The organism is Psittacicella hinzii (assembly GCF_003585885.1).
Classification (GTDB): Bacteria; Pseudomonadota; Gammaproteobacteria; order Enterobacterales; family Psittacicellaceae; genus Psittacicella.
Map to the genome: position 1 here is coordinate 1 of NZ_NRHC01000070.1, position 52,568 is coordinate 52,568.

The window sequence follows — 52,568 nt, forward strand, 5'->3', positions numbered from 1 at the left end:
GAAGCTAAAGGAAGCTAAAGAAAGCTAAAGTTAAGTAGAGTTTTGAAGGCGATCGTACGATAAAGGCGGTTATCAGTATAAGGTTAACGATATAAAAGCAAGGTTACTGATGTTAAAGAAAATGATAGTATAGCTTACAAGTTTATCTTGATCGTAAAAGACAATAAGGAGGTAAATAACCTCCTTATTATTGAACAATTTTGTCTTACAGCTAGTCTGTCTCTATAAAGCTTAATCAGCTTTATCTACCTTGCCTAACAAGCTATTTCTTCTTATCTTCTAAAGCTAGTTCTTCAAAAGACTTAAAGTTTTTCTCAGCATGTTCAGCAACTGCAGCCATTCTTCTAACATAACCCGATTTTTTCTTAGTTAACAATTTTCTTAAACCGCGTGCGCGGTAAATAAATTGATTCAGGAAAATTGGGGATACTCCCCATTTTCGAGCGAATGGACTAACAGACTTTACTACTTGTTCAATGGTTACATTGAACAAGTATTTACTGTAAATACTTGAATCTAGCAGACCAGGTGTGTATCCGTAGTGATCGTAGTAATTTACCATCATGTTCAGATAGTAACTTTCCGGTTTTGCCAAAATCTCGCTAGTGCTTTGCTTAGCGTAGAAGTTGTACATTTCACGGAAATCTTTTTGCGGACTATCCCAAGCTTTTGCTGGAGAAATCGTTAAAAAGTGTAAGATTGATGGGTACATTGGTGGCTCTACTTTACCCTCAGCTAAAGCTTTTGGATAATCTTTCCAGCCAGCAAGATCAACATAAAAGCGAGTTTCACTTAAGAATAAACTAAAAAAGTTGTACTTACTTGACAAAATTGCTTTGTCATTAAAGTGAACTATATTCAAGAAAGTTTGATCAAGTCCTTCAAATTTCCCCTTACTAAAATACTCTGGGAAATGGTATTGCCAAAGATTTTTTTCAGGATCTAGACTCTTTCTTATTTTCTCAACATCAATCAAAATAACCCCAGCGTTAAAGAACGCATTATCTAGAGTTTGACCAAAAGGTAGTTCTCTAATGATGTCAGGAAAATATGGATCATCATATGGGTTCTTACGTTGGAACTTAGCTTGATAATCTTTTAAATCAACGCAAACTCCAATTGACTTACCCTTAAGAATATCTTCTTGAGTAAATAACTCTGCAATTGATCCGGTAAATAAAATATCTACATCAATGTATAAAATTCTTCCAGTGTAAGGAAACTCTGGAATTAGTAAGCGCCACATTACAGGATTGTCTACCAGTTCAGGGTGTGAGCCCCAATCTAGTAAAGTCTGTTTATTGGCACAAATAAAATCGAATTTTAAGCTTGGACAGTTAACAAATTCATCAGCTATTTGTTTTAGGCTAGGATCCTCTGGATCTGCAACATCGTGAACAATAATAAAAGTAGTATGATCACGATTAAATGCGAGATAGGATTTAATTAACGCAATAACATGAGGAAAGTAACCTTTATTAGCTGTCAAAACTATTTGTTTCGTTTGACTCATTGCTATCCTTGTAAAGAGTTTAACCAAACTACAAGCTTAAGTATGCTTAACAAATCTAGAAGTTCTAACTACTTTTCCCGGTTATTTTTTACATTCTCCGTTCCAAGATGTTTAACAACTTTAAGATATTTAACAACTTAAGTATGTAATAAAGTGTATAAGGTAATTGAAATACTAAGATTAGTACAGTACAGAGTCCGATAAGAATATCGTTCTCCTTAGGGTAGAAGTAAAGAGTAGATGTAATTTGTTTTATTTACCAAATAGTCTTCTAATCTTTTCCCTAAACTTGTAACCTCTTTTATTTTGGTTAACTCTTTGGAAAATTCCCTCAAGAGGCCAGCCTGGACGTTTTGGTTTCCCAAGGAAGTGAAGTTTGTGCATTCTTGGATACTTCCAGAAGAGATACATCATAATTCCTTGATCATCGTCAGTAATGCCTTTGGCAAGTAGATATTGCACTGCTTCTTGGAAGTAGTTACAGTACTCAACCATTTTTGCTTGCCCAGAAACAAACGCTGTGCCAATAATGTAGTTATCGTTTTCATACATGAGGCGATGAGTATCTTCTTCAGTTTTTAAACGTGGGAAGTACTTATATTTTCTCACATTGTAAACGTTCACTTTATTTTGTGGGAAGTCATATTTCCACTCGTCTAGATTTTCAAAATAATCATCTTCACGAGCAACACCAAAGTCAACCCAAGCGACAAGTTTGTCTTTAACTAGTCCTTTTTGGATACTATCACGTACTACGTAAGTTTTTACAAGGTTAACTAAAACATACCAACCATTCCAGTATTCTGGATTTTGGTGAAGTTTTACGGGAACCTTACTTTTATATTCAGGGTTATCAAGAATGTTTTGAATTTTCTCATAAACATCTTTTTGGTCTTCCATGAAATCATAGATAACCACTTCTGTTCTACCACCAGGACAAACCTGATTACGAACTTTTAAAACCCTGTCTTTGTTTTCTTGATTCGCGACATACACAATCATATCGTTTTTGAGACGAGCTAATCGAGTAAAGCGTTCATAGTAAACATCGTCACTACGTTCAAAGCCCTGCCAGCCTTCACGACCTAGAGCATAGAAAGCAGTAACAATCGTTATTTTGCTATTATCTGTCATATTCCTAAATTGAACCTAATACATTTAAAAAAATTCAGGCAACAGATTCTACTGTTAAGACTATCGACAGTAAACTGTCGAATAGTTTGCTAAATTATAAGTAAAGTTTGCTAAGATTATATCATATTATGATAATAACCTTTTGTTACTTATCCAAAATCTGGCAAAGCTATAGTCGCGTATTTTAAGAAAGAGCTCCCCTTTTTAAGGGCGCTCTTTCTTAGTTTGAGTTAATCTGTCTTAAAAACTCAAAGGCTTAAATGACCGGCAAAAGCAGGTCATTATAAATTTGCTCAACAATAATCCTCAACAATAATCTAAGAGGAATTGAGAAATTTGTTCTCGTGCTACTTACTGTTCCAAAATTGGCTTAGAATGAGAAGCCAAGATTGAACGAGTAAGAACTACCACTATAATCACGGTTGCTATTGCTTAAGTGAGTATAACGGTAAGAAACACCCACATATGCAGAGCCAAGTACATTTACCCCAACACCAACTTGTGAGTAAACACCATTTAAATAGTTTCTATTGAAGAATTTAGCTCCAGCATAACCAGCACTTACGCGTAACTCTGGAGAAATTAAATCATAGTTTAAACGCAGGTTTGCAAATGCTCCAGCAGATAAATCATAGTAGCTGTCAGAGTTATATGAAGAACGATTTAACGTACCACGTGCATAAGAGAACTCTGGACCAACTGTAAGTGTATTTAATACAGTAAAACCATAGCCAAGAGTAAATCTTGCACCTGTAGCTTTTAAGCCATCACCATAACTTTGACTAAAGTAAGATACACTTCCTGAAAGTGAAGCATTAGCAGCGCCTAAACTTGCTGCCGTTAAAATAGTTGTCGCTAATAATTTTACCGAAAGTTTCATAGCTCTTTCCTTAAAATAATACCCCTTATAAGGAACTTATAAGGGGCTTAGGTTATTAGAATTTCCAACCAAATTGTGCACCAACAACTTTATTAGATGCTTTTGTTTCTACAACTTCGTCAGATTTCATGTTTGGTGCGTATGATACATAAACACCTGCTGTGAAACCGTTAGACCAAGAAACACCACCACCTAATTTCACGTACACACCTTTGTACTTGAATGATCTGTCAGCTGAGCTTCTTGTGTTACGTAAATCAGCTACTTGGTAACCTACGCTGAATTGAGCGTAAGGAACAAAACCGCTGTTTTCGATTCTGAATTGAGTTAATAAACTTAAACCAGCGTTGTAATCTGTGAATCTACGAGAACCAGTTCTTTCATCTGTAGACTCGTAAGTAGAAGAGTAGTAGTGGTTGTTAGTAGAACCAACTGTGTAAGTACCTACTGAACCACCTACTTCAAGACCACCACCTACTGCTACTTTATCATTGTTGAAGAAGAAGTAGTGACCAGATAAGTTTAATTGGAATGAACCTGGGTTGTAGTTAGTTGAGCTATCTTTTACGCTAAAGTGAGAAACTTTGAAGCCTAAGTTAGCATCAAAACGGAATTTTTCATCTGCAAAAGTTGTAGCATTTGCTGTTTGAGCAAATACACCTGCAACTAAAGTTAAAGCTGCTAATGATTTTACTAATTTCATATCAAACCTTTCTTGACAACTGTTGTTATAGTCCACTTAAATCCATTATAACAAGTTTTTAAGTGCGGACTAAACTTTTTCAAAGAATACTTAACTTAGACAAGTATATCTAAAAAAACTCTTAAATTTTTGTTAATTCTTAAAATAAGCTTGAGACTTACTTGCAAAAACTGAAACATCTCCATAGTAAGGAGCTACTGCTTTTTGCCAAATATCTTGATAAGCCGGAATAATTTGCGTATTAGCAGCGGTTTCACTAAAGAGTTCTTTTACAGTCTTTTCCCCATTAGCAATGAGGTTTTGACGAACTTCTTTTTGCTTTTTATCAGTAGAGTAGTAAAGATCTACTGCCATTTTTAACAAGAGAACATTTTTATTTAATTGCCCTTCTTGTTCAAACCACCAGCCATTATTGCTATTAAAGTAGTCTACTGGTGTACTTAAGCCAGTATAACCTACCACATGGCAACCACAAGCCATAGCTTCAACTGCAGGCAAGTTATGCGAATCCATATAACCGCTACTAATAAAGATATCGCTCGAACGCATAATCTCTAAAGTCTCACGGTGAGTTTTCTTATCAATTTTCACAAACTCAACTTTATCCGCATAATCTGGATATAAGCTGGTAAACATAAATTTTAACGTATTAATTTCATCGGCACGTTTACGTGGGTTTTGAATAAAACTAATACGGCATTTAGGTTTTTTCTTTTTCTCAGCACGTGAAGTTGAGCTTGGTAAAGCTAGAACTTCTGCTGGAATGCTAGTTGCAGGACAAACTACATGCACAGCCTTAAAGACTTTATTAATCTCTAAACCAAGATTTTCCTGCATATAGTTTTTCACGAAGTTGCTTGCGCAAATTAACCCAGCAAAATGCAAACTATTAAAGTACTGACGATTTTTAAAAGCGTAAGCTGTCCAGTGGACTGCTTGGTTGAACATAATAAACTTAGGTAAGTTAGGATTATTAGTTTCAAACCAATGATTCATATCACGGTACACTGGAGCTTGAGATTCTCCTACCACCACAAAATCAGTTGGGGTAAGAATTAACTCACTGCTTAGTAAGTTAATTGGAATATCTGCTGGGAAATCTGAATGCAGGTTACCAAATTTTTTATTTGGTAAGAAGAGAATACGTGCATCTACGCCAGCTTGTCTTAACTTACGCGCATGATCAACAGTAACTAAATCTCCACCAGTTACCGGAGGACTTGCCATAAAGAAGAAAAAACGAGATTTTACTCTTTCTGTGCCATCTTCAAGCTGAATTACTTCAGAACTGTTAGTGTAGTAATTATACATATCTCCTCTTAACTCGCATTTATATGTAAAGCTCTTAGTAAAGCTAAGTAACTATCAGCTAGTTTATCTACACTAAAGGTTTCCTCAGCAAACATTTTTGCTCTAAAAGCTTGTGGGTGTAGATAGTTAGGATTACCAGCAAGAGCTTCTTTATACTGCAGTAGATATTTTACGAGTTTTTGCGCAACATCACGATAGTCACCCTCTGGTGAAAAATCAGCAAATTGATCTACCATTGCTTGGCTGTCATATGCTCCGCTAAAACCGAGCACTAGGTTACCGGTTAACATAGCTTCAGGCACTAGGTTAGCATACTCAACTCCCATATCTAGCGCTAAAAATACCGCAGAATCAGCGAGATGATTTCTTGCTTCATTTAAACGCGCTTCAGATAGGTTTACAAACTCAACTTGTTCAGCTAATTCTGGTACAATTGAGCTAAAGAAGAAACGAATGTTATGACTCGACATAAAACGGAAAATTGTCTCGGTATAACAAACTTTTAATTTCTTATTAACACAAGCTAAATCAGTAGCTACCGTTGGGTAAGCTTGTACGCGCCCTTTATTTAAAATTAACGGGAAGTTACGCGCGCAGTTATTAAATAACTGCAAGCTTGCCGAACCACGAATAAAATAGCCGTCAAAGTTAAAAGCAGCAACATCTGCCATGCTTTGCCAATTACGGTGGAAACGTGTCATGTAGTCAACACATAGAACAAAGTATACTTTTGCTCCTGTACCAAAAGCACGCTGTCCTACTTGCTCACGATAAAGGTAAGCAGGGTTCACCCCTGTTTTTATTGTAAGCTCTTCAAGTTCTGCAGGGCTGTATTTCCCTTGTAAACCCAGACTTTCTTTTAAGGCAATGATATTGGCTTCTTTGTGGTCTTGGATAATAAAGACATAATAACGATTCGGGTTATGTATATCTAACTTTTGTAATTCTTCTAGCGTGATTGAACGTCTTGGACTAATTAATTCCCTTGAACTTCCTTCAACATCAAGTAAGAAAACTGGCCAATTACGATTCCCTAAATGCAAGGTATTGTAAATGGTGCCCACGTTTTCATAAGTATGTTCGCTATTATCAGGCACAATAAAAACTGTTATTTGCTGATTAGCTTCATCTATTTGTTTAATAATATCCATAGCTGTTAGTGGTATTTAGCAAAGAAATTTGCATGCTTAGCATACACTTTTTGCGCATAAGCCAAGCGCTTTTTCTTACTCGCAAAAATACGAGTTAAAAAGGAGGAAAGAGTTTTACTTTTGATTAAATAAGGATTTAACACTGCTGGACTAGCATTGTAAGGCTTGCCTCTTTGCAGTTTGCCAATCATTGCTGGGGTAACTTTTCCAAAGGCATCAATTGCTTCCAGATCAAAGTCATAGCAAGCAGCTAGGTAACCAAAAGTTGTAAAGAAATCTAGCGCCATGCCTTGATAAAAATCTACCGGACGTTGAACAATTTGTTCAACCGTTTGTTCGGCAAAGTAAGCATAGATATCTTTAAATTCTTGATGACTGTGTAGATGTATTTTTTCTCTACCAATAAAATGCACCAGTACCGGTAACTCGGTTTGCGCAAAGAACTTTTGTTTTTCACTTGGAGCTGAGATCTTAGTAAAGTCCCACTCTTTGTACATAAGGAAATGTCTTTGTGGTATTAGACAAAAAGTTAAGTAGTTATACTTTACTGGTAGTTTTACACGATCTTCTAAATGAATTTCATTAAGAAAATCTTGGTCATGTAAAAATACACCTTTACTAAAGATTTCATTTAGACGTGTTACCCAAGGGTTGCCTCTAGCTTCTAAAGCATCAAGATCAATAAGTAAAACCCCAGAGTTAAAGTAATCTTTACTTTCCCCAAAGCCAGCTTGTTGCAGTGCTAGAGAAAAACGTTCATCAAAGAAAGTTTTACTATTAAATCTTTGTAGGTGATTATTGATATCGGTTACTGCACCTAGTGACTTACCTTGTAAGTCATAGTTATACAGCGCCTCTAGATCTCCTAAACAAAGTAAATCTAGATCTAGATATAAAACGCGTCCATGGTAACCTAAACGAGGTAAGTAAAGACGTAAGTAAATGCCATGATTAGTATATTTAGCAGGCATTCCCCACTCTTGTTGTAAACTTGCAGGGAGGTAATGAAACTTAAATTCCACCTGATGATAAGAGGCGAACTCTTGCTCTAGCTGACTAAAAAGGGCAGCATTAGCTTCAGGCTCGATGTTGTGCACAACTATAATCGTCAGCTTCTGACGATTAAAGGCAATAATATTCTTTAATTGAGGAGAAATTAAATGAAAGGTATTTTTGTCAGCAGTAAAAGCTAACTGCATACTATGCTCCATAGAGTAAAACCTTTTACAAAACTTTTTAAACTCTATTATAACATTTTACGGTCTAACTCTATTGAAACTTCGTTACTTTAGGAAATACTTTAAGTATAGACAAATACATAATTTTAGATAGTAATAAACAAAAGAAAGAGCAATCATTTGTCTACTTATCCTGCCATCGTATTAACCTAACTATCACATTCCAATTAGAATTTAATCTAGCATGTGATTCAAATTTAAATCTCACAAACCTGCTAAACACATACTAACTAGATATAACCTCTCGCTTTCGAACTAGCTAACTCCAACATATTTACCTGTGATCTCTCAAATTAAAATAGACTATTTCTTATTGCTTAAGCCAGTGGCAAATACAGACATTTGCCTCTTAACTAAGCTTTTTTGTTCTGCGCTTAAGGTTACAATCTGCTATAATATCCCTACGAATTACAATCCAGATTTTTAAATAAAGAAGATTATGAGTAAAGCTCTTTTAGGCATTGCTAAAAATGCCGCATTTGCAGGTGCAGAAATTTTACGTGATGGTTTCTACAACCGTAATAACATTCGTGTAGAAACAAAAGGAATTAACGATTACGTAAGCAATATCGACAAAGCTTCAGAAGAAGCAATTATTGCTGTAATCAAAAGAGCATATCCTGAAGATTTTATCGTTGCAGAAGAAACTGCTGCAAAATACACTCCAAAACAATACAAAGTTGCAGGTAAACGTACTTGGATTATTGATCCATTAGACGGTACTCGTAACTTTATTATGGGTAACCCACATTTTGCAGTATCGATTGCGGTGCAAGAAAATGGTGAAACTGTAGCAGCAGTAGTATTCAACCCTATTACAGACGAACTTTATACAGCATCAAAAGGTAACGGTGCATTCTTAAACGACCGTCGTTTACGTTTAGAACCACATGCCAAAGGTTCAGGTTTAACAGGTAAAATTATTACTACAGGTTACGCTTTTAAAGAGCCACAACGTTTACAACGTCAGTTAGAAGTTTTACCTTTACTATTTAACCAAGGTATGGCTGACGTACGTCGTTTAGGTGCTGCAGCTTTAGATCTTTGCTATGTAGCAGCTGGTCGTTTTGACGGTTTCTTTGAAGAAGGCATTAAACCTTGGGATATTGCTGCCGGTGATCTAATTGCACGTGAAGCTAATGCAATTGTAACTGACTTCCAAGGCGGAAATCGTTATTTAGAAAATGACGAAGTTATCGCTGGTAACATTGAAGTAGTTAAAGCTATTGCTAAAATTATCCACGGCGTAACCCGTCTACACAATTTAGCAAATGCTGGCTAAGCAAACAATTACCACTTAAAAAATTATTTCGACTTAGCAAACAAACAATTACAAAAAAAGGAACGAAGCTCTCGTTCCTTTTTTCTAATTAAAAAACAAGTAAAAAATAGTTTTTTACGCTATAATATTGCCCGATCAAATAGAAGCTATTTATTTCCTATCTAAGGATCAATATTCAATTTTTTAACTATCAATGAATAAAGTAAATCTTTTAAATTTTGATGCCCAAGAGCTCAAAAATTACTTACAAGAACAAGGGCATAAACCATTTCGTGCACAACAGCTAATGAAATGGATTTACCACCATGGGGTGGATAATTTTGAACAAATGACTAATATCTCTAAAGATATGCGTCAGTTCTTACAAGAGCAATGCGAAATCAAAGCTCCAGAAATTGCCGTAGAGCAAATCTCTGCCGATGGCACAATTAAATGGGCTATGCAAGTGGGTGAACAACAAATTGAAACTGTGTTTATCCCAGAAACTGATCGTGGAACTCTGTGTGTTTCTTCACAAGTAGGTTGTGCTCTGCAATGTACTTTCTGTTCAACTGCCCAACAAGGTTTTAATAAAAATCTAACAGTTGCAGAAATTATCGGTCAAGTTTGGCGTGCAAATCAACGTATCAAAGAACTTGGTACTTATGGTGAGCGCCCAATTACTAACGTGGTAATGATGGGGATGGGAGAACCTTTACTAAACGTAAATAACGTTTTACCAGCTCTACGTATTATGTTAGATGACCTTGGCTATGGTTTATCTAAACGTCGCGTTACTATTTCAACTTCAGGCGTAGTTCCTGCACTTGATATTATCGCGGGTAAAATCGACTGTGCTCTGGCAATTTCCCTGCACGCACCAAACGATGCTCTGCGTGATGAAATTGTACCGATTAACAAAAAGTACAATATCGCGACTTTCCTAGCGGCTGTCCAACGCTTTATTGCCAAAGCTCCAGCTAACCGTGGTAAAGTAACAGTTGAGTACGTGATGTTAGATCATGTAAATGATTCAATGGATCAAGCACATGAGTTAGCGCAACTACTCAAAGATGTTCCGTGTAAAATTAACTTAATTCCATGGAACCCATTCCCTGGTGCTCCTTACGGACGTTCATCTAATTCGCGTATTGACCGTTTCCAAAAAGTTCTTACTGAACAATACAACATGGTCGTAACTGTACGTAAAACTCGTGGTGACGATATAGATGCAGCTTGCGGGCAATTAGCCGGAGATGTTATCGACCGTACCAAACGAACTTTACAAAAACGCCAATTAGAAGCTGGCTTAAAAGTACGTAACCTTTAAGCAAAAATATCGCTAAACTCTTTTACAAATAACGATATAATAAATTAGTTAATTCTAAACAATTACACTATTTAGGAAGATTCAAAATGTTAGATCCAGTTTTACTACGTACGCAAACTGAAGAGGTTGCTCGTCTTTTAAAAGCAAAACGTAATGTTGATTTAGATGTAGAGTTAATTAAATCTTTAGAAGCACAAAGATCAACTTTACAAACATCGACTGAATCTACGCAAGCAAAACGTAACGAACTAGCTGCGCAAGTTGGTCGTTTACGTGCACAAGGGCAAAATGCAGATGATCTAATTGCCCAAGCAAATGAACTTGCAACTAACTTAGATCAAGACAAAGCTAAATTAGCGCAAGTACAACAACAATTATTTGATATTGCTTCACGTTTACCTAACTTACCTGCAGCTGACGTGCCTGAAGGTAAAGATGAAAACGACAATGTTGAAATTAAACGTTGGGGTACACCTCGTACTTTTGATTTTGAAGTAAAAGATCACGTTGATTTAGGTGAATTAACTTACGGTATTGACTTCAAATCAGCTGCTCGTTTAACTGGTTCTCGCTTTGTAGTATTCAAAAGTGATGTAGCACGTTTACACCGTGCCCTAATTCAGTTCATGCTAGACGAGCACTATGCTGCTGGCTACCAAGAAGTTTACGTTCCTTACATGGTGAACGCTGAAACTTTATTTGGTACAGGTCAATTACCAAAATTTGCTGAAGATCTATTCCAAATTAAACCAATTGACGATCAAGGTGATAAAGTTTACTACTTAATCCCTACAGCAGAAGTACCGGTAACTAACCTAGTAGCTGATTCTATTACTGAAGATAAAGAATTACCATTACGTTATTGTGCACATACACCATGCTTCCGTTCTGAAGCAGGTAGCTATGGTCGTGATACTCGTGGTTGTATCCGTCTACACCAATTTGAAAAAGTAGAATTAGTACACATTACTAAACCAGAAGATTCAATGGAACAGTTAGAAAAACTAACTTTACAAGCAGAATCTATCTTAGAAAAATTAGGTTTAGCATACCGTCGTATCGTTCTATGTACTGGTGACATGGGCTTTAGTTCAACAAAAACTTACGACTTAGAAGTTTGGTTACCAGCACAAAACACTTACCGTGAAATCTCTTCATGTTCAAACATGGGTGACTTCCAAGCTCGTCGTATGAAAGCACGTTTCCGTCGTGAAGGTAGCAAAAAACCTGAACTAGTTCATACTTTAAACGGTTCTGGTTTAGCATTATCACGTACTTTAGTAGCAGTATTAGAAAACTATCAACAAGCTGATGGTTCAATTGTAATTCCTGAAGTATTACGTAAATACATGCACGGTCAAGAAGTGATCAACGTAGTGAAAAAATAATTTTTCCACTAAAAAAGGAGTTCCTTAGGAACTCCTTTTTGCTATCTCTACATTTGTCGTAAGACCAAATTAAATTAAGCAAAGTCAGACAATACAGGTCAGACAATACAGGTCAGACAAGAAAGATCTGAAAATTTCATAACGAGCAATACCTCCAAATGTTAGTTTTTCGTTTTGTCTAGCATTTGGGGCATAGCTCATTCAGACTAAACTAGCGCAATGCAAAAACATGACTTAAGTCACACTTTGCTATAAGCTTTTTGGTTCCCTTTGACTTTCTTGTATAATATACTCAATTAACTAAAATTAAACTCATTTGCATTATGAAAGAAGTTAAAATTCAAGATAAAATTATTGTTGCCAATGACAAATCATTTGTCCTTTTTGGTGGTATTAACGTTCTAGAAGATTTAGATTTTGCCCGTAAAGCGGTAGAAACCTACATGGAAATTACCCAAAAACTAGGGATTCCATATGTATTTAAAGCTTCTTTCGATAAAGCTAACCGTTCTTCAATTCACTCTTACCGTGGTCCAGGTATGGAACAAGGTTTAGAGATCTTCTCTAAATTAAAAGAAGAATTTGATAATGTTGCGATTATCACTGACGTGCATACAGAAGAACAATGTCAACCTGTTGCTGAAGTTGTTGATATCATTCAATTACCAGCATTCTTAGCACGTCAAACTGATCTAGTTGAAGCTATGGCAAAAACTGGCGCAGTTATCAATATTAAAAAACCACAATTTATCTCTCCAGCGCAAATGAAGAACATTGTTGAAAAATTCAGAGAATGCGGCAATGATCAATTAATTCTTTGTGAGCGTGGTAGCTGCTTTGGTTATGACAACCTAGTAGTAGATATGCTTGGTTTTACGACTATGAAAGAAGTATCAAACAACGCTCCGGTAATCTTTGACGTAACACACAGCTTACAATGTCGTGATCCTATGGGCGCTGCTTCAGGTGGTCGTGGTAAACAAGCACTTGAACTTGCACGTGCAGGTATGGCTACTGGTTTAGCTGGTCTATTTATGGAAGCCCACCCTAATCCTGCACAAGCTAAATGTGATGGTCCTTCAGCTACCCCATTTGCTGAGTTACCAGAATTCTTAAAACAAATTAAACAACTTGATGATCTAGTTAAGTCGTTTAACAACTAATTAACGAGGTTTTCCCATGTTAAATGTAGTTTTTTTAGATGCTCTACACTACCCAAATAATTACCAATTGAAAAAACTAGACTTTGAACACAATTGGATTAGCTATCCTTACACTCTTCCAGAGCAAACTTTTGAGCGTAGTAAAGAAGCGGATATTATTATCTCTTCAAAAGTAGTTTTAGATCGCCCTACGTTAGAACGTTTAGCAGAGATTGGTCGTTTAAAATTAATTCAAATCCCAGCAACGGGAACTAACAACGTTGATTTAGAAGCTGCTAAAGAGCTAGGCATTGCTGTACAAAACGTTGAAGGCTACTCATCTAACTCTGTAGCTGAGCACGTAATTGGTTTTATTTTTAACTTATCACGTAGCTACCACGGTTGGTCACGTGATCAATTACAAGCTCGTTGGTCAGAGCAAAAATGCTTTACTTACTATGATTACCCAATTTTTGATATTGCTGGTAAAACATTAACTATTGTTGGTAGAGGTAATATCGGTAATCTAGTAGCAGAAAAAGCTAAAGCGCTAGGTATGAAAGTTATCTTTGCTGAACGCCACAATGCTGAAGAAGTTCGTCCTGGCTATGTTGAATTCAAAACTGCTATTGCTCAAGCTGACTACATTACCTTACACTGTCCACTAACTCCTTCAACAGTTGAATTAGTTAACCAAGACTTTATCAACCTAATGAAGAAAACAGCATTCTTAATTAACACCGGTCGTGGTGGTTTAATTAACGAAGCAGTATTAGCACAAGCTTTAAAAGAGCGTCGTATTGCAGGTGCAGCTTTAGATGTTCTAAGCACAGAACCACCAGCAAAAGACAATCCATTAGTACTTGCAGGCTTAGATGAGTACAACTTATTTATCACTCCACACAATGCCTTTGCAAGTGAACAATCTTTACGTAAATTAGCTGATTTAATGGTTGATCACATCAATACTTTTGTGAAAAACAACTACTAATTTGCTAATTCAAGCTTTGAGCTCTAAGCTCTAAGCTCTAAGCTCTAAGCTCTAAGCTCTAAGCATAAAATCATCTTAAACAAAGTAAAAAAAACAGATAGAGGTAAAGGGAAGTTATCCAACTCCCCTTTACCTCTATTTTTGTTTGGCTAGAATTCTTTAAAGCTAAACAACCAGTTTGAAGCTTTAAGACGATGACCAAAGTAACTTTTTACTAAACGATTAGTAAATTCATTACAACTATTCGTGAGAACATCATAAGTCTTACCCAAATCCTCAATTACCCCACCTTGTAAAATCATTACACGATCAGTCACGTGTTTAATAATTCCTAACTCCGAAGTAATGAGAATTATAGTCTTACCGACTTCTTGTAACTTCAATAAAAGGTTAACTAGTACCCCATTGAACGATAAGTCACAAGTCGCAAAAATATCGTCAACGATAATAATCTCTGGGTCAAGAATCAGCGCATGCGCTAAACAAACCAAAGCTTTTTCTTGGTTATTAAGACGTTTTAATGGCTTATTAATCAAGTCACTTGGTGCCTCAAGAAAATGCAAGGTCTCACTAATCTGTTTAATTAGATCAGTTTGACTTTCTTTTTCTCCATGCACTAGTTTTAAAGGTAAGGCTAAGAATTCAGCGACATTACGCGCCAAGAAAAAACTATCAATCAACTCTATTTTGGCAAGACGAATATGCTCACGACGATATTTACTATCGCCGTGTAAAAGAGGACGATTGGCAAAAATAATTTCCCCATCATCAGGTTCAACTAATCCCACTAGCATGTTGGCAATAGTTGATTTCCCACAAGAGTTATGTCCCGTAATCCCAAATATCTCTCCCTGTTTTACTTTAAAACTTACTTTGTCGACCGCAATAAATTTCTTACGAAAAAACTTCGACTCAGTATAGGATTTAAATAAATGGTTAACTACGAGAATGTCTTTACTAGCTTGCATAAGCTTTCTCTGGTGCTTGAGTATTTTCTACTTGCCCTTTACCTTGCATGCCTTGGTTTGCATTTTCAGTTTGACCTTGAGCTTTGCTGTTTGCGTTTGTTTCCGCTTGAGCTTGCTCTTTATCTTTTGCTTCTAAACGTAATTGCGCATAGAAATCACGTAGTACTTTAAAAGCATGCGCACGACGGAAGTCCATATTTTGGCAATAGCTTAAGAGAAGATCAGTCGAGTTAAATAGTTCACTTTCGGCTAAATCTGGGCACTTGTTTACTAACTCTTGGTAAACTTTTGAAGTTAAGAATTTCTGATACTCTAAACCTACAGGGAGTTCACTACAGTTGCCTGTATGTACGTGTTTTAAGTACTTGAAGTGAATAGCGTTTAACATTCCAGTAAAGTTTGCCGGAATCTCACGCATTGAATGTTGCGCGTATCTTTGCGCACTTGAAGTTGAGCGACTATATGAAGCAATACTTGCTTTAAAGGTATTTTTGGTATCACGTTTAATAAACGGATACTTAATAAAATGCCCAAGAGCTTTTAAAGACTGTTTAAAGCTAACTTTACTGGTCTCTGGTGATTCAAAGAAGTAAACTTCTTTAGCACGATTTTCTTCAATCACCATTCCCACACGCACATATTTCGCTTTTACTAAAAAGTTACTTGATTGTAGTTTACTACGTAGGTAGTAAACTGTGTCACTTTCTGGCGTATAGTGTAAATCCAGTTTAACAAAGTAGTTTACTTTGAAATGATTTGCTGGGTTAGCAATAATTGTTTGTAACTGTTTACTTAATAAAGTTGCGTCGTAAATTTGGTCAGCATCGGCTTTAAACAGCCAAGGATCTAGATCACCATTTTTACGCGCTAAATTCATTAGAGCTTCAAGACCAAAGTTAGTGAAAGCGTCTAAGTAGTTTTCACGATTAACTTTATCTAACTGGCTATAGATTGGGTGATTACCATGGTAAACCGGATAAGGATAGATTACCAGTTCAAAGCCTGGATTTTGCGCCACAAACTCTGCAGCTACTTGCAGCGAGCCATCGTCTTGTAAACCATCAGCAGTTGGATGGGTAATTAACACCCCTTTACTAATACTTGGTAGTAAAGAGTTTAAACTTTGTTTTAAAGTTAAAACTTCGTTATTAAAACGAATTAGAGCATAAACTTCTTGTTCAGCAAAATCTTGGTCGCCAGTTTCTTCTAACCAGTCAACAAGATTACTTAGGCTAGAATCAACTAAAGGAGTATCTTCTTCAGGTTCTAATGCTAATTCTGGTGACGAGAAGTTTGAAACTACTCGGTTCCCACATTGATCAAAATTAAAAAATTGGTAAGCTTGGTCTGCAGCTTCTAAACGATTAGCAAGTTCTTGTTCAAGATCTTGCAGTTCATTTTGGCAATTTGCCGAAATTGGATTGATTTCTTTATCTGACATTGTCTTTTTACCCTTTGTATCTTAGGTTAAAAGTTTCCATTGGAGGTTAATGACTTGGTGAGTAACCTCTTTTTATATAAGTGGAACTGGCAGAATCACTCTGGCAATAAAATATATTTTAGTGTTTATACTATTATATAGTTTGTTTATGTTATTTCTAGAAGTTTTTATAGCTTTTCACCTGATATTTACCGCAATAATTTTTTTCTTAGAAGTTAATTCTCCAGAAAGATGCAAAAAGAGACAGATGCAAAAATACACAGATGCAAAAAGCCTCCAACCAACCTAAGTAGCACAAGTGCAACTTAAGCTAGTTTGGAGGAGAAGTTATAAACTTTTTTCTGCTGCTACTTTGAGCATAATTTCTTTTTTGATTTTAGCACGCGTTTCTTTGATCTTTTCAGAGAACTCTGCATCGACATAATCCAACGGATAATGGCACGCAAACTCATTCGAAACATTCTCACGATCACGCTCTAGTTCCGGCGCCTGCATGCACTTTTTCTGCGCAAACTCACAACGAGGACCAAAACGACAGCCCATAGGAACATTAGTTAGTTCCGGAATTTGTCCTGGAATAGCGTACAACTGCGTTTTATAAATTAGTTGATCACTGGTAAAATCCGGTAAACTTTGCAAAAAGAGCTTAGTATAAGGATGATGAGCATAGCTGATTAGATCTTTATCATAATCATCTAAGTGCATAAACCTTTCTACTATTTGCCCAAAGTAGAGAATATGCGCTGAATGCACTAAACCCTTTACTGTCAAATAGTTGTTACTTAAATACAGAACGGTTTTATTGTAGTTTGCATTCAAACGTTTAAAGAGCGACTGCACCCTTTGTGTAGAAATCGAGTTTAATCCTGTGGTTGGCTCATCAGCAATTAAGAACAAGGGTTCAGTTACCACCGTCATGGCAATTGCCATTAAGTGTTGCTCGGTTTGCGATAAGTCTTGGAAATAGCTATTGAGAATAGGTTCAGGTTCTTTAATCCCCATACGCGTAAAAAGGTCTTCGATCTCTTTGAGTTTCTTTTTGCGCTTATTCCACATAAATCCTTGCCATTTAGGGCTAAGATCCATACGATCAAGTAATTGAGTAAGGATTTTTTGTGAAGGGTCAATAACGTTTGCTGGATCTTGATCTATTACCCCCACTAGCTGCGCTAGTGGTTTAGTATCCAAATTACAAACGTCAGTTAAAAGCTCTTTACCATTAAATCTAAAGCTATCACAAGTTATTTGCCAAGAAGGACGGATATGCCCCCCTAAAATCCTTGCTATCACCGATTTGCCCGAACCCGTCTCCCCTATTAACCCCACAAATTCCCCGTTTTTGATCGTAATCGAGAAATTGTCGATTAAAGGTACAGCTGAACCACTATCAGGATCGTTTATTACTACGGTTAAATTTCTTATTTCGAGTAAAGCCATAGATTTTATCCTGCTTTTAGCTGGATTTAGATTATTGTACTTAAGTGCTGGTTATGAGTAGTATGTTCACTAAGAACGACAATCCTTTCTCTTACCTTAAATTGCTTGCGAGAGCTTTTCTCTTTCGCGCTGCATGCTCTCTTTAACTAACTCTTCGATTAGTTTAAAGATCACAAAGGTCGCATAGAGAACAATACTCACTAGGCAAGTAATTATAAAGAGAGCATAAGGAGTTTGCTCTTGGTATAGCCAAGCTTGATACATCACATTTCCCCAGTAAACTGAAGTTGGAGAAATTCCTTGTTGGAGCACCCCAATTAAAATTAGCTCTGCCACCACCAATAACAACACACGACGAATTTGACGGGAAATCTTGTCAATTAACGTAGGTAAAAGCACTAATCGCAAGATTTGTTTAAAAGTAGCCCCATCTAGCAGTAAATGACGTACCATTGTCGAGTCCATTACCTGCACTACATCTCGGTAAATACTATGAAATGTATAAATAAAGATATACAAGCATACCGATGATGCAGCAATAAACAAGCTTGGACCAAAAAGAGCAATCAGGACAAAGTAGTAAAATAGCGAAACAAAAACCGTTAATGGCGCAGTTAAACTACGAATAATACCCTCTTTACGGAAGTAAAAACCAAATACCAGAGCTAGAGGAATAATGAGAAAGAGATCTAGCAAGACAATAACAATTGCTACTAAGTAATTTTTATGGATCCCTAATAAAAAGACATCCAAAAGATCTCTACCGTAAACATCAGTCCCCAGAATATGTTGGTAAGATTCAAAAGGTGCTACTAACTCATCTTGTGGTACTACTTGATCAGCAGGAAAACTAATTAACCAACTACCAAACAAAGAGTAAAAGATTGCCACAAAAACAATGATCAAGCAGATCATTTCATGAAAGGTAACATTTCTTTGGCTATTACCCAAGAGATGATTAATCGATTTCATAATCTATCTCCTTACGTTGATGTAAATCGTAGATATAACCAAATACTTGGAACATAAATTGCATTAGCACCATTAAACTTCCCATCAGAAAGATAATGAGCCCCAATTCAATTGCATATAACTCACGTTTTTGCATCATTGAGAGAAAAAGACTACCTATACCTCGCCAGTTAAAAATGTATTCTAAACAGCAAACAAAAAAGAAAAAGGTCGCTAAGACAACAGGAAACTCTTTACATAAGGTCGGTACTAAACGATGTAAAACTAACTTGCGCATAATGTACCATGATGACCAATGAGTTTTTACCATTTTTACATAGTTGTAATTAACGATATTGTTGGTTGTTCTTGCTACCATTACATAGGTATAAGGCAAAATATAGTAAGAGGTCGTTAAGGCAATTAAGAAAAAGTTAAACATAAGTGCCAAGCGACTTCCCCCAAATCCCTCTCCCGTAAAAATTAACCACAAGCGTGAACTTGAAAAGTAACCAAAGTTTACATTATCTAACGCTTGTAAGGTATTACTGTTGTTATCGTTAAATGCCTGATTAAACAAGAGAGGTAGGGCAATAAAAGGAATTACACGCACCACGACAAAAAACTGGTAAATGAATTTACCAAGTTTTTCATGTTTAATGGTAAAGGTCACTAACGACAGAGAGATGAGGAGGTTGATAAAAGAGGCTAGGATTACTAACTCTAAGGTTGTGATAAAGAGTTTTATAATCGAAAAAGTATACATTGGGTGGTAATAAAAATAGCTTCCAGTTAAGCTACTCACCAGAAAACGCCACCAGTTTTCTAGATTAAGAGGGATGTAAGGATTTTGCCAAGTAGCAATCACAAATCCCAAAATACTCATAAGGATGAGCCAGACAACTAAAGATAATAATCGCTCAAAAATACGAGTTGCTAATAACATATCTATAAATATTTAATTATTTTCTATATTATACAACGACTAAGTTTTTCCACTAGAAAAAGTCAGATAAGTGCAAGGTTAAGAAAATATCCGGTCAAAGCAAATCTAAAAAGATCCATAACAAAGCAAAGCCTAAGCTCCAAGAGCTTAGGCTTTAAGCGATAGCTGAACGCTTAACTTTATTATTGGTTTGGTTTGAATATATAAGATTATTGATGATAAAACAAGTTAAGCTTCAGCAAGAGTAAAAATCGATTAAGCTTTTACTTTAGCAGCAGCTTTTACAATCGCAGCAAACGCACCAGCTTTTAAGCTTGCGCCACCAACTAATGCACCGTCGATGTCAGCTTGACCGAATAATGCTTCAGCGTTAGCGTCGTTTACAGAACCGCCGTATTGTAAAATTACTTGTTCAGCTACAGCTGCGTCAAATTTAGCTAAGTGCTCACGAATGAATTTGTGAACGTTTTGTGCTTGCTCTGGAGTTGCAGTTTTACCTGTACCGATAGCCCATACTGGTTCGTAGGCAATTACTGCACCTTTGAATGCTTCGATACCGTTGTGGTTAACTACTGCGTCGATTTGACGTGAAACTACATCAAATGTTTGACCATTTGCGTTTTCTTCTTCAGTTTCACCAATACATAATACTGGTACTAAACCTGCGTTTTTAATTACCGCAAATTTCTCAGCGATGTAAGCATCAGTTTCATTGTGGTATTGACGACGCTCTGAGTGACCGATAATAATGTAAGTAGCACCACAATCTTTTAATTGTTCGATTGATAATTCACCAGTGTATGCACCTGAAACGTGAACATCTACGTTTTGCGCACCAGTTTTAATTTGTGAACCTGCTACTAAGTCGGTAGCTTGTGCTAGGTATAAAGCAGGAGTAGCTACAGCTACATCACAAGCTGGATTATCAGCTAATTCTGCTTTTAATGCTGTTAATAGTTCAGTAGTAAATGCTTTTGAACCATTTAATTTCCAGTTACCCATTACAAGAGGACGACGTTTAGTTGCCATTCTTTTTACTCCTAATTTAAAAAACTTTTGCATAATTATATCATCTAAGCCGAGCTTTGTAGCGCTCTTTTTCTATCCCCTTACAAGCTAACATTAAGCTAACTTTGTCATTTGTGAAATGACTTTAACTTTTTGTGAAAAAACTGCTAAACCACAAGAAAATCGCCGAAATCACTCTCACACTTTTTAACAAGTGACAAGTTAACCTGTAAAAATTCAAAGTCAATTTTCTCTTTATTTTGCTATTTTCTGACTAAAACGTACGGTCTTTTTCTCCAGAGTTTTAACTTACTCTTTATCCAATGGTTACCTAAAGCAGAGAATGTAAAAAATAACTGGAAATTTTATTTCAATGTTTAACTTAAATACAGCTTTTAACTTAAATGCTGATATAATACGCTTTTGTTTCTCTTTACTTTAATTTAACTTAAACAGTTGAACCAGTTTAGCCATAGAGGGGTTAACTGTTTAACTATACAAACTAGATGGTTTTGTCTCATTAACTTCATCTTAATCTAAGTAGTTAACTTCATCTTAATCTAAGTAGTTAACTTCATCTTAATCTAAGTAGTTAACTTCAACTTAATCTAAGTCGTTAACTTCAACTTATTCTTTTCAGTCTTCAGTTGTGGAAATATAACAGTAACCTGATAAAGAATTGAGAATTCGAGTCGTTAACAACAACTTAATCAGAGGCGTTAATCTCAACTTAAAGCAAGTGATCAGCAACAACTTTGTATGGGTAGCTTATAAGTAGCTTAATTTGGATTTTCTCAATGAGCAAATCCGGCTTATAGCTTACCAATATCTTACCAAGAGCTTACAAAGGTAAAATACTTTTATTGCTTTACTACTCTCTCATCTAGTTTGTCATAATTTATTTTGTTCTCACATTGTTAATCTACCCTTTATAATTTGCACAACATGCAGGTACAAAAAAATTATATTACTCCTTGGCGTACAGCTAGTTTTATTCTCGGTACGATTTTTGGACTAATGGTTATGGTAATCCCATTTAGTTTACCAGCTGAGAATGGTACAACTATCGACACCATAACCTTTTACTATCTCAAAAAATTTATTGCCATGTTAGGGCTCCCGTTCTTTATGACGCTAATTACCATCGTCTGTACTATTTCAGGGCTTCTAACTCTGGCATACTGTTGCTTTAAACCAAAGTTTCTTGATCAGTACCCAACTATCAAAAACATGTTTGCAGTTGGTTGGCTAGATGTTTTCTTCCGTCTTTCAGGTGCGTTAATTGCAATTCTTGTACTTACCCAAACCGGACCGCACTTTTTAATTCAAGCGGAAACAGGGGGAAGCATGCTAGAGCAAGCAACCCAGTTAGCAATTCTGGTAGCGCCTATTCTCTTTTTCCAAACCTTTATTCTTGAGTTTGGTTTTATGGAGTTTCTTGGAACCTTAATCGGTTTTGCGTTAAAACCGCTATTTAAGATTTCGCCTCTAGCTTCAGTGAGTATGCTTTCAGCTTGGTTAATTCCAGGAAATGCGGCAATTATCTCTAGTAAACAGCTGTATGATCAAGGTTACTTTACCCGTAAAGAAGCGGTAATTATTTCAACTACTTTTGCAACTTCTTCAATTGGTTGGATAGTGGTAGTTTGTACTTACCTTGGTTTTATGGATTACTTCTGGACTTTCTTTGGTACCATTACCGGAGTAGGGATAATTATTGCTTTTATTAGTGTACGTATCTATCCACTTAACCGCTACAAAGATCTGTACGTAAATGGTACTTCACACTCTGAAGTTGCAGATCAGTTTTATGCTGGACAAAGAGCTGGAGTAGCTAGCCGTATCGATCCTAACAAGGTATACCAATCTAACTGGTTAAAAGCGTTAAACCTTGCATGTAAACGTAACAGTCAGTTAACTAAAGATAACTTTATCAACAAGTTCCCAAGTATTTTAGGGTACGTGTTTAACTTAACTCCGGTAATCATTTGTTGGGGTACTACAGCTCTATGCTTAGTTACTTACTTCCCTATAATTTTCTATTACCTTTCATTACCAATTGCTTGGATTTTTGAGCTATTTGGTTTTGGTGCAACTATGGCGCACCAAGTATCTCCGCTAATTCTAGTGAACTTAGCTGACAACTACTTACCAATCGCTCTGTTACCAACTGTTGATAATCCAACTACTGCGTTAAAATTCATTGTTGGAGTAATGAGTATTATTCAGTTAATCTACTTATCTGAAATCGGATTACTTCTACAACAATACAAACTAACACGTAGCTTTAAAGATATTATTGTGATTTTCTTTGTACGTACTTTCTTAGCACTCGTACTAACAATTCCAGTTGCTTTATGGATTTTTCCAAATTAATAGCTAGGAAAATCTAAACGAAGAAAATCAAAGATCTTAAGTCAAAAATACCAAGCACAAATGAGCCACAGGAAAACCTGTGGCTCATTTGTTTACCTCAAAACAACACCAACAAACTAAGAAATGGTCGAGTTTAACACTAACTCATTGTATAATGTTGGTAATGTTTTGTTAAAAAGAACTTTTATATTAACGAACTAGCAAGGATTTACGGATTATGACATTACCTGACTATACTGGTTTAACCCTTAAAGAAAAAGAAGAATTAAGACAACGAACAGTTCTAAGACCACCATTAAGATTCCCAGAATTTACTAAACCTTGGGTTACTGATCGCGTTAAAAATGTTTTTGACAAAATTACCCGTGGCAAAGTGTTATCTGCTAGCCTAGTAAAATCTACTCCAGATGAAGAATATAAATATCCTGTTTATTCTTCTCAAACAAAAAATTACGGAATCCTAGGATGGTATAACCAATACCTCTATGAAGACGTTATAACTTGGACTACAGACGGGGCTTACGCTGGTGAAGTAAAATTTAGAAAAGGAAAATTTTACAATACTAATGTGAGTGGTGTGTTAATGTCTAACTCTGGTCTATGTAATAACTGCATGGCCGAAGCTATAAATAAATTAACTAAGCTATATGTTACTAATGGTGTTTATGAAAAGCTCATGAACAAAAATATGGCTGAGGTTTTATTTACTTACCCTGAAGAATCTGAAGAGCAAAAGAAAATTAGCAGGCTCTTTGCTGAATTAGATAAAGAAATTTACTTTAACGAAGAAGCAACTAGAAATGCCTACAAACTCCGAAAAACTTTAATTCAACAAATGATTAAGGTTCAAGACGGTATGCCATTAATGGGCTTTCCTGAATTCTATGCAGGTGAAGATAAAGAATCGCAGAAATGGCAGGTGAAAAAAGTTAAAGAAGTTGCGGAATTACGTGGAAAATGTAGATCTATCACTGGACCAAATCGTATTCCTGGAAATATCCCATACCATGGAGCAACTAAGGTTATCGATTATATAGATAGATATAACTATGATGGGGAAAATGTTGTTCTTGCTCGTAGCGGGGTAGAAGACTTACTTAATTATCCTGTAAGAGTAACTCAAGGTAAAATATGGGCAAGTATGCACGTTCATGTTTTACGAGCTCATGAAAATATAGATAGCATGTTTTTAGCTACAGCTTTAAGATCGGTGAACTATCATCCTATTTGTGTAGGTGGAACTAGATCCCAATTAAATGATCCTGATCTTAAAAATATTGCGTTACATTTCCCTAGCTATGAAGAACAAGTTAAACTTGGTAAACTCTTTAAAGATGTTCAAGATTTAATTGAAGCGTACGAGAAAAGAGTTGAGTTATTAAAGAGTAGAAAGAAAGTTCTTCTGCGAGAAATGTTCTGCTAAACTTATTCAGAGATTTAGCACTCCCAATCAAAGTTTGCTTAACAACTTCTAAAAAACTTAGATGCAATAATCTCCCCTCAAGGATTTCTTGAGGGGAGATTATTGTTTTGAAGCTTTATTAATCAAAGCTGTGCTTTTCTTATCGTAGCTTCAACTTTCATTATTTAGTAAGGAATAGGGAATACCCCTAATCTGAATTACATTTAGCTAGACAACTACAGACGAGATAATAAAATCTCACGACTTGCATTTAAGTCGATATCTTTATCTTCACCTAGGCTAGTAGCACCAATTTTCTCTAAGTTTTGCACGAGAGCTTTAACATCATCTTTACCAAGATCATAGTCAGCTAAACGAGTACCTACACCTAGTTGTTGGAAGAACTCTTCAGTCTTATTAATTGCAGCTAAAGCTAACTCGCGTTCATCATCACCTTGTAGACCATAAACATTACGAGCCATTTGTGCTAGTTTAGCTTGTTTTGCTTCAAGTTTGTACTGCCATACTCCTGGTAATACTACTGCTAAAGTACGAGCGTGATCTATTTGATATAACGCAGTTAATTGGTGACCAATACCATGAACAGACCAATCACCTACTTCACCTAAACGTAGTAAACCGTTTAGCGCATTAGTTGCTGCCCACATAAAGTCACCACGTGCTTGCACATTCTCTGGTTCTGCAATTAATGTTGGTGCTACGCGAATAATAATGCGAAGTAAACTTTCAGCAAACTCATCAGTAACGGCAGCTCCTGTTTGTTTAGTTGCATATTGTTCAACAATATGTACAAAAGCATCAACAATTCCATTTACCGTTTGTCTTTCCGGTAAAGTTACCGCTTTACTCGGATCAAGGATTGAGAATTTTGGAAAAACTAACGGAGAAGAAAAAGAACGTTTTAACCCACGAGAGCGATATGAAATTACTGAACCTGAATTCATTTCAGAACCAGTTGCCGGTAAAGTTAACACTGTCGCAAAAGGTAAAGCTGCCGTAATTTGACTACCCTCTAAGATTTTCCATTTATCTTCATCAGCAAATTTAGCAGCAGCTGCTAAGAACTTAGCGCCATCAATAACAGAACCACCACCAACTGCAAGAATAAAATTGATCTCGTGCTCTTTAATCTTTTCTAGAGCTCCTAATAAGTGCTCATATTCAGGATTAGCTTGCACACCACCATAAGCTACAGTTACACGCTGACCTAAAGCATTCATTACTTCGTCTAGAGTACCATGCTTAATTGCAGAATTCCCACCATAGAGAATAAGAATACGTGCGTCTTGAGGTACAAGCTCATCTAAACGTTTAACTGTGTCTTCACCAAAGACAATACGAGTTGGATTGTAGTATTCAAAGTTTAACATTTGTCCACCTTAGATATTTAGTTGTTGTCTACTTTAGGTAAAGTATTTATTTGTCTACCTTAGATATTTAAAGAAATTTGATTGAAATAGATTTAAATATTGAGCATAGTTCGACCTGTTCACTATGCCTTGCGTGCTGTTCGTTTCTCAAATGTATTTTAGGGATTCTCAAAATTTTATGAGAGTTACTTATAAGAATTACTTATGGGAATTACTAATTACGTAATTACTGTAGACTGCTTTCTATTATACGCATATAAGCAAAGATCCCAAGAATTTATCTTGGGATCTTTGTTTATATCATTAATAAGTTAAATTTAAATCTGTTTTCTCTAAACGAGAAAGTAAGTTATGAGCTAAATAGCTATTTAGTAGCAAACATTTCAATGTTTAATCTTCTAAAGCTACAGGCTCTTCTAAAGGTTTATTAGTTGTTCTTGCTTCTGCTTCTTTAGCATCTGCACGTGGATCTTTTAAGCGAGAGAAGTAAGAAGCTAACATCGGAGCTGCGATGTTGTGCCATAAAGCACCAACAGCTGATGGGATTGCTGCTAAAGGAGTTAAGTGAGCATTTGCTAGCGCTACCCCTAAAGCTGAAGATTGCATCCCTACCTCGATTGAGATAGCTTTAGAATCATATAGATCTAGTTTTAATAGACGAGCTACTAGGAAACCTAAACCAAAACCTACTGCGTTTTGGATGATCACACAAACAAATACTAAAGCACCTGTTTTACCGATGTTATCAGCATTTACAGCGATGATACCTGCAAGGATACAAACGATACAAGTGAAAGATACTACAGGTAAAGCTTGTACGATGTAGTTAACTTGACGTTTGAAGAATAAACGAACAACAATTCCTAAAGCGATTGGGAATAGGATAACTTGTAATACGCTTGAGAACATGCCCCAAGGATTGATCTCTAACCATTGACTTGCTAGTAAGAAGAAGATAGTTGGAGTTAAAACTGGAGATAGTAATGTACAGATCGAAGTCATAGTAACTGATAGAGCTACGTTACCACGCGCTACATAAGTCATGATGTTCGATACTGTACCACCTGGACATGCACCTAAAAGGATTAAACCTGCAGCTAATTCAGCTGGTAAGTTAAAACCAACCGCTAAAACGTAAGCTGAAAGAGGCATGATCGTAAATTGCGCTAAACAACCGATGATCACCGCTTTAGGTTGCGTTAAAACAAGAGCAAAGTCTTTAAAAGTTAGCGTCATTCCCATCCCGAACATAATTAGTCCAAGACCATATGTTAGATAAGGAAGCGCAAATTGGAAATGCTCTGGCCATATGTAGGCTACTGTCGCAAAAAATACGATCCACAGAGCGTAAGTTTTCGTTAGAAATGCGTTAAATTTCTGAAGAGCTTGCATAAAATAAATTTCCTAAATTTAGTTTATGCAACTTCGATTCTAGAGGAGACAAGACCTAGCTTATTCAATTACCTACTAAAATTCCTAAGTTGCAAAACAAACCAAACAACATCTCTCTTTAATGAGAGTAAAACATAAGTACCAAAAATATATTCAGTAGGTAATTAACCTATACTAGGTTTTTAATCAAACATAAAATAAAGAACACCCTATTAGCTAAACAGCTAATAATTTCTAAAATTATTTTTTTCTTTGGAGGTGTTCTTTTATCTTAAATTAATTTTTTACAAAAATCTAGCCCCAAATTAAAAAAATTTTAATTTTTTTAGTTTGGGGTTTTCTATTGTCTGTAAGTTATTGATTATTGGCGTTTCTTTTTAACAAGAACACTGAGAATATAAAAACAAACTCGATGGTTGTAAAAGCAAACGCGATAGATGCAAAAGCAACAACTAACCTCTCACTATGAGGTTAAAAGCATAAGTAGGTAAGATAAGTATACAAATAAGAGAAATTTCTTAATTTACTAACTTTCTTCAACTTTGTCTTATGATTGCTCTCTATCCTCTGCTATATGATGTCTAGTCTTTGCTTACAGCAATCTGATCTCTGAACTTTGACCTCAAATTTCTAACTTCTTCAACCTATGAACGTTGACCTAAAACTTCTAATTTCCTATCTCTTACAACTGCTATCTGACAACCACTAACTGGAAACTGATATCTGGGAACTAATATCTTACAACGGCTACCTAGTAACCTCACTGGTTACCGTTAGAAACACAAAAATCCTAGGTTAAAAAACCTAGGATTCATGAGCTTGCAATTTGTGCTTACCAAAACTTTATATTAACTACACTGCCTTAGTGCTGATATATCTCTTGTAGATACTCATTTGTCAAAATAAAGTTCTGGATCAAAATTTGTGTTGCCGGTGGAAAACGATTATAGTCAATTTCATCCACATTCAACCAGAATACTTCTTGACCTTCAACCCCATAAGGGTGACCAAAGAAATCTTTAATTAAGTAAAAGTAAATGTGAAAAGGCTCTGAAGAACCATTTACACGTTTGTCATACACTAGTTTAAAGTTCGCTACGGTAATACCTACCTCTTCCTCGAACTCACGCACCAGTGCTTCTTCATGAGTTTCATGATGTTCTACCTTACCACCTGGAAACTCTAACGAATTAGCATAGTCAACACCCGCACGACGACGTGCTACCAGTACTTGACCATATTCATTAAAAATTACGCCGCAAACCACATGTCTTACTTGATCAATTGGTAGAAGATCAAGCTCTTCTTGTGTTAAAAATGGTTGTGCGCCCTCTACTACATTAAATTTTTGCTCTTCAAGAGATATTGCTGATTGTGATAGAGAATTATTTGTAAATATATCCCCTAATTCCTTGGGAAGACCGTCCATGTTAATCCTTATTCCAAATAATACAATAGTTAATTAGTTTCAAGGCTTGTTAGTCTCAAGGCTTGATACTTTGTTTTTAACCTTGAAAGCTTACAAAGCTGAAAGCAAAAAGCAAAAAGCAAAAAGCAAAGAACTTACAAAACCGTAAGCCAAAAGCTAAGAGCCAAAAGCTTACAAAACTCAAAACTGAAAGCCCAAAAGCCCATAAATTAATTAACCACCATCATTACCCTCTACCTCGGCATTACTGACGAATTTACCTACTCAAATTTAAGCTTTCGCTTAATTTTGCGTAGGTTAGCAAAGGGTAATCTTAACTAGCATACCACAAATTTGCTTTACTGACTAAAATTTATCTGCAAAGGCAAAGCATTTTAGTCTCACTTTACATTATTTTGTTCTAAGTAATGGTAAAATAAATAAAAAGTTTTCCAATCCCTCTTTTCTTATGACTTCAAGAGCCGATTACCAAGAATTTATTGCAAACTTAATAAAAAAACGTTTGCATAACCCCGAACAAAACGCTAGTGTGCAATTACAACTAATTGCTCAACTAGCTCAAGATCTTGCAAAGCAACAGCAAATTTTTACTCAATTTGCCCAAGCTAATTTTGCAGACTACAATAACTTTCTTAACCAACAAAAAATCTCTTTACCGCAATTAAGTAATATCCAAGAGCGTATTGCAGAATTAGCTCCCCAACTGGACAAGAACTTAAGTTCTGCTAGCGATACTGAAATACTAGCAAACTATCCGTTAATTAGCGCTTTTTTGCAAAAGAGTATTCACACTAACAACCACTGGCACTTTAATAAAGAGTTATTTCTTGATAGTGTAGCAGCTAGCTACCCACAACAAGAACTTCGCTTTATTGCCGGTTTTAGTCAGTTATTTGCTAATCTGCAAAAGTATGCTCCTGACTTTGCAACTTTTGTCGAAGAAAATCCGCATTGCACTGTACATGATTACCTCATGTACAGCTTGGAAATGTTTGATCAAGTTGCGCTCGCAAGTAAAGACTTTGATTTTGCCACCTTTGCTGAGTTTATTAACCAAGCAAACCAAAGCTTAGAAAACACTCCCTACGAACTTAACTACCAAGCACTTGAAGCTTTCTTGCTCAACACTTGGTTTAGTGTCGAAGAGTTAAAAATACGTTTCTATGTCAAAGAACTTGAGTTACTCCTCAAAGGTGAAGGACAAGCTTATCAACAAGTTGCACACAAACGCCAGGAGGCAAGTAATACCTCTGACGAGCAAGATCTAGATAACCTAGATCCTGCATCTGCAGATACCCAACAAGGACAAGCTTTCCTTAAAAACCTTTCCTTTAACGCAAATGAGATCTTAAAGGAAATCCCTGAAGCTCAAGACAAACTCTTGATTTTTCAAAACAATCAAGAGCTCGTTGATCTGTGTCAAAAACTAGAAAAGAAACCGGTAAGTGACTTCTATCGTCAAAGAGTACAAGAACAAATCCAACAAGAGCAACTTGAACTCCTTGAACAGTATCATTTAGCCTTTGCGCATGAAGATCCTGAACTCGAAGCTAAAATCGCAGAGCTCACCGGAGAACCTGCTCCTGACTTTACTTTAGATTTCCCTAAACCAGAGTCACAAATCAAAATTCTGGATAACTACTTAAGCAATGAAGAACTTGATGAGCTTGGAGTGCTTCCTCTAGACACTGACTACATCAAGAGCAAACCACTGCTACGCAGTATGTTTGCTTTCTTTGGCTATGATCTCGATGATCCTAACTTTAACGCTCGTGATGCTATCTTTAATGCCAAAGAATACGTAGAAAATGGTTTTGACTATGTTCCTAACCCTAAAGTTCGTGCAAACTTTTTAGAAAAGGTTGCCGATGCCTCGGACTACCATGCGTTAAAGGTTGTTAAAGAACTAGCCAAAGTAGCTATTCTCAACAATATGTACCAAGCTGTTCTTTATGAAAAGTACCATGCGTTAGAGAACAACATCACCTCTCCTTTTACTTATATTAGTGATGAAGATATAACTAATATCTTCTCGCAAACTTTAGCAGACGCGGTAGAAGAAATCCCAGATTTAGTACCAACTGCAAGCACAAGCAAAGGAAAACTAGATAATCCTACGCTAGCTGACTTCTTCCCTGAAGAATTTTTGCAGTCTCATTTTGCCCAGTCTGCAAGCAGTAGTGAAGAAGACACAGGCATGTCTATTGACAGCCAAGAAAGCAAAGAAGAAGTTGATAAAAGTAAATCAAGCTCACTCTTTAGAAGTAAAAGTGAACAAGCTACGCTTAATCAGCTTGAAGAAGCTGATCAAGCTTTACTCGATGCAACTCAAGAGTACACTTTGGTTTATGATGATCTTGATGAAGATGAGGATCAGTACGAATACGACTACGAGGTTGAAGACGAAGAAGAGTACGACTACGAAGATCAGGAAGCGTACGAGTACGACTATGATGAAGACGAGTACGAGGAAGAAGACGAAGACGAGATTGGTGATGACTATGAAATAGAAATCCCTGAGGATTATAAAAATAAAGTTTCACCAAGAACCTATAATGCGTCTGAAGTTATTGTCCTTGACGATGATGCTTTTGATCTTATCTTAGAAGATGATGGAGATGAAATCGAAGATTATCCTGAAGATGATGACTACTTATTTGAAAACTCTGATGACTTTATCATTCATACCGCTTCACCACAAAAACAAACTCCTCAAGTAACTGATAAAGATAAAGAACAAACTTCATCACCTCAGCAAAGTAATCAAGCAACCAATAGTCAGACTAACAACAAAGAAGCAGGCAAAGCAACTGCTAAAAGCAAAACAAAAGCTGCAAGCAAAGCCCAAGAAATCCCTGCAGACAACGCTAAAGCAAGTACAAAAACCAACGCTAAAACCAAAGATACAAACAAAACCAAAAAAGAGCAGAAAAATCAAAAATCTGCCAATACTGCAAGCAAACCTAAGAAGAAACCAATTAGCTCTAAGCTAGATATAGATATCTCTCTAGATGATATCCTTGAATCGCTTGAGTAAAAACAAAATTGGTAATATTGTAAAAATTATGTAACTTTGGCTATCTTTGTTGTAAAATCATATTTATACCTTTTAGATTAAGATTGAAATAATTTTGTGCCAAAACTTAATCACATAAGTTTTTGGCTTATACCCCAGGATATTGCCATGAAAAGATGTAAACTCTTTTTAACGCTAGCAGCTTTGTCGCTAGTCGCGACCTCTAGCCAAGCGAGCCAAGCTCACAAACTAACCTTTGATCCTTTAAAAAGCCCACTAACGTTTAGTAAAGTTTCAAGCACAGTTAATTATCTACAAGTAAAAACTAAACCTGTGTTTGCTGATCGTCAACCTCAAGTAGTAGCTGAAGGTGTTGATGTTACTTTTGATAACCAAAGCAACCTAGGTAGCTTTGTTGCTAAACTAGGTGATGGTGTCAAAGCTGAAGGTGAAAGTGACAAACCAGCAGACACAACTAACGAAGAAAAAGATGATGCTGATAAGCAACCAAGTGAGCAACCAACAAATTCGCCAACAACTGAACCAACAAATCCTCCGTCAGAGCAACCTGCTGATGCGCCAACAACGCAACCAGAAACAACTCCTAGCGAGCAACCGGTAACAACACCAAGTGAGAAACCAGCAGAAACTCCTGCGTCAAACCCAGAAAGCGCACCTGAGAGTACACCTGAAACCGCTCCTGAAAGTACACCATCAACCTCTAACACTGCAGATGGTGAGCAACCTAGTACCCAAGAACAAGGTGAACAAACAGAGCAAGCTGAACAAGAGCAATTAACTTTAACAACTGAAGACTCTTCAGATTTTGTTAATCCAAATGCTTTAACTGGTGGCGTATATCTTGCTGAAGGTTTTGTTTTCCCAACAGGAGTAAACTCTTACGAAGTTGAAACTAGCAAAGCAATTAAAACTAACCACGAACTAGATAACTATCAACCAAAACCAATCACTCCAGAGTTTAGAGAACTGGAAAATCAAGCTCCGGTAACAGTTGAAGGGGTATTTAGTACAGTAGATTTAATCTCAAGCGTTGCTCAGACCGCTCTTAAACCAGGTGCATTAGATTCTTACAATAATTTAGTTGCTGATTTCAAAAATCCAAAAGAAACAGTTGCGCGCTCTAATGCCCTAGTTGAAAAATTAGAGCAAGACAAACTAGTAGCTAACCTAGATGTTGCTTTAAACGGTCAAGTTGTTGCTGATGACAAAGAACACTATGCTCTTAGAACTGACAATACTGATGTAACTAAGTTCAGAAGTTATAGCGTTCCGGTTTCACCATTAAACCCAGCTGGTTTTTGGCCTAATCCACTACCAAGTTTAAATGACTTACTGTTTGCTACAGGTGCTTACCCAGTACCTGCAGGAGAAAACCAAGTTAACCCACTAGGTGCTTTAATCAGGGATTACCAACCACAACTAGTTGACGGTAAATTCTATCCAGACTACGCAAGTTTTAGTTTTGTTTACGATGACTCTAAAGTTAAACCTATTTTCTACAAACTGACAGTTGATTTTGCCCCAGTGCAACTTGCTCCTGTGCAACTTGCAACAACTGAAGCAGTGCAACAATTAGTTGAGCAGTTAAAAGCGCAAGAAGAAGAGCAAGCTTCACAAGTAGAAACAGAAGCAACTGAGGAGCAAGAAGCAACAACTAACGAAGAAAATAATAACTCTTCAGATAAACCTGCAGAGTCAGATAACAATTCTGATAAACCTGCGGATAATAATTCAGACAAACCTGCAAATAGCGACTCTGACAAACCTGCAGACAACAATTCTGACAAACCTGCAGACAACAATTCTGACAAACCTGCAAACAGTGACTCTGACAAACCTGCGGATAACAACTCTGATAAACCTGCAGAAGACAATGATTCAAACAACAACTCATCAGACAATCCTGAAGCTGATAAACCGGCTGATGCAGACAAACCTGCAACTGATGAGAATAATGATGAGTCAACAAACAAAGAAGGTGAGTAAGCAACTTATAGCAAGTGAACTAGTTAGCGAGTTAACAAATTAGCAAGCTGGCAAGCTATCTATTCCTCATCTTTTAGTTTTCTCTTTATTTTGCATATAACAGGCTAGAACTAGAGTAAAACCTACTCTGGTTCTAGCCTGTTATTGCAAGTAAACATAAAATAACGATCGTTGGCTCTATTAGAGTGCTCTATTAGAGTACTCTAATAGTCTGCTTCACGTTTCTCTACTAGTTTGCTCTACTAACTTACCATGCTAACCTGACCTCTGCTTAAAGAAAATTTTCTCTTTAATATCAAGCACTTAATTATTATTTTTCCGTTAAAGCTTTACATCTCTCTCAAGATATACTTAAATAGAAGTATACCTTGGTTTTATTCATATAAATAAACCATCTTTTTCACCGTTTTCATTAAATAAATTTTGATTTTTAAGGAGACTATATGGCTTTAACGCTTGGATTTAAACCCCTGCCAGCTGCCATAGCTCTCGCTGTAGGCTTAATCTTCTGGTTTGTTATTCCAATCCCAGAAGGTTTAACTCCTAACGCTTGGCATCTACTCGCTATTTTTATTGCTATGATTGTCGCTATTATCGGTAATGCTATGCCTATAGGCGCAGTATCAATTATTGCCATAGCAATCGTTGGAATTACAGGGGTTACCGCCCAAACTCCAAGTGCAGCCATTAATGATGCTTTAAGTCAGTTTTCCAACCCTTTAATTTGGCTTATTGGGATCTCCATTATGATCGCCCGTGGTTTACTTAAAACCGGTCTTGGGGCACGTATTGGTTATCTCTTTATTGCCATGTGGGGGAAGAAAACTCTAGGGATCTCTTACGCTCTCACCACTTCAGAGCTAATCCTTGCTCCAGTAATGCCAAGTAACACTGCTCGAGGTGGTGGTGTAATTCACCCAATTATGAAATCAATTGCTAATAGCTTTGATTCAACTCCAGAAAAAAGAACCTCGCACTTAATTGGGCGTTACTTAGCTTTAACTAACTACCATACCAACCCAATTACTTCGGCAATGTTTATCACTGCAACTTCACCAAACCCACTTGTGGTTGATTTAATTGCCAAGGCAACTAACACAAGTGTTAGTTTAACTTGGAGTACTTGGGCGTTAGCTATGTTCTTACCAGGCATTGTTTGTTTACTTCTAATGCCTCTAGTGCTTTACTTAATGTATCCACCTGAAATCAAAGAAACCCCAAATGCCGTTGAGTTCGCAAAAACTAAACTCAAAGATCTAGGACCAATGAAACTCGAAGAGAAAATCATGCTTGTGAGTTTTAGTATTATGCTAATCCTGTGGGCGGGGGTACCAGCTTGGTTATTTGGTCCAGCCTTTGCGGTAAATGCAACAACTACGGCGTTTATTGGACTGTCGATTTTACTACTTTCAGGGGTATTAACTTGGAATGATGTTCTAAGTGAAAAAGCAGCTTGGGATACTATTATTTGGTTTGCAGCCTTAATTATGATGGCTACTTTCTTAAACCGCCTAGGACTAGTTACTTGGGTATCTGTGCACTTACAAAGTGGCATAACTCATTTAGGATTAGGTTGGTTAGGTGCAAGTATCCTCTTATTGTTAGCCTACATGTATGCCCATTACTTCTTTGCTTCAACGACTGCGCATATCTCTGCAATGCTCGGAGCTTTCTTAGCAGCAGGCATTGCTCTAGGTGCGCCACCAATGCTCTTTAGTTTAATGATGGCAGCAGCTTCAAGCTTAATGATGTCATTAACTCACTATGCTACCGGTACATCTCCAGTAATTTTCTCCTCGGGGTATGTAACCTTACCACAATGGTGGAAAGCTGGTTTTGTAATGAGTGTCGTGAACTTATTAGTGTTTATCCTTTTAGGAAGCCTCTGGTGGAAAATCCTTGGGCTTTGGTAAAGTGCAATGCGCAAAGTACAATAGCGCAATAGCACAAAATGCGAAAAGAGCTAGGATCTTGGATCCTAGCTCTTTACTGTTGTCAGTTTTTGATTTTCAGCTTGTCTTAGCTTGTCTTAGCTTGTCTTAGCTTGTCTTAGCTTGTCTTAGCTTGCTTAAGAAGATTTTGTAAACGTTCTAGCAGAGCTAAACCACTTATTGGTGTTAACTCATTAAGGTTTACTTGTTCAAGTAAAGCTAAGGCTTCTTCTTGCTCTGGAGCAAGACTTGCTTGTGCTACTACTTGCTCAACCTCAACAACTTCAAGCTCAGCTTTGCTACCCTCTTGATGTTGTGCTAAGGCTTTTAATTGCGCTCCAGCAATTCCTAGCACCTCTTGCGGCAAGCCTGCAAGTTTAGCCACGGCTAAACCGTAAGATTTCGAAGCAGTACCTTGCTTAATTTCATGTAAGAATGAAATTTGCTCATTGTGTTCAATGGCAGCTACTGACAAGTTAATTACATTCTCTAGCTGCTCTGCAAGAGCAGTTAACTCAAAGTAGTGCGTACTAAAGAAAGTAATTGCTTTAATTTCTTGAGCAATATACTGCGCACAACCCCATGCTAAGCTTAAACCGTCAAAGGTACTAGTCCCACGACCTATCTCGTCAATTAACAGTAAAGAGTTTTGACTAGCATTGTCAAGGATGTACGCCATCTCTGACATCTCCACCATGAAAGTAGATTTACCTGTTGAGATATCATCTGAAGCCCCAATACGGGTTAAGATTTTGTCAACTAGTGGAATGTTAGCATCTTGCGCTGGTACATAAGAACCAATTAATGCCATTAACACGATTAAAGCATTTTGACGCATGTAAGTTGACTTACCACCCATATTTGGACCGGTGATAATTTGTAAACTTTGCGCTTGGTTAGCTTGGGTGTCGTTGGCGATAAATGGTGTTTTGATTAGTTTTTCAATAACAGGATGACGTCCTTGTTTAATTTCAAGTTTTTGTTCTACGTTAAAGGTTGGACGAACATAGTTATTAGTAAAGGCTAGTTGCGCAAAACTTACATAAACATCCAAACGCGCTAATTGATTAGCAAGATTTTGAATATAAGCTAACTCGTGTTTTAAAGCCTCGAGGATGGAGGTGAAAATACTTTTTTCGAGTTCAGCAATCTGCTGTTCTGAAGCGCTGTATTTTATTTCGAGGTTACGTAGTTCTGGAGTAATAAAACGACGCGCTGCTTTTAAGCTTTGTTTGTGAATGTAGTTCTCTGGGATTTTATCGAGGTTACTTGCATTACCAGTTGGAATGTTAATGTACATTTCATTCTGGTTATTTAACTTCACGGTTAAACTTTCAATGCCTGTACGCTCTTTTTCTTGCGCTTCAAAATCGGCTAACACATCAAGAACATTATCACGTACATTACGTAAATCAGCTAGTTGCTCATTAAAACTTGAACGAATAACCCCACCGTCACGCAAGAACATAGGTTGCTTATCTTCAAGCGCTGCTAATAATAAGTTTCTTAATGGGGTTAACTCATCTAATGGCGAGATGTTTAAATCGTACTCAGTAAAAACCTTATTAATATGCGGGACTAAAAGTAAGTTATTACGTAACTCCCCTAAATCACGCGGTGAAGCATTGCCTAGCGAAACACGCGCAACAATTCTTTCAATATCACCTAGTGACTTTAATAGAGAGATTAACTTAGTACGAGCACGTTCACTTTGTAAAAAGGTTTCAACATAGTCTAGTCTTTGTTCAAGTTGAAGCAAGTTACGCGTTGGTTGACGTACCCAACGGCGGAATAAACGTGCTCCCATAGTTGAACTACAAGTATCAAGTACTTCAACAAAGCTACTATCTTTTTGCCCACTATTAGTAGTAAAGAGTTCTAAGTTGTTAACGGTTGAACTATCCAGAATTACTAAATCATTTTCATGAGCAAAGCGTGGAGTTTGTAAATGGCTTGGCACCACCATTTGCGTTTGCTGCACATACTTAATTAAAGCACCAGTTGCTGGAATTAAGTTCTTTTGTGCTTGGAAACGCTCAACTTGTTGAGCGCCGTACACGGCTTTAATGTTTTCAAGCGGTGAACGTCCAGAGAAGTAGCTAGAGTCTACTTGGGTACAGTGATACTTTTGTAAAAGAAGGTCTTCAACCAGTTTGTGGTCACTGTAAATAATCTCAGCAGGATTATATTGCTGAATTCGGCTAACAAAATCTTTGTAGTTGTCTAGCTTACTAATCTCAACTAAACCTGATGAGAGATCTAGCAATGCAACCACGTAACTCACGTAGTCCGTGTAAACCGCACATAGAGGTTTACTATCACGCGCAGGTAAGTAACTTTCTTCTGAAAGAGTTCCAGGGGTAAAAATACGGACTATGCTTCTTTCGGTTAAGCCTTTGGCTTTAGGATCCGAAGTTTGTTCACAAATAGCAATTGAGTAGCCTTTAGCCACTAATTTAGCAGCATAGGCTTCATAAGCATGATAAGGAATCCCTGCCATAGGGACAATAACGCCCATATGCGATTGGCGTGAAGAAACTGCAAGGCTTAGTTCTTTAGCAGTTAAGACTGCATCATCAAAGAAGAACTCATAGAAGTCACCCATGCGGAAAAATACTATCTTATCTCGATTTTCACGTTTAATAAGTAAGTATTGCTTCATCATTGGGGAAGCTTGAGCAATTGACTCATCAGAGTAAATTGCATCAGGGCTTGCATAGTTTTGTAAGCCACTAATAATTTGCTCTTGATTTGAAGTATGTCCAGCTAATTTGCTCATTGAGCTCGCTAGATCTTGATCAAAATCAGTTTGTAACTGGGCTAACTGCTTTTTATCTAGGTGAGCAGTTAACTCTTCTATTTGACTAAAATCATGGCTATCAGGGACAAACTCTAAATCACTAGCTAAACTTACCGGAGCATTACTTTGTTCTAACAAGTCAGCAAAGTTAAAAGCTTGGCTATAGTCAGCTGACGAAGTTGGCTTGTTTTTTGTCATTGTTAATAAGGGAAAATTGTCGAGGAACTCTATAAAAAACTAGATATTTCCTTAAGAAAAAACATATAATAGTCGGAGTTTATTTTTCTATTATACCCGTAGTTTGCTGCTTAAGAGATTTTCGTTTTCATCCCTTTTGTTTTTTAAGCATAATTAAATAAAATAATTTATATTTTTTTATTATTTTTTATTTTTTAAGAAAGAAAAAATTTAAAACCGAAAAATTTCTCAAAAAAATTTTTTAACCCACAAGCTAAAACACTAAATTTAATAGATTTTTGATAGAAGATATCTAGGAAAAATTAACCTCTTTCACTTATCTAACTTTTGTTAGTTTAACGTAACAAACGCAGTCAACGTGGTATAATAGCAGAAGACTTTCATCAATGAGAATGTTATATATGATTAATAATTTTACTCGAAAGTTAGCAATTCTTAGCATGGCAATTTTTTTGCTATTTACTAGCCTTACAGTGGCACGTGCAAACAACGAACCACAACAAAATCAAATAGTTGGTTCTGGAGCTTCATTCCCTGCACCTGTTTACTCAAAATGGGCTACTAACTTTGCTAACAAGTTCAAGGTCTTAGTTAACTATCAGTCTATTGGTTCTGGTGGTGGTGTTAAACAAATTAAAGCTTCTCTAGTTGACTTTGGTGCAACTGATTACGCCCTAAGTGATAAAGAGCTTGAGGAGAATAATTTATTTCAATTCCCAGCTTTAGCCGGATCAATAGTTCTTGCGGTTAACCTACGCGAACTAAACGACAAAATTGTACTTGACGGTCCAATTATTGCCGATATCTATATGGGCAAAATTGTTAAATGGAACGATCCTCGAATTAAAGCACTTAACCTAGGTTTAGAACTACCTGACATCTACATTGCGGTGCTTTTCCGCTCAGATGGTTCAGGTACTACTTACAACTTCAGTAAATACTTATCTGAAGTTTCACCAGAATTTAATGAAAAATTCGGGGTCGGCAAAACTATTAACTTCCCAGTTGGTCTAGGCGGGAAAGGTAACGAAGGCGTTGCAGCAGTTTTACCTCGCGTTTACGGCTCAATCGGTTATATGGAATATGGCTACGCTAAAACCATGAACATGGGGGTAGCTGCATTACAAAACAAATATGGTAATGTTGTTCGTCCAAGCGAAGAGACTTTCTCTTTAGCAATTCAATCAGCAAATTGGGAAGGTACTTTAGTACCAAAAGTAAACAATGTTGATAATGAATACGCTTGGCCAATCAACGCATTAACCTACGTTGTAATCAATCGTAGTAACCCAAAAATGGCTTTACTTAAAGAATTCTTTAGATTCGGGATGTTAGAGCAACAAGAAGAGACTCGCTCTCTAATGTATACTCCTTTTACCACTGAACGAGCTTTAGAAATTTTTGATAATCCATATACTTTCGCTCTAGCAGAGAAAAAAGCAGAGCCAAAGTAATCTCCAAATCATGCTAAATAACATTGTTATTTAGCTAGGTAATTAACTATGAGTAAAAAATTATCAGCAAAAGGTAAAACTGCCGATAAAATTTTCACCCTTTTGGTGTATACGGCTGCCTTGTTTGTTCTCGCTGTACTAGTAGGGATCATTCTCTCGCTAGTTATTGAATCTATTCCAAGCTTTAAAACCTTTGGCTTTAGTTTTCTATGGTCAAGTGAGTGGCAACCTAGTAAAAATCAGTTTGGAGCTTTAATTCCAATTGTCGGAACTTTAGTTACCTCATTTATTGCTTTACTAATTGCAACTCCGGTAAGCTTTTTTACTGCAATTTTCTTAGTGCACATCTGTCCTGCTAAATTCAAAGGTATTATCAAAAGCCTACTTGAATTATTAGCAGCGGTACCATCAATTGTATTTGGTATGTTTGGTCTAATGGTATTTGCGCCAATCTTTAGTGAATACTTCCAAATTCCATTACAAAGCATTATTGGTAACGTACCATTTATTGGTGCTTTAGTTGCTGGTCCAGCTTGGGGTCTTGGACTTTTACCAGCGGGGATTATCCTTGCAATCATGGTAATTCCATTTATTACCTCAACTATGACAGATATCTTTAATCAGTCTCCAAAAATTCTTCTTGAATCAGCATATGGTATGGGCTTAACTCGCTGGGAAAGTATTAACAGCATTGTTGTGCCATCTTGCCGTGTTGGTTTAGTTTCAGGAGTAATGCTTGGTCTTGGTCGTGCTTTAGGTGAAACCATGGCAGTAGCGTTCGTTATCGGGAATACTTTCAACTTACAAGGTGTTTCTTTATACCAACCTCTGTCAACGATCACTTCCGTAATTGCTAATAACTTTGCTGAAGCGTCTGAAGGTTTATATACTTCGGTATTACTAGAGTTAGGTTTAGTACTATTTGTAATTACTTTCCTAGTTCTTTTAGCTTCAAAAGCAATTATTAAGTTCTCTTCAAGAAAGGAGGGTAAATAATGGCTTCGCAAAAAGGCATGCGCCAGTTTAAAAACAAGCTAGCGACTATTTTCGCTTACTTCTGTGTTATCTTTAGTTTATTCTGGCTCGTTTGGATTAGTGCGCTAATTGTAATTAAAGGTATTAACGGGATTAGCCTTGCTACCTTTACGCAAATGACGCCAGCACCAAATGAAACTGGTGGTTTACTTAACGCTATTGTCGGTTCATTTATTATCTGTGGGATTGCGACTTTAATCGGAACTCCGCTTGGCGTACTTTCTGGTATTTACTTAGCAGAGTACGGCAAAAAATCATGGTTAGCTGAAACTCTACGTACAATTAATGACGTGTTACTTTCAGCACCTTCGATTGTTCTCGGTTTATTTATCTTTATCGTCGTAGTAACTCCTATGGGTGGCTTTAGTGCCATTGCCGGAGCGTTAGCTTTATCACTATTACAAATTCCAGTAGTTATTCGTACTACCGAGAACATGTTGCAAATGGTTCCTAATCACTTACGTGAGTCCTCTGCCGCGCTTGGGTTACCAAAATATAAATCTATTTTAAACGTAACTTTAAAAGCGTCTTGGTCAGGAATTCTTACGGGATTATTACTATCAATTGCACGTATTGCTGGGGAAACTGGTCCGTTACTATTCACCAGTTTAAACAACCAATTCTGGAATATTGATATTACTGAACCTACAGCAACTTTACCTATGGTAATTTATAAATTTGCTTTAAGTCCATACCAAACTTGGATTGACTTAGCTTGGGCTGCTGTATTAATTATTACCGTATCAATTCTACTTTTAAACTTAATTGCGCGTTACGCAGTAAACAAAAGTAAGGCTTAATATAGGAAATTAAAACATGATTCTTGATCCTCAAGATGTAAAAATTGAAGTAAAAGATTTAAACTTTTTTTACGGTCAATTCCAAGGTTTAAAAAACATTAACTTCAAAATCAAAGCTAAAAGTGTAACTTCATTTATCGGACCATCAGGTTGTGGTAAATCAACTCTTTTAAGAACGTTTAACCGTATGTTCAACCTCTACCCAGAGCAAAGAGCAGAAGGACAAATTCTTTTAGAGGGTGAAAACATTTTAAATCCAGATTTTGATTTAATGGAATTAAGAACACGCGTGGGAATGGTATTCCAACGCCCAACACCTTTCCCTATGTCAGTTTATGACAATATCGCTTTTGCGGTTAAGCACCACGAAAAACTAACTAAAGACGAGTTAGATGAACGTGTTGAGTGGGCTTTAACTAAAGCTGCGTTATGGAAAGATGTTAAAGACAAATTACATAAGTCTGGCAACTCTCTATCAGGTGGTCAGCAACAACGTCTTTGCATTGCTCGTGCAGTAGCAGTAAAACCTGAAGTTCTTTTAATGGACGAACCATGTTCAGCATTAGACCCAATTTCAACTTCAACAGTTGAAGAACTGATCATGGAGTTAAAAGAAGACTATACGGTGTTAATTGTTACTCACTCAATGCAACAAGCAATGCGTGTATCAGACTACACTGCATTTATGTACTTAGGTGAATTAGTTGAATATGATGAAACTGACAAGATTTTCATGAACCCGGCTGATCAACGCACGTCGGATTATGTAACAGGTCGTTTCGGTTAACAAAAAAAAGGCTATCAAAAAATGGTTTTAAGTTCAAAAAGACACACACGTGTACAATTTGATGAAGATTTAGAAAAATCGTTAGAAATGGTTAAAACCATGAGTAGCATGGTGGAAAAACAATTAAAGGAGGCAATTGCCCTTTTCCGTGTAGAAGATAAATCTACAATTGAAGAAAAAGCGCAACAAATCCTTGAAAACGATACTCTAGTAAACAAAATCGAGATTAAAATTCACGATTACTGCTTATATCTAATTGCAAAACACCAACCTAAGGCTCAAGATTTACGTTTAGTGTTTTCAGTAGTAAGAGCGGCTTCTGAATTTGAACGTATTGGTGATACTGTGGTAAAAATTTGTGAATCAGCTCGCAAATCACAGCATGTAATCAATGCGCTAATCGAGAGAATCGAACACTACGCTGAATACTCAATTACCTTATTACGTAAAAGTACTGACGCGTTAATTGCCCTAGATCTTAACTCGGCGTTAGAGAACTATGTTCAGCACAACTATCGTCACGAGTATAAAGACATCTTCCGCGCAATTATCGATGAAGCAAAAGCTAACTTAGATTACTTAAAAGAGTACTTCATTGTTGCTATTGCTTTACGTCAAATTGAACGTATTGGTGATCGTTGCCGTAATTTAAATGAGTATGTGTACTACTACTCTAAAGGTGAAATTGCAAGCTACGATGTTCTAACTAAAATGTATGAAGACCTTCATCCCGAATTAAAAGGTTAATATACAAAAGTTAAACAATTAAAAAGTCCTTCATGTTTTTTATTAAACATGATGGACTTTCTTTTTTGTCTTGAGTTTGTGCTTTAAGCGTTAGCTATAACTATAGTTTTTGTAAATCTAGCACAAAGCGGTAACGTACGTCATTATTTTCTAGACGTGTAAATGCTTGATCTAAGTAATCTGGATCAATTACTTCTACATCCGCAACTATGTTGTGTTTGTAAGCAAAGTCTAACATTTCTTGCGTTTCAGCAATACCACCAATATTTGAACCCGCAAATACTTTATTGCCACTTACAATTGCAAATGGAGCTACTTCGTAGTTACCATGTGGTAAACCTACAGTTACTAAAGCACCACGGTGGTAAAGAAGATTTAAGTATTCATTTACATCGTGTGGTGCTGAGATAGTATCTAAAATTAAGTTAAATTTACCTCTAGCAGCTGCCATTTGTTCTGCGTCAGTAGAAACAATTGCATAGTCCGCACCTAAACGTTTAGCATCTTCAGCTTTTGCTTGGGTACGCGTAATTACGGTTACTTCAGCGCCCATAGCTTTAGCAAAACGCACTGCTACGTGACCTAAACCACCAATACCAAGAATCGCTACTTTTTTACCTGGACCAGTTTGCCAGTATTTTAATGGGGAGTAAACAGTAATCCCTGCACATAATAATGGAGCAGCAGATGCTAAATCTTTAAACGCAGGCATATGTAAAGCATACTTCTCTTCAACTACGTATGATTTACTAAAACCACCTAAAGTATAAGCTCCATCTCCTAAAACTTTATCTGGTGAGTTGAATGAAAAGGTTTTTTCATCACAAAATTGCTCTTCATGCTCATGACATGCAGGACAGTGGTTACATGAATCAACAATACAACCCACCGCAGCTAAATCTCCAACTTTGAAAGATGTTACTTTAGCACCTACTTTAGTTACACGTCCAACAATTTCGTGTCCAGGCACTACTGGAGTTGCACCGATTGGGAACTCACCTAAAACCGTATGTAAATCTGAATGGCAAATACCACAGTATAATACTTCGAACTCGATGTCGTTCTCACGCACATCACGACGTTCTACATTAAATTGTTCAAATTTTTCTTTTGCACCTTTAACACCTAAAGCTGCAACTGTATGAGTTGTTAGAGACATAATTAAATCCTTGACTTGGCTGACTATTTGTAAATCTTCTAAGATTATACTCTTTCAATTCTTGCTTTTAAAGTGAGTATTTTGCAAAACACTGTTGAATTAAAGTAAACAATAATCCACTTTAGAAAAACTACATGAATAACACTTATATGAATAGCACCATAAATTTTGCATACTGTGCTATACTTAATGTTGCCATATTGTTATATTAAATTGTAAAGTGAAAATAGAGATAATTAAATATTATCGGCAATATGGCTTTTTATTCTTTCCTCATGTACTATCAGATGATGTAAAACTAACTAAACTATAGGTAGCTTTACATTCTTAGCATTCCCTTCTATTAAAAAAATTCTAGATACTCGTTAAAAAAACTCCAGATACTCGCAAAAACTTAATAAAATCGAAAAGCACTTACCTTCTATTCTTTATTCCTAGAGGTATAGCTTACTTTATCCACCACTCATCATATTAATTCATAGAGAGTTACCCATGACCACTACTAAAAGACAATCTACAGCAGCAAATAAGCGTTTACAACAACTCGCTGAAAAATTATCGACTGACTATCCTTTCTTACCTTTCCAACTTGAGCTCCAAGAAAACTATGATCTTTGCACTCAAGAGGGTAAAATCCAACTGATCACCGATATTGAAGCCTACAACCAAAAAGTTATGGCTTATTTGATTGATAACATCGAGATTATTAAAAGCACTTACGATGATTTTATCAAAGCACTAAGCAAAGAGGCTAGTAACATATATACAATACTAGTTCTCGTAGGAATACGTGAAGAAGAGACAATAGATGAGTTAGAAAGAAATATCTATGATCGAGAGATTATTAGAAACTATGGTGGCACAATTACCCGTTTTAAACGTCATATGGGAAAATATTCTACATATCTAGAAGACAGTCCACCATTTACTAGTACGCTGGTACATATGGATCTCGAAACAACAAGAAGAGGAATCTATGCTCTCGAAGGAGAATTTGAACCTCTATTTACAGAGTTTGTCAAAGAGTATCACAAGTATGCTAAACGTGTAAAAAAATATACCGAACAAGCAATATGGCTCCATGAAGACGTTCTTGAACTTGAAGTTGATCTTATTCTGGAAATGGATTACTATGGTGAAGAAGAAGTTCATGAAATTCATGACCATCTAGCTAGTGAGCTTACCGATATGTACAATTCTTGGATGAAGATTAAAGAACTTCTTGAAGAACCTTACCAAGAAAATAAACCTGGTATCTTAGCTATGAAAACTAATGAAGTACTTGGTGATCTAAAAAGCTTTATCAAGTCTGTGAAAAAATCTGCAATCATTGATGACGCTCTGATTAAACAGGTTATTGGAGAAAAAACTGAATAAGACTTTAGCTCACAGCTTTTAACAATAGCTTCTTTTAGCAACCGCTTTTAACCAAGCGCTTTTTAACCATTACCACTTTTAGCCTAGAGTTTTATTTGAACTTAGATCTAACAGGTTTCTAAAGCTAAGGTTAAAGAGTAGATTTTGGGGTTAAATTAAAAGAATCTAAAGCGTTAGAAGTCCTAAGAACACTATGTTTCTTAGGACTTCTTCTGTTTTACCCTCTCAATTCTCTGGTCTCAATTCTCTGGTCTCTGGTCTCTGGTCTCTGGTCTCTGGTCTCTGGTCTCTGGTCTCTGATCTCAGTTCTCTGTTCTTAATGCCATTTCTCAGTTCTCTGTTCTTAATGCCATTTCTCAGTTCTCTGTTATCAGTTAGTAGTTCTCTGCTCTCCAATGTTCTATAACTTAGCCTCTCCTTTTTTGCTATAATAAAAATATCGACATCTTTTTCTTATTATCTACAACTTTAGCTAGGATGGGCTTATGAAACGAGTAAACATTAATACTGCACAACCACAAGAATTAATTGAAAAAGTTAAGCCATTTTATGAAGAACAACTTAACTTTTTTAACAACACCGAGATCCTTGATGACGCTATTAGTACATTCATTATCAATGAAGTACCAAGTCAAAACTCCTGTGAAAAACCAAAAACCTTAACTTCAGGGGTTGGTAGTTTAAGCTATGCTTACTATGGACAAAAGAATGAGTACTTCCCTGAATTAAAACAAATCATGTACTCTAGTCTTGCGCATTTTGTTTCTCTAGGCAAAATGGAGTTACTCGGTTTAACAGCTAACAAAACATTACGTCGTAATGTGCTACGCAAAGCTGTCCAGTCGTATGTCCTTTATCAAAACCTAGCTTGCTTATCTCAAGCTGTGGTTCCAGCCTTTACTGAGCAAGAGTTTGCTGGTATTGTCCAAGCTATGCAAGCGGGTGAAGTTAAGTTTGCTAAGGTCTTTCCTAAAGCATTTGATCCAAGAGATCCTTGGCGTATTTTATCGGCACTATGCCAATATGCTTATCCATATCTTGAACAAAGCACAGCTCAAGCAGAGCAAGTTTTAGATCAAGTATATGAAGTGTTATCTAGCTTTAGTATAGTGGCAGATATAGTAATTCTTTATATCCAAGTACCAGCTGTTTACAAAGATAAACTAGACTATAACTTCCAGTCTACTTTTATCCCAACGCATCAAGATGTAGATTATGAAACGATTTTAGGTAATCTTGACTATCTCTTTAGTGAATACCACTACTACGGAACTGTAGAAGAATACCTACCAGCTCTAAGAGAGTGGAAAAAACAAGTACAAACTCAAGTGGAACAAGGGAACTTTGTTCAACTGCAAGATGATTTAATTCTCCCTGAAGTTAGTTTTTATACATTTGCCGTAAACGTAAAACACAATAGAATTTTACGAAACTTTGCTGAAGTACCAGACTACAAAGCTTACCTAAACTATGCGACTGATGTAGGTAAAGAGTGGGATGAAATTATCTTGGATAACTGCATCCAAAGCTTAGCACCTTATTACAATCAACCACTAAGCAACTCAGCAGAATATTTAGAAGCTGCTGTGCAAATTCGTAACAATATTCTCCAAGATAGTGATATCAAAGCCAGTGAGTTCGAAGCGCTCGTACAAAAAGATGCACGCGTATACTTATCAGAAGAGCAAGCAGCAATATTTGCTGAACTAATAGAAACTATTGAAGAAAAAGCTGAAAGTAAAAAATCGTTCTTTAGCTTAAAGAACATTATTATCTACGGTCTAATTATCTTTATCGCTTGTGGGTTCTTAATTAAGTATGGTTACCTCTAACCGTACGCATAGAACTATGTAACTCTAACTTAACTCTAATGTAACTCTATATGGAGTTTACCCCAAAAGTCTCGAGCTTAGTTCTCGAGACTTCTCTTTTGTAAAGCTTATCTAGCTAATCTTTGACTTTAGCTGAGCTTAGATGACCTTAGCTGATCTTTGACTTTAGCTGAACTTATTTGATCTTAGAAGATCTTTGACCTTAACTGAGCTTAGCTGATCTCAAAATGTAAACTTATTATTTTTGAGATTTTTAAAAGAAATTATTATATTGTATAGGTGTTAAATAGTTGTAATATCAACATAGATAACTTATCCAACTTAATCTCAACTTACCTAACAGGGAGAAAAAGTGAAAGAGACTACTAAAAGACAATCCACTGCAGCTAACAATCGTTTGCAAAAACTAGCTCAAACTCTAAATACAGATTACCCTTTCCTGCCTTTCCAATTTGAATTGCAAGACAACTACGACCTTTGCACGCAAGAGGGGAAACTTCAATTCTTAACCGATATTGAAGCCTATAACCAAAAAGTTATGGCTTATTTTGCTGATCAGGTGCAAATCATTAAAAGTACATATGAAGATCTAGTAAAAAGTGTAAGTAAAGAACGTAGTGAATTATTTAGCACTCTAGTAATCGTAGAAATACGTGAAGAATATACCATCAATCATCTGAGAAGATTAATCTACGATCGAGATTTTTTAAGAAACTACAATCGTCCTATTAGGACGTTTAGAAATTATATGTTCGAAGCTCTTGCCAACTTAGGAACATCTCCAGAATTTACTAGTGTTTTTGTACAGTTAAATCTTCCTTCAACAACTCGAGGTATCTACGCCATAGAGGGAGAATTTAAATTCCGATTTAAAGAGTTTGTACGCTCTTACTACAAATATACCGCACAACTTGATAAATATAGCAAGGAAGCTGATTTGCTCCACCAAGAGGTTCGTGATCTCGTAAATGATCTAATAGAAGAAATGAACTCTTACTATAGTAAAGAAGAAATTCATGAAGTTCATGATTACGTAGCTGATGAAGTTACAGCTGCCTACAACAATTGGAAAAATATTCTTGTTCTCTTCGGAGATCACTACCAAGAAAATAAACCAGGTATCTTAGCGATACAAACTAATGGCGTGCTTGCTGAGCTCCAAGATTTTATTAAGTATGCTAAAAAAGCGGAAATCATTGATGACGCTCTTATTAAACAAGTTATTGGTGAATATACCCCTCCAAGTGAATAAACGCTAAATTACTAGTATTACTTTTAGACTTATATGCACTTATATGCACTTATATGCACTTATATGCACTTATATGCACTTAATGCTTAATTAAAAATCAAATGCAAGTTAGGAAGTTAAGACGATACTGATCTTATAAACAAGCTTAGTTCCCATTCCTAACTTGCATCTCTTAATTCATTCTTCCATTCACTAGTTAAACTAATCACAGGAATATTATGTTAGACATCAAAGAAATGTCAGATATTTTTCATGACTCTTTAAAAAACTATCGCAAACTAATCCAAAAAAATACAGGTATCCCTTTCAAATTAAAAGCAAAGTACGACCTTGAAACTCACGAGGGGATAAAAATCTTATTAAAAGATATTGATAATTATAAAAACAAAGTTATTGCTAGCATTACCGACAAACTAACCTTAATCAAGGAAATCGAGCAACAACAATTACCTGAACTAGAAGAACTTGCTAGAACCTTTGCTCATGGTGTTAGTCAAATAGACTCTATTATTTCAATAACTGATGATTTTTTAAATAATGCCGGATTACCAAAAGCATTAGTTAAAAATTATCTAGAAAAACTAGTCACTTGTTTTGACCACGTTCGTCCATTTATTCCACTCAAATCTCATCCTGTTACAATTAGGATTCAAGATACTGACCTAGAAAAGTTAGAGCAATCTATTTATCAATTTACTGAGCAAGACTATAGACATACACCTAAGTTTATCATAGATTACTTTCATAAATACGATGAGGATTATATAGCATACTTCGACGCCCATGTTGCAAATCTAGATGATTTGGAAGCATATTACCACCAAATTGAAAATGCTCTTAGCAACCCGCAGCAAAAAGAAACTTTTAAAAACATCCAAATTGATTCTCTAGAAGTTTATCAAATGGTTGCTCATTCTATTTTTGCTTCTGAAAACCTAAGTGGCTCCATTTATGAAGAAAAAAATACAGGTTTATTGATAGTCTACTACATGCAGGCTCTAGCCATCTTAAAAGATCTTATTAAGATTTTGAGTGCTTATTTAAAGGTAGATGAGGATTTTATTAAAGAAGCAATTGCAGAGGAGTCTGACAGTCCAGAAAAGAAAACTCGTAAGCCTAGATCTACAACCAAAACAAGTACGTCAAAGACAGCCAAGAAAACTACGTCAGAGAAAGCTAAGAAAAGCACATCAGAGGCAACCAAGAAAAGCACGTCAGAGACAATAAAGAAAACTACGTCAAAAACGACCAAGAAAAGCATGTCGGAGACAACAAAGAAAAGTACATCAGAGGCAACCAAGAAAACCAAGCCAAAGACAACCAAGAAAAGCACGCTAAGCTAAAATAAATTTAATTATGGCACAAAGGGAAACAATATATTTGTCTTCACCTTGTTCCTCATAGAATTTACTACTCCGTTGGCAAAAACAAGCAAAGATTTATTAGAAAGTCTTACCTCTATTTTCAAATAAAATACACCCTCCAGTAAAGTACTTTACTGGAGGGTTTTCATTTGTGTCACTAATTTTTACAATTAACCCTAATTTGCGGTGCTTTTTATACACTACAGACCATAACCACTATTATAATAGTGTAAAATTGTTAATTTTGTAGCTGTAACTTGCTAACATTCAAGTATAAGTTCTTATCTAACAATGCGATTTTATAATCGAATACTATTTCTATAGCAGGTTAATTTTTCATAAAGTAGTGTATAAATTTCTATACACCACTACCTTAAATAAAAGTTATTTTTCTTATTTAAGATATTGAAAATTAAATCGCTTTATTTTTGTAGTGTATAAAAGTCACCGCAATTTAGGATTAACCCTTCTACTATTGACCAACTCATCATCTCCTTGATTATTATCAAATTAAAGTCAAGAGTTTATCAAACTCCCCTCAATTCCCTTTCGTCTAAGTGCTTGTTATAATCTCTTGCAGATTCAGAAGTTGGAAAATACAATTGAAAAATACAATTGAAAAATACAATTAAACTTAGCTAACCACCAGCAAGAAGTTTAACGCTCTTGAGCTACTACTATTGGCTTAATTAGCTCGATTAGCTTCTAAGCGATCTATAAAAAATAGTTACAAATAACTAAGTTTATTTTTGTTTTCTCGACCGATTTACAGCTCTGAAGTATAGTGATATAATATTGAGCTTTGTATCCCCATTAATTGAAAAAAATAATACTCTAAATTTACTATAGTCATGATGACCTTATCATCATGCTAATCACTATAGTTTACATCTTGGAAGAGAGATGATCTTAAGATAATTAAACAACATTGAAAGGAAATATTTATGTCTACTCCTGTAGTTGCAAATAACTCAGAGGGCTTAGGTTATTTGCGTGTAATACTATTTGCACTTTCAGCTTTTATTTTTAATACTGCAGAATTTATCCCTGTAGCTTTACTTTCAGATATTGCACAAACTTATGATATGTCAGTATCACATACGGGGTTAATGATTACTGCTTACGCTTGGATAGTTTCTTTAACCTCTTTGCCTTTTATGTTAATGACGGCTAAGTTTGAAAGAAAGGGGTTAATGCTAAAAGTCTTTACAGCTTTTATTATTGGGCATATCATTACTATCTTTGCGCCAAACTTTGCAGTACTAGTTGCTGGAAGAATTGTCATTGCCTTTGCTCATGCAATTTTCTGGGCAATATCTGCTTCTCTAGTAGTAAGAGTTGCTCCGCCAAATAAGGCTAACCAAGCTTTAGCTTTATTTGCCTTAGGAACAGCTTTAGCTATGGTACTAGGTTTATCATTAGGTCGTATCATTGGACAGTTTGTCGGCTGGCGTATGACATTTGCAATTATTGCTATCGTTGCTGGCGTAATCATGACACTTCTAGCTTTATTCTTACCACGTCTTTCAAGTCAAAACGTAGGTTCGCTAGATAGTTTACCTCTCTTAGCTAAACGCCCATTACTTATTGGTCTTTATATCCTGACCGCAGTAATGATTAGTGCTCACTTTACCGCTTATAGCTATATAGAGCCATTTACGTTAACTATTAGTAAACTAACTGAAGACGCTGCAACTTATGCTTTACTCATCTTTGGTGTTTCTGGTATCTTTGCAAGTTACTTATTTAGTCGCCTCTACAGCTATGCACCAAATATCTTTGTGTTAGCTTTACTAGGAATTATGCTAGCTTCTCTAGTATTACTCTTACCAATAAGCCATAACCATACTGCCCTATTTGGACTAATCTTTATTTGGGGTATTGGTATTGCTGCTTTAGGTTTAAGCTTCCAACTAAGAGTTTTACAACTAGCTCCTGATGCTACAGACGTAGCTATGTCTATCTACTCTGGTATTTATAATATCGGTATTGGTGCAGGTGCTTTAATTAGGGATTCCCGAAAATC

Annotated in this window: 38 protein-coding genes; 20 read left to right on the forward strand and 18 right to left on the reverse strand. The window is 36.2% G+C overall.

All coding sequences use genetic code 11. The annotated features are described in order from the left end of the window. Nucleotides 1-262 precede the first annotated feature (262 nt). The 7 genes from CKF54_RS05455 to CKF54_RS05485 form a co-directional block, all read right to left on the reverse strand. A complete protein-coding gene (locus CKF54_RS05455) occupies nucleotides 263-1,513 on the reverse strand; it encodes a glycosyltransferase (RefSeq protein WP_119525354.1) in 1,251 nt (416 codons plus the stop codon). Nucleotides 1,514-1,765: 252 nt separating this feature from the next. Further along, nucleotides 1,766-2,647, reverse strand: coding sequence for a WlaTC/HtrL family glycosyltransferase (locus CKF54_RS05460; protein ID WP_119525355.1), 882 nt, complete (start codon nucleotides 2,645-2,647; stop codon nucleotides 1,766-1,768). A gap of 370 nt (nucleotides 2,648-3,017) precedes the next feature. Continuing rightward, a complete protein-coding gene (locus CKF54_RS05465; protein WP_119525356.1) occupies nucleotides 3,018-3,527 on the reverse strand; it encodes a hypothetical protein in 510 nt (169 codons plus the stop codon). Nucleotides 3,528-3,582: 55 nt separating this feature from the next. After that, the gene (locus CKF54_RS05470; protein WP_119525357.1) at nucleotides 3,583-4,230 is read right to left on the reverse strand and encodes an outer membrane beta-barrel protein; all 648 of its coding nucleotides are present in this window, start codon (nucleotides 4,228-4,230) and stop codon (nucleotides 3,583-3,585) included. A gap of 132 nt (nucleotides 4,231-4,362) precedes the next feature. Continuing rightward, entirely contained in the window at nucleotides 4,363-5,541 is a 1,179-nt protein-coding gene (locus CKF54_RS05475; protein WP_119525358.1) for a glycosyltransferase, read from the reverse strand. Between the two features lie 8 nt (nucleotides 5,542-5,549). Further along, nucleotides 5,550-6,692 (reverse strand): hypothetical protein, encoded by a 1,143-nt coding sequence (locus CKF54_RS05480; protein WP_119525359.1) that lies wholly within the window; start codon nucleotides 6,690-6,692, stop codon nucleotides 5,550-5,552. Between the two features lie 5 nt (nucleotides 6,693-6,697). Next, a complete protein-coding gene (locus CKF54_RS05485) occupies nucleotides 6,698-7,891 on the reverse strand; it encodes a glycosyltransferase (protein WP_222987530.1) in 1,194 nt (397 codons plus the stop codon). Nucleotides 7,892-8,369: 478 nt separating this feature from the next. On the opposite strand from CKF54_RS05485, the gene CKF54_RS05490 reads away from it, so the two are divergent. From CKF54_RS05490 to CKF54_RS05510, 5 genes are all read left to right on the forward strand, one after another. Beyond that, nucleotides 8,370-9,212 carry an inositol monophosphatase family protein gene (locus tag CKF54_RS05490; protein ID WP_119525361.1) on the forward strand — a complete coding sequence of 281 codons (843 nt, stop codon included), beginning with the start codon at nucleotides 8,370-8,372 and terminating at the stop codon, nucleotides 9,210-9,212. Nucleotides 9,213-9,405: 193 nt separating this feature from the next. Beyond that, nucleotides 9,406-10,521 (forward strand): bifunctional tRNA (adenosine(37)-C2)-methyltransferase TrmG/ribosomal RNA large subunit methyltransferase RlmN, encoded by a 1,116-nt coding sequence (locus CKF54_RS05495; RefSeq protein WP_119525362.1) that lies wholly within the window; start codon nucleotides 9,406-9,408, stop codon nucleotides 10,519-10,521. 86 nt (nucleotides 10,522-10,607) lie between these two features. Next, nucleotides 10,608-11,909: a serine--tRNA ligase gene (gene serS, locus CKF54_RS05500; protein WP_119525363.1), complete on the forward strand. Its 1,302-nt coding sequence runs from the start codon at nucleotides 10,608-10,610 to the stop codon at nucleotides 11,907-11,909. Between the two features lie 323 nt (nucleotides 11,910-12,232). Further along, nucleotides 12,233-13,072 carry a 3-deoxy-8-phosphooctulonate synthase gene (gene kdsA, locus CKF54_RS05505; RefSeq protein ID WP_410454509.1) on the forward strand — a complete coding sequence of 280 codons (840 nt, stop codon included), beginning with the start codon at nucleotides 12,233-12,235 and terminating at the stop codon, nucleotides 13,070-13,072. Nucleotides 13,073-13,088: 16 nt separating this feature from the next. Then, nucleotides 13,089-14,042 (forward strand): D-2-hydroxyacid dehydrogenase, encoded by a 954-nt coding sequence (locus CKF54_RS05510; protein ID WP_119525365.1) that lies wholly within the window; start codon nucleotides 13,089-13,091, stop codon nucleotides 14,040-14,042. Between the two features lie 149 nt (nucleotides 14,043-14,191). Here the strand turns inward: CKF54_RS05510 and CKF54_RS05515 are convergent, their stop codons facing one another. The 6 genes from CKF54_RS05515 to tpiA form a co-directional block, all read right to left on the reverse strand. Then, nucleotides 14,192-15,010: an ATP-binding cassette domain-containing protein gene (locus CKF54_RS05515; RefSeq protein ID WP_119525366.1), complete on the reverse strand. Its 819-nt coding sequence runs from the start codon at nucleotides 15,008-15,010 to the stop codon at nucleotides 14,192-14,194. Beyond that, entirely contained in the window at nucleotides 15,000-16,451 is a 1,452-nt protein-coding gene (locus CKF54_RS05520) for a hypothetical protein (protein WP_119525367.1), read from the reverse strand. The genes CKF54_RS05515 and CKF54_RS05520 overlap by 11 nt, the downstream gene beginning before the upstream one ends. A gap of 327 nt (nucleotides 16,452-16,778) precedes the next feature. After that, complete coding sequence (locus tag CKF54_RS05525; protein WP_119525368.1) at nucleotides 16,779-17,888, reverse strand: oligopeptide/dipeptide ABC transporter ATP-binding protein; 1,110 nt, start codon at nucleotides 17,886-17,888, stop codon at nucleotides 16,779-16,781. 96 nt (nucleotides 17,889-17,984) lie between these two features. Further along, nucleotides 17,985-18,860 (reverse strand): hypothetical protein, encoded by an 876-nt coding sequence (locus tag CKF54_RS05530; protein ID WP_119525369.1) that lies wholly within the window; start codon nucleotides 18,858-18,860, stop codon nucleotides 17,985-17,987. Next, nucleotides 18,847-19,725, reverse strand: coding sequence for a hypothetical protein (locus tag CKF54_RS05535; protein ID WP_222987531.1), 879 nt, complete (start codon nucleotides 19,723-19,725; stop codon nucleotides 18,847-18,849). Before CKF54_RS05535 ends, CKF54_RS05530 begins: the two co-directional genes overlap by 14 nt. 315 nt (nucleotides 19,726-20,040) lie before the next feature. Further along, a complete protein-coding gene (gene tpiA / locus CKF54_RS05540) occupies nucleotides 20,041-20,814 on the reverse strand; it encodes a triose-phosphate isomerase (protein WP_119525371.1) in 774 nt (257 codons plus the stop codon). 924 nt (nucleotides 20,815-21,738) lie between these two features. Here tpiA and CKF54_RS05545 point away from each other — a divergent pair. After that, nucleotides 21,739-23,169, forward strand: a complete 1,431-nt coding sequence (locus CKF54_RS05545) for a YjiH family protein (RefSeq protein WP_119525372.1) — start codon at nucleotides 21,739-21,741, stop codon at nucleotides 23,167-23,169. A 217-nt stretch (nucleotides 23,170-23,386) separates the two neighbouring features. Then, nucleotides 23,387-24,592, forward strand: a complete 1,206-nt coding sequence (locus CKF54_RS05550) for a restriction endonuclease subunit S (protein WP_119525373.1) — start codon at nucleotides 23,387-23,389, stop codon at nucleotides 24,590-24,592. A gap of 215 nt (nucleotides 24,593-24,807) precedes the next feature. Here the strand turns inward: CKF54_RS05550 and CKF54_RS05555 are convergent, their stop codons facing one another. The 3 genes from CKF54_RS05555 to mutT form a co-directional block, all read right to left on the reverse strand. After that, nucleotides 24,808-25,962 carry an iron-containing alcohol dehydrogenase gene (locus CKF54_RS05555; protein ID WP_119525374.1) on the reverse strand — a complete coding sequence of 385 codons (1,155 nt, stop codon included), beginning with the start codon at nucleotides 25,960-25,962 and terminating at the stop codon, nucleotides 24,808-24,810. Nucleotides 25,963-26,352: 390 nt separating this feature from the next. Further along, nucleotides 26,353-27,354 carry a bile acid:sodium symporter family protein gene (locus CKF54_RS05560; RefSeq protein ID WP_119525375.1) on the reverse strand — a complete coding sequence of 334 codons (1,002 nt, stop codon included), beginning with the start codon at nucleotides 27,352-27,354 and terminating at the stop codon, nucleotides 26,353-26,355. 862 nt (nucleotides 27,355-28,216) lie between these two features. Continuing rightward, on the reverse strand, nucleotides 28,217-28,783 hold the full coding sequence (gene mutT / locus CKF54_RS05565; RefSeq protein WP_119525376.1) for an 8-oxo-dGTP diphosphatase MutT: 567 nt from the start codon (nucleotides 28,781-28,783) through the stop codon (nucleotides 28,217-28,219). A gap of 448 nt (nucleotides 28,784-29,231) precedes the next feature. Here mutT and CKF54_RS05570 point away from each other — a divergent pair, with 448 nt between their 5' ends. The 3 genes from CKF54_RS05570 (at nucleotide 29,232) to CKF54_RS05580 (ending at nucleotide 35,719) form a co-directional block, all read left to right on the forward strand. Next, complete coding sequence (locus CKF54_RS05570; protein WP_119525377.1) at nucleotides 29,232-31,820, forward strand: hypothetical protein; 2,589 nt, start codon at nucleotides 29,232-29,234, stop codon at nucleotides 31,818-31,820. 147 nt (nucleotides 31,821-31,967) lie between these two features. After that, on the forward strand, nucleotides 31,968-33,806 hold the full coding sequence (locus tag CKF54_RS05575; protein ID WP_119525378.1) for a hypothetical protein: 1,839 nt from the start codon (nucleotides 31,968-31,970) through the stop codon (nucleotides 33,804-33,806). Between the two features lie 443 nt (nucleotides 33,807-34,249). Beyond that, nucleotides 34,250-35,719 (forward strand): DASS family sodium-coupled anion symporter, encoded by a 1,470-nt coding sequence (locus tag CKF54_RS05580; protein ID WP_119525379.1) that lies wholly within the window; start codon nucleotides 34,250-34,252, stop codon nucleotides 35,717-35,719. A 136-nt stretch (nucleotides 35,720-35,855) separates the two neighbouring features. Here the strand turns inward: CKF54_RS05580 and mutS are convergent, their stop codons facing one another. Next, nucleotides 35,856-38,735: a DNA mismatch repair protein MutS gene (mutS, locus tag CKF54_RS05585; RefSeq protein ID WP_119525380.1), complete on the reverse strand. Its 2,880-nt coding sequence runs from the start codon at nucleotides 38,733-38,735 to the stop codon at nucleotides 35,856-35,858. Between the two features lie 440 nt (nucleotides 38,736-39,175). On the opposite strand from mutS, the gene pstS reads away from it, so the two are divergent. Genes pstS through CKF54_RS05610 form a run of 5 tightly spaced genes read left to right on the forward strand, consistent with a single transcriptional unit; the run spans nucleotide 39,176 to nucleotide 43,558 of the window. Continuing rightward, complete coding sequence (gene pstS, locus CKF54_RS05590; protein WP_222987532.1) at nucleotides 39,176-40,189, forward strand: phosphate ABC transporter substrate-binding protein PstS; 1,014 nt, start codon at nucleotides 39,176-39,178, stop codon at nucleotides 40,187-40,189. A gap of 48 nt (nucleotides 40,190-40,237) precedes the next feature. Next, nucleotides 40,238-41,185, forward strand: coding sequence for a phosphate ABC transporter permease subunit PstC (pstC, locus tag CKF54_RS05595; RefSeq protein WP_119525382.1), 948 nt, complete (start codon nucleotides 40,238-40,240; stop codon nucleotides 41,183-41,185). Then, a complete protein-coding gene (pstA, locus tag CKF54_RS05600) occupies nucleotides 41,185-42,024 on the forward strand; it encodes a phosphate ABC transporter permease PstA (RefSeq protein WP_119525383.1) in 840 nt (279 codons plus the stop codon). The genes pstC and pstA overlap by 1 nt, the downstream gene beginning before the upstream one ends. Before the next feature lie 16 nt (nucleotides 42,025-42,040). Then, nucleotides 42,041-42,811 (forward strand): phosphate ABC transporter ATP-binding protein PstB, encoded by a 771-nt coding sequence (gene pstB / locus CKF54_RS05605; RefSeq protein ID WP_119525384.1) that lies wholly within the window; start codon nucleotides 42,041-42,043, stop codon nucleotides 42,809-42,811. 21 nt (nucleotides 42,812-42,832) lie between these two features. Continuing rightward, a complete protein-coding gene (locus CKF54_RS05610) occupies nucleotides 42,833-43,558 on the forward strand; it encodes a PhoU domain-containing protein (protein WP_119525385.1) in 726 nt (241 codons plus the stop codon). 100 nt (nucleotides 43,559-43,658) lie between these two features. Here CKF54_RS05610 and CKF54_RS05615 read toward each other — a convergent pair whose 3' ends face one another. Then, a complete protein-coding gene (locus CKF54_RS05615; protein WP_119525386.1) occupies nucleotides 43,659-44,717 on the reverse strand; it encodes an NAD(P)-dependent alcohol dehydrogenase in 1,059 nt (352 codons plus the stop codon). A 492-nt stretch (nucleotides 44,718-45,209) separates the two neighbouring features. Between CKF54_RS05615 and CKF54_RS05620 the strand changes: the two genes are divergently transcribed. The 5 genes from CKF54_RS05620 to CKF54_RS05640 form a co-directional block, all read left to right on the forward strand. Then, on the forward strand, nucleotides 45,210-46,094 hold the full coding sequence (locus tag CKF54_RS05620; RefSeq protein WP_119525387.1) for a hypothetical protein: 885 nt from the start codon (nucleotides 45,210-45,212) through the stop codon (nucleotides 46,092-46,094). 485 nt (nucleotides 46,095-46,579) lie between these two features. Beyond that, nucleotides 46,580-47,926: a hypothetical protein gene (locus CKF54_RS05625; protein ID WP_119525388.1), complete on the forward strand. Its 1,347-nt coding sequence runs from the start codon at nucleotides 46,580-46,582 to the stop codon at nucleotides 47,924-47,926. A 352-nt stretch (nucleotides 47,927-48,278) separates the two neighbouring features. Further along, a complete protein-coding gene (locus tag CKF54_RS05630) occupies nucleotides 48,279-49,178 on the forward strand; it encodes a hypothetical protein (RefSeq protein WP_119525389.1) in 900 nt (299 codons plus the stop codon). 218 nt (nucleotides 49,179-49,396) lie between these two features. Beyond that, on the forward strand, nucleotides 49,397-50,521 hold the full coding sequence (locus CKF54_RS05635) for a hypothetical protein (RefSeq protein WP_119525390.1): 1,125 nt from the start codon (nucleotides 49,397-49,399) through the stop codon (nucleotides 50,519-50,521). 965 nt (nucleotides 50,522-51,486) lie between these two features. After that, nucleotides 51,487-52,568, forward strand: a 1,082-nt coding sequence (locus CKF54_RS05640) for a sugar transporter (RefSeq protein WP_119525391.1), incomplete at its 3' end; no start/stop codon positions are given.

What these genes read in the sequence shown, in the direction of transcription:
- CKF54_RS05455 (WP_119525354.1), bottom strand. Translation starts at nt 1,513, where the DNA reads ATGAGTCAAACGAAACAAATAGTTTTGACAGCTAATAAAGGTTACTTT.
- CKF54_RS05460 (WP_119525355.1), bottom strand. Translation starts at nt 2,647, where the DNA reads ATGACAGATAATAGCAAAATAACGATTGTTACTGCTTTCTATGCTCTA.
- CKF54_RS05465 (WP_119525356.1), bottom strand. Translation starts at nt 3,527, where the DNA reads ATGAAACTTTCGGTAAAATTATTAGCGACAACTATTTTAACGGCAGCA.
- CKF54_RS05470 (WP_119525357.1), bottom strand. Translation starts at nt 4,230, where the DNA reads ATGAAATTAGTAAAATCATTAGCAGCTTTAACTTTAGTTGCAGGTGTA.
- CKF54_RS05475 (WP_119525358.1), bottom strand. Translation starts at nt 5,541, where the DNA reads ATGTATAATTACTACACTAACAGTTCTGAAGTAATTCAGCTTGAAGAT.
- CKF54_RS05480 (WP_119525359.1), bottom strand. Translation starts at nt 6,692, where the DNA reads ATGGATATTATTAAACAAATAGATGAAGCTAATCAGCAAATAACAGTT.
- CKF54_RS05485 (WP_222987530.1), bottom strand. Translation starts at nt 7,891, where the DNA reads ATGCAGTTAGCTTTTACTGCTGACAAAAATACCTTTCATTTAATTTCT.
- CKF54_RS05490 (WP_119525361.1), top strand. Translation starts at nt 8,370, where the DNA reads ATGAGTAAAGCTCTTTTAGGCATTGCTAAAAATGCCGCATTTGCAGGT.
- CKF54_RS05495 (WP_119525362.1), top strand. Translation starts at nt 9,406, where the DNA reads ATGAATAAAGTAAATCTTTTAAATTTTGATGCCCAAGAGCTCAAAAAT.
- serS (WP_119525363.1), top strand. Translation starts at nt 10,608, where the DNA reads ATGTTAGATCCAGTTTTACTACGTACGCAAACTGAAGAGGTTGCTCGT.
- kdsA (WP_410454509.1), top strand. Translation starts at nt 12,233, where the DNA reads ATGAAAGAAGTTAAAATTCAAGATAAAATTATTGTTGCCAATGACAAA.
- CKF54_RS05510 (WP_119525365.1), top strand. Translation starts at nt 13,089, where the DNA reads ATGTTAAATGTAGTTTTTTTAGATGCTCTACACTACCCAAATAATTAC.
- CKF54_RS05515 (WP_119525366.1), bottom strand. Translation starts at nt 15,010, where the DNA reads ATGCAAGCTAGTAAAGACATTCTCGTAGTTAACCATTTATTTAAATCC.
- CKF54_RS05520 (WP_119525367.1), bottom strand. Translation starts at nt 16,451, where the DNA reads ATGTCAGATAAAGAAATCAATCCAATTTCGGCAAATTGCCAAAATGAA.
- CKF54_RS05525 (WP_119525368.1), bottom strand. Translation starts at nt 17,888, where the DNA reads ATGGCTTTACTCGAAATAAGAAATTTAACCGTAGTAATAAACGATCCT.
- CKF54_RS05530 (WP_119525369.1), bottom strand. Translation starts at nt 18,860, where the DNA reads ATGAAATCGATTAATCATCTCTTGGGTAATAGCCAAAGAAATGTTACC.
- CKF54_RS05535 (WP_222987531.1), bottom strand. Translation starts at nt 19,725, where the DNA reads ATGAGTATTTTGGGATTTGTGATTGCTACTTGGCAAAATCCTTACATC.
- tpiA (WP_119525371.1), bottom strand. Translation starts at nt 20,814, where the DNA reads ATGGCAACTAAACGTCGTCCTCTTGTAATGGGTAACTGGAAATTAAAT.
- CKF54_RS05545 (WP_119525372.1), top strand. Translation starts at nt 21,739, where the DNA reads ATGCAGGTACAAAAAAATTATATTACTCCTTGGCGTACAGCTAGTTTT.
- CKF54_RS05550 (WP_119525373.1), top strand. Translation starts at nt 23,387, where the DNA reads ATGACATTACCTGACTATACTGGTTTAACCCTTAAAGAAAAAGAAGAA.
- CKF54_RS05555 (WP_119525374.1), bottom strand. Translation starts at nt 25,962, where the DNA reads ATGTTAAACTTTGAATACTACAATCCAACTCGTATTGTCTTTGGTGAA.
- CKF54_RS05560 (WP_119525375.1), bottom strand. Translation starts at nt 27,354, where the DNA reads ATGCAAGCTCTTCAGAAATTTAACGCATTTCTAACGAAAACTTACGCT.
- mutT (WP_119525376.1), bottom strand. Translation starts at nt 28,783, where the DNA reads ATGGACGGTCTTCCCAAGGAATTAGGGGATATATTTACAAATAATTCT.
- CKF54_RS05570 (WP_119525377.1), top strand. Translation starts at nt 29,232, where the DNA reads ATGACTTCAAGAGCCGATTACCAAGAATTTATTGCAAACTTAATAAAA.
- CKF54_RS05575 (WP_119525378.1), top strand. Translation starts at nt 31,968, where the DNA reads ATGAAAAGATGTAAACTCTTTTTAACGCTAGCAGCTTTGTCGCTAGTC.
- CKF54_RS05580 (WP_119525379.1), top strand. Translation starts at nt 34,250, where the DNA reads ATGGCTTTAACGCTTGGATTTAAACCCCTGCCAGCTGCCATAGCTCTC.
- mutS (WP_119525380.1), bottom strand. Translation starts at nt 38,735, where the DNA reads ATGACAAAAAACAAGCCAACTTCGTCAGCTGACTATAGCCAAGCTTTT.
- pstS (WP_222987532.1), top strand. Translation starts at nt 39,176, where the DNA reads ATGGCAATTTTTTTGCTATTTACTAGCCTTACAGTGGCACGTGCAAAC.
- pstC (WP_119525382.1), top strand. Translation starts at nt 40,238, where the DNA reads ATGAGTAAAAAATTATCAGCAAAAGGTAAAACTGCCGATAAAATTTTC.
- pstA (WP_119525383.1), top strand. Translation starts at nt 41,185, where the DNA reads ATGGCTTCGCAAAAAGGCATGCGCCAGTTTAAAAACAAGCTAGCGACT.
- pstB (WP_119525384.1), top strand. Translation starts at nt 42,041, where the DNA reads ATGATTCTTGATCCTCAAGATGTAAAAATTGAAGTAAAAGATTTAAAC.
- CKF54_RS05610 (WP_119525385.1), top strand. Translation starts at nt 42,833, where the DNA reads ATGGTTTTAAGTTCAAAAAGACACACACGTGTACAATTTGATGAAGAT.
- CKF54_RS05615 (WP_119525386.1), bottom strand. Translation starts at nt 44,717, where the DNA reads ATGTCTCTAACAACTCATACAGTTGCAGCTTTAGGTGTTAAAGGTGCA.
- CKF54_RS05620 (WP_119525387.1), top strand. Translation starts at nt 45,210, where the DNA reads ATGACCACTACTAAAAGACAATCTACAGCAGCAAATAAGCGTTTACAA.
- CKF54_RS05625 (WP_119525388.1), top strand. Translation starts at nt 46,580, where the DNA reads ATGAAACGAGTAAACATTAATACTGCACAACCACAAGAATTAATTGAA.
- CKF54_RS05635 (WP_119525390.1), top strand. Translation starts at nt 49,397, where the DNA reads ATGTTAGACATCAAAGAAATGTCAGATATTTTTCATGACTCTTTAAAA.